Source organism: Microcoleus sp. Pol1C5, assembly GCF_036701115.1.
Classification (GTDB): domain Bacteria; phylum Cyanobacteriota; class Cyanobacteriia; order Cyanobacteriales; family Microcoleaceae; genus Microcoleus.
Genome location: NZ_JAUBQE010000038.1, coordinates 1 through 57,671 on the forward strand (window position 1 = coordinate 1; position 57,671 = coordinate 57,671).

At 45.4% G+C, this 57,671-nt stretch carries 42 protein-coding genes and 1 pseudogene (1 of these 43 running past the window's edge); 19 read left to right on the forward strand and 24 right to left on the reverse strand.

The genetic code is table 11. The features are described from left to right. Nucleotides 1-97: 97 nt before the first annotated feature. From QUA23_RS20300 to QUA23_RS20315, 4 genes are all read left to right on the forward strand, one after another. Nucleotides 98-340, forward strand: a complete 243-nt coding sequence (locus tag QUA23_RS20300; RefSeq protein WP_333077799.1) for a DUF433 domain-containing protein — start codon at nucleotides 98-100, stop codon at nucleotides 338-340. A 396-nt stretch (nucleotides 341-736) separates the two neighbouring features. Then, nucleotides 737-1,456 carry a hypothetical protein gene (locus QUA23_RS20305; protein ID WP_333077800.1) on the forward strand — a complete coding sequence of 240 codons (720 nt, stop codon included), beginning with the start codon at nucleotides 737-739 and terminating at the stop codon, nucleotides 1,454-1,456. 71 nt (nucleotides 1,457-1,527) lie between these two features. Continuing rightward, nucleotides 1,528-2,643 carry a pentapeptide repeat-containing protein gene (locus QUA23_RS20310; protein WP_333077802.1) on the forward strand — a complete coding sequence of 372 codons (1,116 nt, stop codon included), beginning with the start codon at nucleotides 1,528-1,530 and terminating at the stop codon, nucleotides 2,641-2,643. Between the two features lie 299 nt (nucleotides 2,644-2,942). Further along, the gene (locus QUA23_RS20315; RefSeq protein ID WP_333077803.1) at nucleotides 2,943-3,665 is read left to right on the forward strand and encodes a hypothetical protein; all 723 of its coding nucleotides are present in this window, start codon (nucleotides 2,943-2,945) and stop codon (nucleotides 3,663-3,665) included. Between the two features lie 60 nt (nucleotides 3,666-3,725). Here QUA23_RS20315 and QUA23_RS20320 read toward each other — a convergent pair whose 3' ends face one another. From QUA23_RS20320 to QUA23_RS20355, 8 genes and pseudogenes are all read right to left on the reverse strand, one after another. Further along, on the reverse strand, nucleotides 3,726-4,304 hold the full coding sequence (locus QUA23_RS20320; protein ID WP_333077805.1) for a Uma2 family endonuclease: 579 nt from the start codon (nucleotides 4,302-4,304) through the stop codon (nucleotides 3,726-3,728). A gap of 206 nt (nucleotides 4,305-4,510) precedes the next feature. Beyond that, nucleotides 4,511-4,702, reverse strand: a pseudogene (locus QUA23_RS20325) (photosystem II q(b) protein); the annotation flags it as partial. A gap of 24 nt (nucleotides 4,703-4,726) precedes the next feature. Then, nucleotides 4,727-5,503 (reverse strand): DUF6816 family protein, encoded by a 777-nt coding sequence (locus QUA23_RS20330; RefSeq protein ID WP_333077806.1) that lies wholly within the window; start codon nucleotides 5,501-5,503, stop codon nucleotides 4,727-4,729. A gap of 244 nt (nucleotides 5,504-5,747) precedes the next feature. Then, on the reverse strand, nucleotides 5,748-6,155 hold the full coding sequence (locus tag QUA23_RS20335; RefSeq protein WP_333077807.1) for a ChuX/HutX family heme-like substrate-binding protein: 408 nt from the start codon (nucleotides 6,153-6,155) through the stop codon (nucleotides 5,748-5,750). 173 nt (nucleotides 6,156-6,328) lie between these two features. Further along, entirely contained in the window at nucleotides 6,329-7,282 is a 954-nt protein-coding gene (locus QUA23_RS20340) for a PhoH family protein (RefSeq protein ID WP_333039441.1), read from the reverse strand. Between the two features lie 374 nt (nucleotides 7,283-7,656). Beyond that, nucleotides 7,657-8,160 carry a KH domain-containing protein gene (locus QUA23_RS20345; RefSeq protein WP_333077808.1) on the reverse strand — a complete coding sequence of 168 codons (504 nt, stop codon included), beginning with the start codon at nucleotides 8,158-8,160 and terminating at the stop codon, nucleotides 7,657-7,659. Beyond that, on the reverse strand, nucleotides 8,132-8,416 hold the full coding sequence (gene rpsP, locus QUA23_RS20350) for a 30S ribosomal protein S16 (protein WP_172186097.1): 285 nt from the start codon (nucleotides 8,414-8,416) through the stop codon (nucleotides 8,132-8,134). Before rpsP ends, QUA23_RS20345 begins: the two co-directional genes overlap by 29 nt. An 81-nt stretch (nucleotides 8,417-8,497) precedes the next feature. After that, nucleotides 8,498-9,832 carry a D-alanyl-D-alanine carboxypeptidase gene (locus QUA23_RS20355; RefSeq protein WP_333077811.1) on the reverse strand — a complete coding sequence of 445 codons (1,335 nt, stop codon included), beginning with the start codon at nucleotides 9,830-9,832 and terminating at the stop codon, nucleotides 8,498-8,500. Nucleotides 9,833-10,046: 214 nt separating this feature from the next. Here QUA23_RS20355 and plsX point away from each other — a divergent pair, with 214 nt between their 5' ends. The 6 genes from plsX to QUA23_RS20385 all read left to right on the forward strand — a co-directional run bounded on the left by plsX (nucleotide 10,047) and on the right by QUA23_RS20385 (nucleotide 16,553). After that, nucleotides 10,047-11,096, forward strand: coding sequence for a phosphate acyltransferase PlsX (plsX, locus tag QUA23_RS20360; protein ID WP_333064876.1), 1,050 nt, complete (start codon nucleotides 10,047-10,049; stop codon nucleotides 11,094-11,096). Between the two features lie 164 nt (nucleotides 11,097-11,260). Beyond that, nucleotides 11,261-12,262, forward strand: coding sequence for a beta-ketoacyl-ACP synthase III (locus QUA23_RS20365; protein ID WP_333077812.1), 1,002 nt, complete (start codon nucleotides 11,261-11,263; stop codon nucleotides 12,260-12,262). A 417-nt stretch (nucleotides 12,263-12,679) separates the two neighbouring features. Continuing rightward, a complete protein-coding gene (gene fabD / locus QUA23_RS20370; RefSeq protein WP_333077813.1) occupies nucleotides 12,680-13,561 on the forward strand; it encodes an ACP S-malonyltransferase in 882 nt (293 codons plus the stop codon). 243 nt (nucleotides 13,562-13,804) lie between these two features. After that, a complete protein-coding gene (locus tag QUA23_RS20375) occupies nucleotides 13,805-14,518 on the forward strand; it encodes a PspA/IM30 family protein (RefSeq protein ID WP_333077814.1) in 714 nt (237 codons plus the stop codon). A gap of 9 nt (nucleotides 14,519-14,527) precedes the next feature. After that, on the forward strand, nucleotides 14,528-15,475 hold the full coding sequence (locus QUA23_RS20380) for a phosphate ABC transporter substrate-binding protein (RefSeq protein ID WP_333077815.1): 948 nt from the start codon (nucleotides 14,528-14,530) through the stop codon (nucleotides 15,473-15,475). A 796-nt stretch (nucleotides 15,476-16,271) separates the two neighbouring features. Continuing rightward, nucleotides 16,272-16,553 (forward strand): hypothetical protein, encoded by a 282-nt coding sequence (locus tag QUA23_RS20385; protein ID WP_333077817.1) that lies wholly within the window; start codon nucleotides 16,272-16,274, stop codon nucleotides 16,551-16,553. 588 nt (nucleotides 16,554-17,141) lie between these two features. On the opposite strand, the gene QUA23_RS20390 is transcribed toward QUA23_RS20385, so the two are convergent. From QUA23_RS20390 to infC, 3 genes are all read right to left on the reverse strand, one after another. After that, nucleotides 17,142-17,618, reverse strand: a complete 477-nt coding sequence (locus tag QUA23_RS20390) for a cyclic nucleotide-binding domain-containing protein (protein WP_333077819.1) — start codon at nucleotides 17,616-17,618, stop codon at nucleotides 17,142-17,144. 158 nt (nucleotides 17,619-17,776) lie between these two features. Beyond that, nucleotides 17,777-20,821, reverse strand: a complete 3,045-nt coding sequence (locus QUA23_RS20395; protein ID WP_333077820.1) for a HEAT repeat domain-containing protein — start codon at nucleotides 20,819-20,821, stop codon at nucleotides 17,777-17,779. A gap of 107 nt (nucleotides 20,822-20,928) precedes the next feature. Beyond that, nucleotides 20,929-21,465, reverse strand: a complete 537-nt coding sequence (gene infC, locus QUA23_RS20400; protein ID WP_006635262.1) for a translation initiation factor IF-3 — start codon at nucleotides 21,463-21,465, stop codon at nucleotides 20,929-20,931. Between the two features lie 417 nt (nucleotides 21,466-21,882). Between infC and QUA23_RS20405 the strand changes: the two genes are divergently transcribed. From QUA23_RS20405 to QUA23_RS20425, 5 genes are all read left to right on the forward strand, one after another. Next, nucleotides 21,883-22,905 carry an alpha/beta fold hydrolase gene (locus QUA23_RS20405; protein ID WP_333077822.1) on the forward strand — a complete coding sequence of 341 codons (1,023 nt, stop codon included), beginning with the start codon at nucleotides 21,883-21,885 and terminating at the stop codon, nucleotides 22,903-22,905. A 478-nt stretch (nucleotides 22,906-23,383) separates the two neighbouring features. Next, nucleotides 23,384-23,749 (forward strand): hypothetical protein, encoded by a 366-nt coding sequence (locus tag QUA23_RS20410; RefSeq protein ID WP_333042790.1) that lies wholly within the window; start codon nucleotides 23,384-23,386, stop codon nucleotides 23,747-23,749. A gap of 595 nt (nucleotides 23,750-24,344) precedes the next feature. Next, entirely contained in the window at nucleotides 24,345-26,138 is a 1,794-nt protein-coding gene (locus QUA23_RS20415; RefSeq protein ID WP_333077823.1) for an N-acetylmuramoyl-L-alanine amidase, read from the forward strand. Between the two features lie 151 nt (nucleotides 26,139-26,289). After that, on the forward strand, nucleotides 26,290-27,129 hold the full coding sequence (gene murI, locus QUA23_RS20420; RefSeq protein WP_333077824.1) for a glutamate racemase: 840 nt from the start codon (nucleotides 26,290-26,292) through the stop codon (nucleotides 27,127-27,129). 180 nt (nucleotides 27,130-27,309) lie between these two features. Next, complete coding sequence (locus QUA23_RS20425) at nucleotides 27,310-27,864, forward strand: NYN domain-containing protein (RefSeq protein WP_242722119.1); 555 nt, start codon at nucleotides 27,310-27,312, stop codon at nucleotides 27,862-27,864. A gap of 572 nt (nucleotides 27,865-28,436) precedes the next feature. On the opposite strand, the gene QUA23_RS20430 is transcribed toward QUA23_RS20425, so the two are convergent. From QUA23_RS20430 to QUA23_RS20440, 3 genes are all read right to left on the reverse strand, one after another. Beyond that, nucleotides 28,437-30,152: an NAD(P)/FAD-dependent oxidoreductase gene (locus tag QUA23_RS20430; RefSeq protein WP_333077825.1), complete on the reverse strand. Its 1,716-nt coding sequence runs from the start codon at nucleotides 30,150-30,152 to the stop codon at nucleotides 28,437-28,439. A 105-nt stretch (nucleotides 30,153-30,257) separates the two neighbouring features. Beyond that, on the reverse strand, nucleotides 30,258-30,509 hold the full coding sequence (locus QUA23_RS20435; RefSeq protein ID WP_333077826.1) for a hypothetical protein: 252 nt from the start codon (nucleotides 30,507-30,509) through the stop codon (nucleotides 30,258-30,260). A gap of 82 nt (nucleotides 30,510-30,591) precedes the next feature. After that, complete coding sequence (locus QUA23_RS20440; RefSeq protein ID WP_333077827.1) at nucleotides 30,592-31,335, reverse strand: hypothetical protein; 744 nt, start codon at nucleotides 31,333-31,335, stop codon at nucleotides 30,592-30,594. Nucleotides 31,336-32,032: 697 nt separating this feature from the next. Between QUA23_RS20440 and QUA23_RS20445 the strand changes: the two genes are divergently transcribed. Continuing rightward, complete coding sequence (locus tag QUA23_RS20445) at nucleotides 32,033-37,945, forward strand: AAA family ATPase (RefSeq protein ID WP_333077829.1); 5,913 nt, start codon at nucleotides 32,033-32,035, stop codon at nucleotides 37,943-37,945. Between the two features lie 122 nt (nucleotides 37,946-38,067). On the opposite strand, the gene QUA23_RS20450 is transcribed toward QUA23_RS20445, so the two are convergent. From QUA23_RS20450 to QUA23_RS20460, 3 genes are all read right to left on the reverse strand, one after another. Continuing rightward, entirely contained in the window at nucleotides 38,068-39,273 is a 1,206-nt protein-coding gene (locus QUA23_RS20450) for a glycosyltransferase (RefSeq protein ID WP_333077830.1), read from the reverse strand. A 562-nt stretch (nucleotides 39,274-39,835) separates the two neighbouring features. Continuing rightward, nucleotides 39,836-41,467: a polysaccharide biosynthesis protein gene (locus tag QUA23_RS20455; protein WP_333077831.1), complete on the reverse strand. Its 1,632-nt coding sequence runs from the start codon at nucleotides 41,465-41,467 to the stop codon at nucleotides 39,836-39,838. 564 nt (nucleotides 41,468-42,031) lie between these two features. Next, nucleotides 42,032-43,315 (reverse strand): PilT/PilU family type 4a pilus ATPase, encoded by a 1,284-nt coding sequence (locus QUA23_RS20460; RefSeq protein WP_333077832.1) that lies wholly within the window; start codon nucleotides 43,313-43,315, stop codon nucleotides 42,032-42,034. Nucleotides 43,316-43,462: 147 nt separating this feature from the next. Between QUA23_RS20460 and QUA23_RS20465 the strand changes: the two genes are divergently transcribed. Next, a complete protein-coding gene (locus tag QUA23_RS20465) occupies nucleotides 43,463-44,632 on the forward strand; it encodes a DUF58 domain-containing protein (protein ID WP_333077834.1) in 1,170 nt (389 codons plus the stop codon). A 215-nt stretch (nucleotides 44,633-44,847) separates the two neighbouring features. On the opposite strand, the gene minE is transcribed toward QUA23_RS20465, so the two are convergent. The 3 genes from minE to minC form a co-directional block, all read right to left on the reverse strand. Beyond that, nucleotides 44,848-45,219, reverse strand: a complete 372-nt coding sequence (gene minE, locus QUA23_RS20470; RefSeq protein WP_333077837.1) for a cell division topological specificity factor MinE — start codon at nucleotides 45,217-45,219, stop codon at nucleotides 44,848-44,850. 220 nt (nucleotides 45,220-45,439) lie between these two features. Beyond that, on the reverse strand, nucleotides 45,440-46,246 hold the full coding sequence (gene minD / locus QUA23_RS20475) for a septum site-determining protein MinD (RefSeq protein ID WP_333041590.1): 807 nt from the start codon (nucleotides 46,244-46,246) through the stop codon (nucleotides 45,440-45,442). A 332-nt stretch (nucleotides 46,247-46,578) separates the two neighbouring features. Next, nucleotides 46,579-47,382, reverse strand: a complete 804-nt coding sequence (gene minC, locus QUA23_RS20480) for a septum site-determining protein MinC (protein ID WP_333077839.1) — start codon at nucleotides 47,380-47,382, stop codon at nucleotides 46,579-46,581. Between the two features lie 426 nt (nucleotides 47,383-47,808). Here minC and QUA23_RS20485 point away from each other — a divergent pair, with 426 nt between their 5' ends. Both QUA23_RS20485 and QUA23_RS20490 read left to right on the forward strand, forming a co-directional pair. Then, complete coding sequence (locus tag QUA23_RS20485) at nucleotides 47,809-48,738, forward strand: ADP-ribosylglycohydrolase family protein (protein ID WP_333077840.1); 930 nt, start codon at nucleotides 47,809-47,811, stop codon at nucleotides 48,736-48,738. Between the two features lie 250 nt (nucleotides 48,739-48,988). Beyond that, complete coding sequence (locus QUA23_RS20490) at nucleotides 48,989-50,719, forward strand: NAD(P)H-quinone oxidoreductase subunit 4 (protein ID WP_333077841.1); 1,731 nt, start codon at nucleotides 48,989-48,991, stop codon at nucleotides 50,717-50,719. Between the two features lie 67 nt (nucleotides 50,720-50,786). Here QUA23_RS20490 and QUA23_RS20495 read toward each other — a convergent pair whose 3' ends face one another. The 4 genes from QUA23_RS20495 to QUA23_RS20510 form a co-directional block, all read right to left on the reverse strand. Then, on the reverse strand, nucleotides 50,787-52,430 hold the full coding sequence (locus tag QUA23_RS20495; protein ID WP_333077842.1) for an NB-ARC domain-containing protein: 1,644 nt from the start codon (nucleotides 52,428-52,430) through the stop codon (nucleotides 50,787-50,789). A gap of 307 nt (nucleotides 52,431-52,737) precedes the next feature. Next, nucleotides 52,738-54,702, reverse strand: a complete 1,965-nt coding sequence (locus tag QUA23_RS20500) for an ABC transporter ATP-binding protein/permease (protein WP_333077843.1) — start codon at nucleotides 54,700-54,702, stop codon at nucleotides 52,738-52,740. Nucleotides 54,703-54,922: 220 nt separating this feature from the next. After that, entirely contained in the window at nucleotides 54,923-55,762 is an 840-nt protein-coding gene (locus tag QUA23_RS20505; protein WP_333077844.1) for a DUF1361 domain-containing protein, read from the reverse strand. A gap of 277 nt (nucleotides 55,763-56,039) precedes the next feature. Continuing rightward, nucleotides 56,040-57,671, reverse strand: the 3' end of a protein-coding gene (locus tag QUA23_RS20510) for a PAS domain S-box protein (protein WP_333077845.1). 2,634 nt of this gene lie beyond the right edge of the window; 1,632 of the gene's 4,266 nt are visible here — the last part of the coding sequence; its start codon lies off the right edge, out of view; the stop codon is at nucleotides 56,040-56,042.

A 57,671-nucleotide genomic window follows, 5' to 3' on the forward strand; every position in this document is an offset into this window, starting at 1 on the left:
ATCTAGGGAGTAGGGTTTCATTTTTCTCTTTCTTATCACCTCTACTATTGTACCTAATCGTTAAGCAAAGTGCTGTAACTTCTAGGAGGCGATAAGCATGACAAACATATCTAATAAAAAAACAGCTATCATCCGTACAGAAAGAGGATTGACGCTCGCAGGTACGCGCATCACTATCTACGACATCATGGACTATGTGACGGCTCAATATCCGCCTAAGTTTATCAGGGGATTGTTTGACCTTACAGAGGAACAAATTAATGCGGCTTTAGCTTATATTGAGGCAAATCGCGCTGATGTTGAAGCTGAGTATCAAATGGTTGTTAAGGAAGCTGAGTAACTGCGGTTGTATTATGAAGAAAAAAACCGCGATCTGATTGCTATAATTGCCGCCCAACCACCAAAACCAGGAACGAAAGCTGCATGGGAAAAGCTTCGAAATGCTAAGGCGAATTTTAAGTCTAAGCTATAGTTTTTCCTACTAAAGTATGATAGGATCAATGTATCATAAAATCATTAAATACTATGATCGCTAGCTATAGTGTTTTAAAAGTGATACCCATGTTAAAAAAAATTAAAAACCATTACTCTGGCAACTTTTCTGGTATTAGGAACAGCTAAACTGGGTTCTACTGCACCTCTCCCAAGTCCTAATAATCAAGGGGATTATATAGGAAAAACTTATCATACTTATTGGGAAGTAGTAGACTCAGACCCAAAGGGGTTAAATTGTCGCATGAATTCTTCTTTTGAAGAATTTATGCGTGTTGACAACCGCACTCCATTTGATGTTTTTAATTGGTCTGTAGTTGGTGTTTTAAAACAGGGACAGCGTTTTGAAAGCTTTCCTGGTAATGCTGGTGTTACTTTCCGTGATACCAGGGGTTTACCTTGGCTTTTTGTAGGAAAAACCTACACTGCTGGTGCGGCGCAAGGTTGTTTTATTCGCGCTAATAGTCAATTTGTCAAACCAATACAGATGTCATCGACTCGCGTACAACCCCAAGCGAGTCAACCGCTCACAAGTTCGACAGCACTACCGATGAAGCTTGGTTTTGACGAAGGATTTGGATCGATTGTAGTACCAGAAAGCGATACCAGAGCATCGGCCTATGGAGGACGCTTAAGGCGATATGATGTTCACATTGCTAAAATGTTTGAAGTCACTCACTTTATGTGTCAGGAGGGAACTTTAACACCCGGTATTACATGGAATTACGAGGCTGGAGGTGGCACGATTAATATGGGAAGTTTTGTAATAACCTGCCGACTTGCTAATCAAATAGCTAGTGCCTATGGTTTAGGTAAATCCGAACCTACGAATATTACTTTTTCGGCTGGTGAAATCGGTCGCCCTGATGTCAGAAGTTTCAACATTCCTATCCTAAATATTACAGGTGATAAAGTACCACGCTGGATAAGTTTTGTGCAGGGATTTCAGCCAGTGAGGAGGTAGGGCGAACGCAGAAAATAGGCTCTACTTTCACTTAGAGCAATGTACCTTAATAAAATAGTTGAGAGGAGTTTATGAATATAGATGAAAACGAACTGAAACAACTTTATGCAGAAGGCAGAAGAGATTTTCATGGTTGTGACTTAAGCGATGCTGATTTGACAGAAATCGATCTGAGCTTTGCTAATCTAAGTGGTGCAAATTTGAGCAATGCAAACTTAAACTATAGCAATCTAAGCTATACTAATTTAATCAGCGCTCAATTAAGAGGGGCATCTATTATAGAGGCTAATCTGAAATGGTCAGATATTATTTATGCAGACTTGAAAGATACAAATCTTGAAGGAGCAGACCTAGATTGGGCTAATCTTAGAGGCGCTAACCTTACCAATGCTTACCTAAAAAAAGTAAAAAATATCGAAAGGGCTGATATAACCGATGCTATAGGATTAGAAAAACCCGAACAAATCATTCGGAAAATAGAAGAAAAGAATATATATCAGCTAAATCTATTTTTTCCCGACGACAGAGTTATATCCGATTACAAAAAACAAAAAAATGAACCAAAGTATCAAGAGAGTTTTAATAAAAAACCTCCAGCAGCTTTATGGCCAAATATTTCAATACATACTAAAACACAGGGAATTCTGGCACAGATAGGACAAAAATTAGGCCATAAAGTATGGATTGCTGGAAACGATCACTCAAAGGAGTATATATTCGGAGAGCATAGATTGCGGGACAATACTTGCGAGGACTCTAGGCTCGGTAAGCTTAAGGAGTTAACAATGGAAGAATTCCCTGTTGGTGGATTAGACAAAAAGGTTGAAAAAATTAGTAAATTAATTGATGTAATATGGCTAGATACTCAGTTTAAAATAGTAGCATTATTTGAAATTGAATGCACTACTGCTATCCACTCTGGGCTATTGCGTATGGGTGATTTTGTGGCTAATGTCAAATTAAATCCCCTAACATTTATCGACCCCAATTTTCCCATTTATATCGTAATTCCTAAAAAACGAAAGATGCATTTACAAACCCAATTATCTCGACCCATATTTCAATATCTTGAATTGCACAAAAGTTGTAAAGGTATTTATATAGAAGATATAGAGAGAGGTTGGGAAACTATTATCAAGCAAGGAATAGACCCAAATATTATTGATAGTATAGCCTATAGATTTTAGTAAGTCCTGACTTAGTAGAGTGCATCACCTCCGATAATCTATTTGATAATAATCTCAATTGGACGCACCCACATCTAAGCCTTGTGATTAAAATATTTTTATTTATCGTTATCATTGATTAATTTTTTATCAAACTCAATATCACCATCTGCGGCTTAAGCGGAATTGGTAAAAGCAATCTCGCCCTCAAACTCATCGAACTAACTCAAAGCGAATTTGATTATATTATTTGGTTAAGTCTCGCTGATAAACCCACACTTTCAACCGTCCAAACCGAACTCAAGCAATTTTTTGGGCGATTGCCACAACCCCCATTACCCACAGTCATCGATTATTTTCGATCTTCTCGCTGTTTAGTAATCCTTGATGACGTACAAAATATTTTTAAAAGCAGTCAATTAGCCGGTCAATATTTAGCCGGCTATGAAGATTATGGCAAATTTTTCAAACAAATTGCCACATCCTCTCATCAAAGTTGTTTAATCCTCCTCAGTTGGGAAAAACCCAGAGAAATTACTGCTTTAGAAGCAGTAAACCTCTCGACGCAAACCTTAAACCTCAAAGGGTTAGGAGAACAAGCTGCCGAAATTCTTAGAGAAAAAGAATTAGGAGATGAGGAAAAATGGTCAGACTTGATCAACCTTTATCAAGGACATCCTTCCTGGCTAAATATCATCGCTGCTACAAGTTTGGAATTATTTAACGGTAGCGTTTCCCTATTTTTAGCAGATGGAACAGCAGATTTATTTTTAGGTGAGTTAGAACCCCTTTTAGAATCTCATCTAGAGCGTTTATCAGACTCAGAAAAAAAGGCGTTATACTGGTTAGCCAGTCAAAATGAAGCTGTAGATATTTCTCGACAACCTGCGGATACTGAATTATCCCAATCAGAATTTTGGCAAGCCATACAATCCTTAGCCCGACGCGGCTTAGTGGAAAAAGTGTTAGTAGGAGCGCGATCGATGTTTTTTCTCAATCCCGTATTCAAAGCATACATTCAGTGCAAGTTAAATATTATATAAGCTATGGGTAATTTCACCCGAGCGCAACGCAATTAAACCAAAGAATTACTCTTTTCTATTCTACATCGATCGCATAAAAGCATTCACCGCATCATATTGGTCGGCCATCCGCGAATAAAACTCGATCGATCGCAAATCCAACTCCGGCAACAGTTCACTCTTACTCACCAACTCATATCCCGTTGGACGCAAGCAATAAACCGAAATTACCCCATCCTCCCAAAACCAAACCTCCTGCACTCCCACCCGACGATAGATTTCCAGCGTATCAATTCCACCACTCGTCACTGTTATTTCGATCGCCAAATCTGGAACTGACTTGCGCGTACCCAAACAATAAGACTCATCTGGTTCCTTCCGTGCACCCAAATCCTTCATCCCGATGGTTGTACTACCACGCGCATAAAAACGAATGTCTTTCGTCCGCATATACATTTCTAAAAGCTGATCTAAAGTGTTTCTAGATTCTTCATGTTCCTCAGAAAAAGGAGCCATAATTTCTAAACACCCATCCAAATAAGTTAAACGCGCCCCAGTGTCCACCAAATCTGCATCCAACTTTTCCAGAGTCTCCCATGTCACGTTTGACAGGAAAGCCACACCTGTACCCAATCCTGCTTTAGAAATTGCGACAACCATTTGACTTACTTTTTACAATCGCTTTTCCATAATATACGACTTCCAAAACTTGGAGTCTATCCTAATATTCTATTCTTTAGTCTGCGGAGGCGGACTTCGTTTGTGTAGACGCGGTTTCAACCGCCGAGTCATCGCAAAATTATTTTTTCCCAAACAAAAAGCGCCCCTATTTCTAGGAGCGCTTTTTGATTATTTCAAGTTAAAAATTAACCATTGATAGAAGGAGCAACCATTGCTACTGGGGTGGTTTCACCAGCCGCCAAATCAAGCGGGAAGTTGTGAGCATTGCGCTCGTGCATCACTTCCATACCCCAGTTAGCGCGGTTAATCACATCCGCCCAAGTATTGATGACACGACCTTGAGAGTCGATAATCGATTGGTTGAAGTTGAAGTTGCTAGGGCGATCGAGATGACAGCTTAATTATGCCCGCACCAACTCCAACCGATATCGATACAGAGCCACAGGATGCCCCCCAGCAGCAAAATAATCCGGGTCTTGTGGCGACAAATAAATCGCTGTCATCTGATCGGCTTCTATTCTTTTACTCGCAGAATCGCCATTTTCTCCGCCTCCAACAACTCGATAAGCCGTTGTTGTCTCCACCTCGTTTAAATAAATATCAGACTCTCCCCGAAAAATCTGCTGAGAAATCTCTGTAGACACAAACTCGCGAGGATTCGGTGTTTCAGTGCCGCGACTGGTAACAATCGAAACGAGTTGGCGTTCCCCTTTCAACACAGTAATTTGGCGGTTGGGATTGGTCGGATCGACTTTCACCGAAACTACGCCTCGATCGCCTAAATAAGCCTTGGCAATATTCAAACCGTTAAAAGTGCGATCGGCTACAATCTTTTGAGCCTTTTTAAAGGTATAGTTAGAAATTAACCCAATATTTTTTTCAGATTGAAATCGCACTTTAAATAATACCGGATGCTGCAAATACTGGCGGTTACTTTCAAACCCTGGCGTGACAATATTTGCCGCTAAAGGAGCGGCTAAATCTACCAAAGTGCTAGCAACATTCCAATTCCCCTCCATCCAGTCGGGATATACCAAATCTCCCTTAGCTACAGCGATAGGAGGCTTGCTTTCCCAATTGGGAAAACTTGATATGCGATCGCCCAAAACCCCCGCCCTAGCCCCGCCACCCCACAGCAGTACCGCCAAAACCAGACAAAAACCCCAAATTACCTTCATACCCAATTACATTCAAACAACTCACCTTAGATTTCTCTTTCTCTTTTCTCTGCGAGTTCTGCGCCCTCTGCGGTTCATTAATTCAAAAATTAGACAACAAATCCGTTAAACATCATATTTTATACCATTTTCATAAACAGGCATCTTGCCTGTTTATGAAAATAAATATTCTGCTTGTGGCGAGTAGGGGTTGGGCATCATGCCCGCCCCCAATATGCAATTCAAAGGTGGAAAAGCCTATTTTTTAAAGCGCCTCAACAGGTGCGGGTTCCCAAACTTCCCCGTATTTTTCCTTCAATGCGTGCCAATTTTCCACTTGTCCTGGTTCGTATTCCCCCGGCTTTCCCCACTGCAAAAACGCACTCAAAGCAGCCTCATTTTGTTCGTCCAGAAAACGGATTGCATAAGTAGTGAAATTGCCTCTTTTCGCCTCGCCTGTTTCAAATTTCACCTGTTTTATTTTGTCCATATTTAGGTGAAACTCAAATATTTCGGCATGCAGATTGGCATACTTTCCCTTCGGCAACTCCGCATAAAACAGCTTGTGAATTGAACCGCGCACTTCCAGCACCGCCGCGCTGCTAGTCACGATTAAACGCAGCGTTCCCAATTGTTCGCAAGCTTCCAAGAATTCTTTCAGAGTCGCAGTCATATCAATTTTGGATTGTGGATTGTGGATTAAATCGATCAGAAGAAAATGGTAGTTTGGAATTAGGAAAAGGAATTAGAGAAAAAAGGATAATTCTTCCTTCTCCCTTCTCTCGTAGATAACTAAAGGTTTCCTTCTCTCGTAGATAACTAAAGCCTTCCTTATTCCTTATTCCTTCATGTTTCGTGCAGTTCGTAAGCAGCGACAATCCGCTGCACTAGAGGATGTCGCACCACATCCGCCTGAGAGAATTCGCAGAAAGCAATCCCCTCAACGTTGCGTAGAATGTTTTGGGCGACTGACAATCCCGACTGTTGGTTTGGCGGCAAATCTGTTTGAGTGATATCGCCCGTTACTACCATTCTCGATCGAAAGCCCAGACGAGTCAACACCATTTTCATCTGAGCCGGCGTCGTATTTTGAGCTTCGTCCAAAATTACGAAAGCATTGCTGAGAGTGCGCCCCCGCATATAAGCTAAAGGAGCTACTTCGATCAAGCCTCTTTCCATTAAATCGGCCATTTTTTCAGGGTCGATCATTTCTTGCAGGGCGTCGTAAAGCGGGCGCAAATATGGATCGACTTTTTGCTGCAAATCTCCCGGCAAAAACCCTAATTTTTCGCCAGCTTCCACGGCTGGCCTGGTTAAAATCAGCCGTTCGTACTGCTTGCTTAACAGCGCTTGCACGGCGAAAATAGCTGCTAGAAATGTTTTGCCAGTACCAGCGGGGCCAATGCAAAATGTCAGGTCGTGCGTGCGTACTGCTTGGACGTATTGCCGCTGCTTGAAGGTTTTGGCTCTAATTTCTTCGCCGCGGCGGGTTCTGGCGAGAACGTCTCGCTGCAAGTCTTGTAAATCGCCTTGGCGGTTGGTATCCAAAGCTTGGCGCGCCGTCTGGATTTCAACTCCGGTAATATTTTTGCCTGATTTCCAATAGTCGGAGAGCGATCGCACTAATTTATGACACAATTCTACTTGACTTTTTGTGCCGGAAATCAGCAGTTCTTGCCCTCGCATTACCAGGGTAGCACCGGTTTGCTTAGAGATCATTTTCAGGTTTTCTTCTTGATTACCCGCCAGCGACATTGCGCTTTGAATGCTCGGTAACTCTATTGTTAGTTTTTCATTCATGCCAACATAAGCTCCTCCAAATAAGCAATTAAAAGTTAACAACTAAACGTTAAACCACTCCCTATTTGCGAACAAAAAAACGCCCGTTACTAGGTTTTACCTAGTATCTAAGGCGTCATTTAGATTTAGCTCCCAAATGAGTTTGGTGCTTGAAGCACAAATCAAATCTCCCTTCTATTAAGTCAGGCAATTTTAGATTTTAGATTGGAAATTTTAGATTTTAGATTAACCTGATGCCGCTGACATTTGAAATTTAAAATTTTACATTTGTTTCCGATCGCAAAATCGGCAATTTCAAACCAAACGGGGCTTGTAATACAAAGTCTACAACAGGCAATCTAAAATCTAAAATTCTTTCTGGGCTATGCAGTTAGTTAATAACCGGGAGTATTTCTGCTCGTTCTAAACGTAGGTGTGTTAGTACGGCGAGGTTGTTCTCTCGGAGTTCTGCTAGCTAAGGGACTCGGCGACGGAGGAGGCGTCCGGGGTCGGAAGTCGCCTCGCGGCTCCCGCGAGCCACGATCCGGGCGGTCGCGATCCGGGCGGTCGCGATCCGGGCGATCGCGCTCGCCCCTGGGCGGGCCCGATCCGCGATCGCCCGCTTCACCATCGTATATATCTAAGTAGAGGGACTGACCCGCCGTCTGCGCCACCGCTTCGAGCGTAGTTCTAATTGCCTGAATATTGCGTCCGCCCCTACCGTAAACCCGGCCTTTGTCGGGATCTTCAAAAGCAAGCCTAACCCAGACCCGCGATTGGCGCGGGTGCAGTTCGCAATCAACCCGCAAAGAGCCTGGGGTCTCTAAAAAAGGCCCAATTAAAAACTTAACCAGTCCAGCATAGTTGGGACTAGCTGACTGCTGTTGTGCTGGATTCAACGTTGGCTCCGGCTCCGACTTGTTCAAATACATGGGCTTTTCTCAGGATGTCACGCACGGTGTCAGTTGGCTGAGCGCCTTCTTGCAGGCGCTTGACAATCGCTGGAACATCCAGCCTGGTTTCATTATTTCTGGGGTTGTAATAGCCGAGCTCTTCTAAGGGACGGCCGTCGCGGCGAGTAGAACTGTTCATCGCTACAATCCGGTAGCTTGTCTCGCGTTTTTTCCCGTATCTCTTCAATCGCAGTTTGATCATCTTCTTGCACAATAGTCTTGTTCCAATTCTAAGCTATTTTGTCAATGCTCCTTCCCCGAACCCCAACTCAACCCGTATTTCTTAACCTCCGACCAAAATATCGCTACGATTTGCTGCCCCCAAGGCAGGTCTGGCGCCGTCAATGTGCGGTGTAATTGCTAGTGGCAAAATCGATGCTGTTCCCCATTGCTGCACCAATTTTTGCAAAAATATATCTTGCTGCGCCCTCAAAGCGTCCCAATCAGTACCGCGATTAATAATTGCAAACCAAACTAAACCCCGATCGCGCGTGGGTATGGCTCCAGCCAAAGCAATCACCGTGTCCAAAGTACCAGTTTTCACCACAGCCGATCGCGGAATGTGTCGGTTTTCCAAAGTTCCTCGATCGCGCCCGGACACCGGAAACAAATCAGCAATCGTCAGCCCTGTAGTCTGAAGGTTGCGGGCGATCGCCTGCATCATCCCACAAGCCGCCCTCGGAGACATCTGATTTTCCACTCCCAATCCCGAACCGTTAACTAATTGAAGTTCCTCCTCCGGCACCCCCGCAGCCCAAGTCGCTTGCTGCTGCACTATTTTTGCCCCGCCCAAATTGTCGGCCAGCATCTGAGCCATTTCATTATCGCTGTGGACGTTCATCTGCTTGAGAATTTCGGCTAAAGGGAGCGATCGGCGCTTCAGCAGCAAACGCCCCGAAGTCACAAATTTCTCAGCAATGACGCTGCCGGCCACCGTTACTTCCGGCTTTCTAGTTCCTGGAGCCATCTTAGAATACATTGCCACCACGTCCGCAGGCCAATTGCTACCCTCAAGAGCTTGCCGCAGTATCTCCCCCGCCACCAAAGGATCGGACTGGTAATTCATGCGGAAATTGCCTGTCACCACCAAATTCCCCGCCACACGATTGATACCCATTTGATTGAGAGCATTGCCAACGGCGATCGCCTCCTCCCACACAAACAGCGGATCGCCCCCGCCGCTGACCACCAAATCTCCCTGCAACACCCCATTCCTAATCGGCCCGGTTCCCCGGAACCGCGTTTCAAACTGATAATCCGGGCCCCAAGTCTCCAGGGACGCCAGAGAAGTAGCAATCTTAGTCAGCGAAGCCCCAGGCATCAGCGTCTTGCCCTGCTGACTTACCAGCGGCACCATTCCCGCTTGCACCCAAATTCCCTGATTCCCATCAATCAGGTTCTTGTCTTTCAAATCTTTTAAATATTCCCGCACCGTCGCTTCTGCTGGCAAGTCTGGATTTGCCGCATCTATTCCCCCAAAAGCCAAATCTTCGGCCACCACTAACCCGGGTATCCCTCCCCGCCAAGCCAGCACTGACGCAGCATTAGGCCCGACACTGCGTACCCCAGCCATGTCGAGCCACAGAGACACGATCCCTGAGCTAAATAAATCGAGCATCTTTTACTCCTAAAGTCATGTAAACTATTGCATTGATTTTTTCAATTTGCAGTCAAAAATAGTAAAGTAGTGACAAAACAAGTTCTATCAGAGTAGTCGGAAATGAGAATTGTCCGATCGCCGTTGCGAGCGGAGGTTAGTTCTTTATTCAGACTTCTGGATTCACGCTCCTGACTTCCTGGTAGAATTTTTAGTGTTTCTCAAACATTGGTCAATGGGATCGACACGCGCAAGAATTGCAATAGACGCTATGGGCGGGGATCATGCCCCCGCCGAAGTTGTAGCTGGAGCGCTTAAGGCACAAGAAGAATTAGGCGTAGAGATTTTGCTCGTGGGCGACCCGCAGCAAATAGAAGACTCGCTCCGGCAACAAGACGCGATCGGCCGCGTCTCTACGGGTCAGCTAGAAATCGTTCCTTCAGAAGGAGCGGTGGAAATGCACGAAGAACCTTTGAGTGCCCTCAAACGCAAGCCCAACGCTTCGATTAACGTAGCGATGAACTTGGTAAAGCAGCAGCAAGCTGATGCTGTGGTGTCCGCCGGTCACTCCGGCGCGGCAATGGCTGCTGCCCTGCTCAGGTTGGGCCGGCTCCCCGGAATCGATCGCCCTGCGATCGGTGCGGTTTTACCGACAATGGTACCGGGCAGCTCTGTACTTATTCTCGATGTCGGCGCTAATGTGGACTGCCGCCCCAAATTTTTGGAGCAGTTCGCTCTTATGGGAACTATTTACAGCCAGTGCGTGCTGGGCGTCGCCGAACCTAAAATCGGCCTGCTCAACATTGGCGAAGAACCTTCTAAAGGCAACGACGCGGCAGTGCGGACTCACCAGTTATTGGTGGACAATCCGAACATTCCTTTTGTGGGCAATGCCGAAGGCCGCGACGTGCTGTCGGGGAAATTCGACGTGATTGTCTGCGACGGATTTGTCGGCAACGTGTTGTTGAAGTTTGCCGAAGCGGTGGGCGAAGTCGTCGTGCAAGTGCTGAAGGAAGAATTAGTCAAAGGACTCCAACATCAAATTAACGATCCTCTGCTGCAAAAAAGCTTGCAAGGATTTAAGCAGCGGGTAGACCACGTTGAACACGGCGGCGGTTTGCTATTGGGCGTTGCTGGAGTTTGCATTATCAGCCACGGTTCGTCTCAAGCTGGCTCTATTTTTAATGCCATTCGTTTGGCGAAGGAGGCTATTGACAACCAAGTGCTGGAGCGAATTCGATCCTCCAATCATCAAAGCGCTATGGAACAAGAAGCTGTGAATTAGAGGCAGTAAGTAGGAATTAAAAATTAAAAATGTAAAATTAAAAAAGTCAGCTTAAACCCACTGTTTTGCTTAAAATAAAGTAATTTCAGCAGTTTAAAAAATAATTTTAATTGGTAGTTTTTAATTTTTAATTTCTCGATCGAACAGCGAGTAAATGGAGAGGAATGTTGCAGCAATCAGGGTTCGGCATTGCCGTCACAGGTAGCGGTTCTTGTACACCGCAGGTTTCGCTGGATAATAACGGTTTGAGTCAGATAGTAGAAACTTCTGACGAGTGGATTGGGGCGCGGACGGGCATTCGTTCCCGCAGACTGGCGGACGATCGCACTTCTTTGTGCGATTTAGCTTCGGAGGCATCGCTTCAGGCGATCGCCATGGCAGAAATTTCGCCGACAGATATCGATTTAATTATTTTGGCGACTTCCAGTCCTGACGATTTGTTTGGCACTGCCAGTAAAATTCAATATCAGTTGGGCGCGACAAAAGCTGTGGCTTTTGATTTGACAGCAGCTTGTTCGGGCTTTGTTTTTGGTTTAGTTACAGCCTCGCAGTTCATTCGGACAGGGGTTTATCAAAATGTTTTGCTGATCGGAGCAGATATTTTGTCTCGCTGGGTGAATTGGTCGGATCGGGGTACTTGCATTCTCTTTGGAGACGGTGCAGGTGCGGTGGTATTACAAGCTTCAGAAGTCGATCGCTTTTTGGGATTTGAAATTCGCAGCGACGGCACGCAAAATTCCTCTCTCAATTTGGCTTACAAAGCCGAGTCAAAAGGATTAATTGAGGGCGTGAATATCGCCCAAGGTGGATTTCATCCCATCACCATGAACGGTCAAGAAATCTATCGTTTTGCCGTAAAAAAAGTGCCGGAAGTCATAGAAAAAGCTATGTTTCGGTCAAATATCAGCGTTGCTGAAATTGACTGGCTGCTGTTGCACCAAGCCAATCAGCGGATTCTGGATGCAGTTGCCCAAAGGCTAAAGATTCCCCCCGAAAAAGTAATTAGCAATTTGGCGAATTACGGCAATACCTCAGCGGCTTCAATTCCTCTTGCCTTAGACGAAGCCGTGCGTATGGGTAAAGTTAAAGCGGGCGATACTATTGCTGCTGCTGGTTTCGGTGCAGGTTTGACTTGGGGGGCGGCAATTTTTAAATGGGGAAGATAATATTTGGCGGCCGTTTGTAAACTTGCTCCGGTTATTGTCGGGAGTTCGATCGAGTAAAATACAAATCCTTTAACACGCCATATGTAAGGCAAGGTTCGCAGCGGTGCACCACCTCGACATCAGTTATTGACAAGCGCGTGCTGAAATGGAAAATCCTCTATTCTTCGATCGACTTTCCCCGGCTTGAAGCTTGAAAATTGTGCTACGGCTATTAATCAGATGCCAGTAGCAAAAAAAAATAAACCTGGCAAAAATAAACCTGGTAAAAATCACAGTTAGATGTTATAATTGTGAGTCGCGAGTAGATAGTTCGTTAACCGAAAGATAGCGGATACCAGCGAGCGAACTTAGAAGCGGAAAAGAAAGAATTTTTGCAATCACCAATTAGCAACCACCAATTAGCAGATTACCGGAAAAATGACTAAAACAGCATGGGTATTTCCCGGACAAGGTTCCCAGGCGATCGGGATGGGTGCAGACTTATTAAACTTGCCAACAGCCAAAGCCAAATTTGAGCTCGCTAAAGAAATTTTAGGCTGGTCTGTCCCGGAAGTTTGCCAAAAAGAAGAAGCAAAACTATCTCGGACTCTCTACACTCAGCCTTGCTTGTTCGTAGTAGAAAGTATTTTGGCCGACTTAGTACGAGAAAAAAGCGATCGGCCAGCAGTCGTGGCCGGTCACAGTTTAGGAGAATATGTTGCCCTCTACGCAGCAGGCGTCTTTGACTTTGAAACCGGATTGCGCTTAGTCAAACGCCGCGCCGAACTCATGGACACTGCCTCCGGCGGTCAAATGGTGGCTTTGATCGGGTTCGACAGGCAGGAACTAGAATTGCAAATTCAATACAGCCGAGACGTAGTGCTGGCAAACGACAACAGCGAAGCACAAGTCGTGATTTCTGGAACGCCCGCAGCAGTAGAAGATTTGCTTGCCAAAATCAAAGTCAAACGCGCGGTTAAATTGAATGTTTCCGGTGCGTTTCACTCTCCCCTGATGGCATCAGTGGCGGCAGAGTTTCAACTAGCCTTAAAGTCTGCAAGATTTTCCGATGCTAAAATGCTGGTGCTCTCGAACGCAGAACCGTCAGCCACTACCAGCGCAGCCACTTTAAAGCAGCGGTTGGCTCAGCAGATGACTAAAGGCGTGCGGTGGCGAGAAATTTCCCTGCAATTGCCACAACAAGGAATCGATCGCGTAGTGGAAATTGGCCCGGGCAAAGTTCTCACAGGTTTGATCAAACGGACTTGTCCCGATTTAGCGCTGGTAAATGTTAGCAGTTTTGCAGATTTGCCCGCTTAATCTATTTTTAACCTGTTATTAAACGGCAGGTTATAAACTTTAGAGTTAATTAGCCCGAAGATTGCCCAAAAACGAATCGCACAACAGGCAAATCCGAATATTGGCTGTTGTGCAAATTGGGGATAGACGCTCCAGACAGTTAGAAAATATTTATTAAAATTGTAGAGATAGATCGACCTGACGGGGCGATCGGCAAATCCTGATGTAGACTAGGCGTAAAAACCAAGCTTATCTGGTACTTATATGAAAAAAGTTCTTTACTGGTTGATGGGCGACAAGGCAGGCAGAACCATAGTAGGCGCGTGGAACTGGATGTGGGGACGGCCCGTAGAATCCGGTGGCCAGGTGTCGGTGGCGGTAGCCGAAGAGTCACTGCGATCGATGCAAGAATCAGTGCAAAAGCTAGCAGCAGCAGTCTCCACCCAAGTTGCAGCCTACCAGCGCGCCAAAACTAAATATGAAGATAAAGTTAGGGAAATGCAAACCGTAGAGCGCCAAGCCATCACAGCCCAGCGCAACGGCAACGAAGAAGCAGCCCGCTTGGCAATGTCGAAAGTAATTCAGACAGAACAAATTCTGCCGCAGTTAGAAGCTCAAGTAAAACAAGCCGAACAGTACGTCAACGCTTCCAAAGACAAGCTAAATCGAGAGCGGATGAAGCTGGAAGCCTACAAAACTGATATGCAAAATATGAAAGATATGGCCGAGATTAACGAAGCTCTCGGAGCCATATCCAAAGTCAACAACGACCTCAGTATCGATTCAGCTCGATCGCAGTTTGAGCAAGCCAAAAACGCCGTCCACGGCCGCAACCTCAAACAGCAAGCTTTAGCAGAACTATCTGAAAACCCCCAAGAAAGACTTCAAGCAGAATTAGAAAATATGACCTTAGACGATGAAGTTAATCGCAGGCTGCAAATATTAGACGGCTCCAACAACAAAGAACTTCCCAACTAAGGAGAATTTATGGCTAAGAGCGGGCCTCCCCCCATAGTTTTTATTCTGTTATTTCTGTTGCTCGCCGGTGGCGGTTGGTTCTTTTTTCTCAACAAACCAGCATCGCAAGATGTTAGTAACAATCCCCCCACTCCCATACCCGCCGGCGGTGGTGGGGCCAATCTGCCTCCCGTCGCGCCAGTAGTCGGCGGTTCTTCCCCTGTTGCAGCTACTTCCTTTGCGCTTCCAGCTTCCGTGCCTGCCGGTACGGCGGTGAGAATTGACGGTTCCACCAGCATGGTGACAATCAATCAGAACCTCAAGAACGGCTTTCAAGGGAGGTTTGCTGGCACTACAGTCGATGCCAAAGCAAATGGTTCTGCAAAGGGAATTCAGGATTTGGTGGCAGGAACAGCCGATATTGCAGCGGTATCGCGACCTTTGAATGCTCAAGAACAAGGTCAGGGTTTGGCAGCGGTGCCTGTTGCCCTAGATACCATCGCCCTTGTAGTCGGCATTAACAACTCGTTTAAAGGAGGTTTAACTTCCGCTCAAGTTCAAGATATCTTCAGGGGAAATGCTCAAGACTGGTCGAAAGTCGGTGGTCCAGCGGGCCCGATTAAAGTGATAAATCGACCTGAAGTTAGTGGCACTCACCAAACGTTTAAAGAACAAGTGCTCGGAGGTGGCGAGTTTGGCACGGCGTCAAATATTACCACGCTCGATCGAGATGCGACAACTCCCCTGCTGCAAGCTTTAGGCAACAACGGCATTGGCTATGCGACTTTCGCTCAAGTAGCCAATCAGAAAACGGTGCGCGTTGTTCCCGTCAACGGTGCGACGCCGGATGCTGCTAACTATCCTTACAAGCGACAGTTGTACTACGCTTACAAAAATCCTCCTAGCCAAGCAGTTAAGGATTTCTTGGGCTACGCAACTTCTTCGGAAGGACAAAAAGCGATGCTGGCTGGAAATTGAGGCTTTGCAAACGTCCGACATTCAGGACTTGGCCAGACTTCTGTCTGGACCTACACAAGTGATGTCCGCGCAGGCGGACGTTCTTATTGGGCTGGGTAAGGTGTACTCTTCAGGGGGTGACAAGCGCCCCTGAACCTACAGGCGTCTGTTTTCGCGCGATCGCAGATATCAAAAAAATTTCGGCTTATTGACAAAATAATCTCAAAAGTGAAAAAGTGCCAACTTGTGATAAAAAATAAGGGTCTCGCTAATACCAAAAGACCCAAATCAATAATTATGTTAGCCTCATTATATCACGACCTACTCAAAAAATACCTAAGCCCAACACAATTACTTACTATTGAGATGTTCGCGCGTGTTGTTACAGACTCAAGAATAAGTCAGAATAGAGCGATTAGCTGCCACCCTGCAATTGCCGCTCTTACAAAGTAGTCGCCGCCACATACAACGATTTTTACAGATTAAAGCACGAGCGCATACTGGTACTGTGGTTTCCAATTGTCTTGCGAGGTAATAGCCCGTCAGCTTAAAGCCGGGAGTCAATTAATCATTGCATTGGATAGAACCCGATGGAAAGAGTATAATGTCTTAATGGTAAGTGCGATAGTTCAAAAAAGAGCATTTCCCATTTTCTGGACGCTGTTAGATAAACAAGGGGCTTCTAAGAAGGTCGAACAGCAACAAGTGTTACGTCCCGTTATTCGCTTGTTAAAAAGATATAAATTAGTAATTGTTGGCGAGCGTGAATTTCACAGCATAGAGCTGGCACAATAGTTAAACCGTCAGCGTTTGAGTTTTGTCATCCGTCAAAAATACAGTACGACTTTCCCTTGAAAAAAGACAACCTTTTCGCTCTCTGGATAGCATTCCAGTTCAACCAGGAATTCATCTCTTCTATCCGAAAATTAGTTTCACTCAAAAGAAAGGTTTTTCTCGCTTTAACTTAGCAGCATACGGTCAACGCAAATATCGAGGCAAACAAGAAGACGAACCTTGGTATCTTTTAACTAATCTGCCGGATAAGAACAAGCGCGATCGGGGTTTACAGGCAACGTTACGCCATCGAAGCAATGTTTAAAGACTGTAAAACCGGAGGATATAACCTATAGGGTTGTCAAGAATCACCTGACCAATTAATTTCCTTGATGATTTTAATAGCTTTGGCGATGACGGATGCCGGGCTACGAGAAAAAAAAACTCAGTTTCAAGGACCGGAAAAATATGTGTATCGTCCTCAATAGAAAGGTAGAAATAGGAGAAGACATAGCAAGTTTTGGATGGGTTTATAGGCGTGAAAATGGGTTAATTGCCCATGACTGCAGTCGTGAGTGGGTAGCATCTATGATGAATTTAGTTCGCATTCGCAATTAGCAGTCATTTTACCAGAGGGGGCACAGAGCTATAAAGCTGATGAAGCAACAACTTTAGCCTCGTTGTCGCCCCCGGAAGCGGGTCGGTTTAAGCACTGTCGTTATGGTCAGTCGGCACAGAGAATCATGGAAGGAAACCACCACGGAAATTCAATTCTATCTGAGCAGTTTAGAAGCTCAGGCTAAACGACACAACCAAGAGATTCGTTCTCATTGGACGGTGGAAAATAGTTTACAGAATATAAATTGTGCAGAATTACCGATCGATTAAAAAGACAATTCCCTATTCCCAAATTTCATCGCATTTCATGCACTCTCACAGTCTCTGTAGGAGGCATAATTGCCTCTTTAGCATTCAACTTTTGATTCAACTCCCGAATCCGGCGCGACAGCAAGCGAATAATATTCACCGCAATTCCCGGCGTTTCATCAATCGCATCGTATAGCTGCATTTGAGTCAGCATCAAACAGTCGGATTGTTCGAGAGTAGAAATAGAAGCCGATCGAGGTTCTGCATCAAACAGCGACATTTCCCCGAAACAAGCCCCCGCTTTCAACTGTGCCAAATCCCGATCGCCTATATGCACCCGCACCGTTCCTGATACCAAAATATATAGCGATCGACCTTCTTGTCCTTCCGTAAAAATCCTGTGCTTGGAAGGAAACGAAAGTTCATCCATTACCGATGCTAGACGCACGAGAAAATCATCCCGCAGTTCCTTAAAAATCGGAACCTCCCTCACAAACAATAGGCGTTCGACGCTGGTTAACATAATGAGATGCAATGATTAATTTAAACTTAAAAAAGGCAATGGGAATTGAGAATTGGGCATTGGGCATTGGGGATTGGGCATTGGGAATTGCGGATAGTTTATGTTTGTTCCTTTTTCCTTTTCCCTTATTCCTAATGACTGATGACTGATGACTAACTTTACCTTTTTCCCCCAGCACCCAACTCTGCCATCATCTCTTCAACTTGAGCGGATACCAAATTATCGGGGTCATTTTGCAGCCTGGGCAACAATTCGACCAAAGCCCGCGGCGAGGCTATTTTCAAATAGGCTAACACTGCTTCGCGGACAAAGCCAGTCGGGTGCTGCAGACAGACGAGAGTTTGTTGAGCTGTAAGACTCCAGCGCGCTTCTCTCGCCAAGTGAAAGCAGCAGGCCAAGGCCCAATCCGAAAGGAAATGGCGCAATTCTAGCAAGCGGCGCAAACGATCGCTAGGGGCTAGAGCTTTGTAAACCATCAATTCCGAGAGGTTGCTCAATTTTTCTCTTTCCGAGTGTTGATCTAACAAATTGATGAGCGATCGCTTCCTAGCTATATCCACAGTATTATCGAGAATTTCCAATCCCCTAGCAACCAAAGAAGGTTGACCAGAAGCGATGTTGAAAGCAGCCGCTTGTACCGTTTCCAGCGGATAAAGAAACTTCATCAGCAAAAAACAGCGCTCTTTAGCATCAGCTTCCAACCCCGCCAGAGCACGCTGCAACAATTGAGCCGTATCGTTCCCAGGTTCACGGGCGCTGTTGCCCTCTCGCTCTGAGAAATTGCCGTAGCTGGTTACCCCAGACAAATCTACCAGAGCTGCATAAATTTGACCGATAAACATTAACTCCTGTTCGATAAGAGTTTCCAAGCCGCTGCGGCCGATGCGGTCTAGAACCCCTTCTATCCCCTCTTCCGAAGGCATTTTTAACAGGATGCGGAGGATATTGCGCCTTGTCGTTCCCCAAGCCGTCATCAAATTGCTCACCAAAATGTCGAGCGCCTCCGGAGTTCCAATTTGACCGAGAGCCGTCCAAGCTTGCAACCTGACCAAATCCGACTTGTGGATATCCTCAGCCAAATAGACGAGCAAAGGAATGGCGTCGTTGTGAAGTTTGACTATAGCCTGCAAAGCCGCTTCCCTAGTCGATTTGTAACCAAGTCCGCGCAGCAGTGAAGGATAATATTCTTCCGAATGAGTAGACGAAATCACGTCTAACAGAGCGCAGCGCACTCGCAGAGATTCATCTTGCAACAGATTAGGGATATGCAGCCGCAGTCCTTGCAAATAATCAGCTTCTCCCAGAGCCCGCGTCCCCATAACACGTTCGCGCTCTTGCTTGTGTGTCAGCATTTGCCGCAGCGTATTAGTAGCCTCTGCCTTTTGCTGGCGATCGCCCCTTCTCATAATTAAAGCAGCCGCCGTACCCCGCACTACCGGATCGACCGTCGGCTGCAAGTAAGGCCGCAAGCTCTCAATATTCGGTTCAGCTTCCGTTAGCCAGATGTAGCGCAAAGCCAAGGCTAGAACCTCCGGTGGCAAGGATTGCTGCGAAAGTGCGCGGACAGATTCTAAATATGCGGGGTTCGGGTGTTGCAGCATCGTTTCCAAGCTCTGGCGCTGCAAACCAGCGGACAGCGAATCGAGGAGGGGAGCGAGGACTTCTCCGACATTTTTGGGGTCAATTTGCGTCAGGAGTTCTATGCAAGAGCGCTTTTCATCTTCGCCCCCCGGCTTTTGTAGAGTTTCCACCACTGCGCGCTTGAGAGCTTTGAGGTCAACGTCTGTGACGCCCAAGCGTCCCCGCTCCGCACTTTTGACCAACAAGCCCACGTATTGGGAGCGGATCAGCCATACGACAAACACCCACAACAGTGCCAATATTACGATCGCACCAATAAATATCAAGCTTTGCTGGTCGTGAAATACACTTTCGTCTTGCTGGGGGAGTATTTTGCCTGTCACCCACAGCATAATCAAGATGCCTACTCCTGTAGCTCCGCAGGACAATGGTTCGCCCACACCGTTGACCAAAGTTTGAATTCCCGATCGAATATTGTCGGGAATCGGTTGAAATAAAACCGGGCTAACGGTTTCCAAAAGCGTGTAGTGAAGCAGTTCGTCTAAAAATCTCAGCAATATTAGCCCGATAAACACAGATACTAGCTGGCCCAGAGATGCTCCTATGGTCAGCACCCCGAGTATAGCGATGCCCGCCGGCAAAATCATCGCCGTCACGAACACACCGATTCTTTCCACCAATCGGCTCGAAGCGAACCACTGAGTCGCCACTTGAAACAGGCCTTGTATGCCTTCGTAAATGCCCAGGAAGCTAGCTATCCAGCTAGCTCCGTCCCCTGGGTTTTGGTATTCTAGCTGGCTGTAGAATTGGAAATCTACCAGCACGTAGACGACTTCTGCGAGGATGAAGAAACTGACTAGAGGTACGGCGTATTTTTGGAGCGGGCCTGTAACTTTGCGGGCGGTAAACTCTTCTTGATCGTCGTCTTCGTCGTCATCCGTCCAGTGGGCCGTTTCCGGGAATGCTTGGCTATATTTTTCCGTGAGGTAGTAGAGCAACACCGAGCCTGTCGCCACCATCAACCCCGATATGAGGGTAACGTTTTTGAGTCCGACTACGTACAGCAAAACAGGCAGAGAAAATCCACTGACTACTCCAGCTACTAAATAGCCGCTACTAACTAGCGGATAGGTGCGCTTGATTTCTCTAATATTAAACAGTTGGTTGGAGGTGATAGAAGTATTAAGATCGTTGAGGACATAGCAAGCTTCTACCCACAGCCACATCAAAAAAATAGTAATAAAAGCGATGCTGACGCCAGCTATCTTAATATTTTCGTAGCCGATGCCGAATCGAAACAAAAATAGCGGTATCGACATCATTGCCAGAACAACCACTACGGTGCGCCTTAGCGGGAGGATTTTTTGCAGCCACGAGTAGACAAATCCCAAGCCAGAACCGATAAAGGCGCTGGCTATGTAGATAAAAGGCATTTTGTCTGCACCAAATTCATCTAGAAAAAGACCTACTGTGCTGAGTTCCAGCCAGATCAGCCCGACGGAGGTTAGAGTGTATACTACGAACATCAGTATGGTTCGCTCTACTTCTTCCGATCGCAGGTTGAGCGATCGCAGCACTCCTTGTCTTACTCCCGCCGAACCGCTGATTTGAAAATTTTCCATGCAGCGTTGATTTCCCTGTGTGGTAGCTTATTCCTGACTAAATTCGGAAGTCATCAGCTATCAGTCACCAGTTTATGACTGATGACTGCTTACTAATGACTATCTATTTATACTTTCTTCGGCGACAGCAGCATCATCATACTGCGCCCTTCTTTTTTGGGGGCTTGCTGCACTTCTGCGATTTCCTGCAAATCTGTGGCCATGCGCTTAAGCAAGTCCTCTGCTAGGTTGCTGTGTTGGATTTCCCGACCTCTGAACATGATCGTGGCTTTTACTTTGTCCCCAGATTTGATAAAGCGGTCTGCTAGTTTGAGGCGCACTTGGTAGTCGTGTTCTTCAATTTTGTAGCGCATCTTCACTTCTTTAACATCGGCAGTATGCTGCTTCCGCTTTGCTTCTCGCGCTTTCTTTTCCTGCTCGAATTTGTACTTCCCATAGTCCATTACCCGGCATACGGGCGGGTCAGCTTTGTCGCTGACAAGTACGAGATCGAGTTCTTTTTCTTCTGCCAGGCGCAGCGCTTCTGCAGGCGTCAATATCCCTAGTTGCGCGCCGTCGGTATCGATTACCCGGATTTTGGGGTATCGAATATTTTCGTTGATCTGGGGTAGGTTGCGATTTTGTCTTCTTTCAATCACAGGCATGAATGGTTGTACAAGCAGTAGTTTAATAGCGAAGCTTCTTGATAGTTACAGGTTTGATCGGTCAATTTTTCACGATTGACGATCGAACTGTTTTATAAGGTGTTACCCTTACCGGACGTACTACCGCGCCCTGTCTCCCCTCCGCTAAAGCCTTGGGGAATATTTGGACGATCGTAAATGAATTCTTACAATACTTGCTATTCTACTCAGTCTGGCTGAGTTTCTGCCTAGTTTTATTTTAACTTCACACACGATCGCCCGCCCCCTTGCCCGATTGATGACAAAACCGTCAAAAATTCAGGGTAAAAGCTTAAGGATGAGGTAAAGTCGCTTTTCCTAGCCCATCTCGCCGGGTCGGACAAGTCCCCCAACTCGCCTGATTTGCCTTGTAGAATAGGTATAAGCAAGTGTAAATTTATGTTGCGAGCTGAGGCAAAATTGACAAATTCTCTGCTGTGGCACCAACGGGTGGGAACTCAACGAGACTGGATGTGGCGGGGTTGGCAAACTCGCTACACTTATTTGCGGCCGGATGGGGTACGAAATCAAGGCGCGCTGGAATTTCAAGATTCTGCGGCCGAACCAATGCCCCCGCGCGCATCGAGAACGCCGATTATTTTACTGCACGGGTTTGGAGCTTCGATCGGGCACTGGCGACAAAATCTCGCCCAACTCGCCCAAAACCAAACCGTTTACGCCTTGGATTTGTTAGGGTTTGGCGCTTCCCAAAAAGCTCCGATCGACTACTCTGTGTCTTTGTGGGTCGATCAAGTTTATGATTTTTGGCTAACTTTTATCAGAGAGCCAGTAATATTGGCAGGAAACTCGATCGGCTCGCTAATTTGTCTGGCCGTAGCCGCAGCTCACCCGGACATGGTAGCCGGCATCGTGATGATTAGCCTCCCAGACCCCTCTGTGCGAGCCGAAGCGGTGCCCGGATGGCTGCTTCCGGCGATCGAAGCTGTGGAAAGTTTGTTTGTTTCTCCGATCGTACTCAGGCCTTTGTTTTATTTTGCCCGCAAGCCTTCCTTTGTCCGTCGCTGGGTTGGCTTTGCCTACTCCAACCCCGAAGCTGTTACCGACGAATTAGTGGAAATTCTCACAGGGCCTGCGGGCGATCGGGGAGCAGCCCGCGCCTTCTGCGCCTTATTTAAAGCTGTAGGCAGTTCAAAATTTTGCCCCAGTGTCAAGATTGTGATGCGAAATTTAACAATCCCCATGCTGTTAATTTGGGGCAAACAAGACCGGATGATTCCCCCTCGGTTCGCCCGACCCCACCAATTTGTCGAATGCAATCCCAATTATGTAGAGCTAGTGGAATTAGATAATGCGGGGCACTGTCCCCAGGATGAATGCCCGGAACAAGTAAATCAAGCAATTTTGAACTGGATGAGCCGGAATTTTGCACCTATGGGCGAGAGCCAATTGCAGCACTGTTGATTAGACATGAGGCCGTGGATTACTAAGGTAAAAAAATAACTTTTAGGTATCGATCCTGCTCAAAAATAAATTTGCTAGAACTCGATCCCCCTGGTGGTATGGTATAGCAGATGTTGAAGGCGATCGCGACGAGCGGAGCGGGTAAAAAGAAGTCCTGCAAGAAGGCGCAATCAACCGCTTAGGTTTCAAAAATTAAGAACGTCCTCACCGTCAGGGCGGTTGCTATATTACAAAACTTCCCTATCTTGATAGTCAGTCGATTTGAGGTTCAAGATTGACTCCCCAGCCGCTATCTAGAGGCTTGAACTAACCTAAACCACTTGTTTGCTGTGGGCGACTCCCGCTGGAAAGTAAGTCTCCGTCTTTCTGTGATGTCATGTATCTACTGTTATTGATGGCGCCTTTTTTTAGAACCTCAGACATTGACACAATCACCAAGATAGTGTATCTTCTCTAACTGGTAGTACACATCCAAGTTATGCAGTTAGTCGAAAGGCAACTCATTAAACCAAATCACAGGTTTTACCCAGAAGCCGATCGATTGTCCTGGCTGTCCAACAAACTTTACAACTGCGATAACTATTATATCTACGGTCAAAACTTTTTCTCAGGTCAACCAACCAATGCTCTGGCTGTCGATCGTTCACTCAAAAAGAGTCTAAAGGACAAAGCATTGCCCGCCCAAGTAACACACAAAACTCTCCCGTTACTGCTGAAAATATGGACTAGCTATCATACTGTAAAATTGGCTGGCGCGATCGCGATCGTCCCACGAAATTTCAAGCAGCACCGAAAATCCCTGATTAAAAAATTCAGAAAAAAAGAGAGCAGGGGCGATATGTAGTTGTATTTAACTGTCAATCTGTTAGTAAAAAAGTAGCAAAAAAGCTTTAGCAAAAGAATATGTCAGTTTGTGTGGGGCTAACATTTGACGGCATTGAAAAGTTACCTAAATGTTGAAAATCCGGATTGTTACCGAGCTAAGTTGTTAAGTTATTGAGGTAGTTTAGGAAAAGTTAGAACAAAACGCAAGTGTAAAGCGGATTATAACCCTTGCCGTAACGAGCTTCGCCAACATTAAAGAGCTATGAAACCACTCCCTGGAAGAACGGTAAAATTATACCTTCTAACTTGTACCTTCTAACTTGTACCTTATAACTTCAAGAAACACCTTGTTTCTTGCTCCTAAAAATAAATACCTTCCCTTGTGCCAACAATCTTTCAGTCTGCTTATAACCGATCGCCCCCAAGTATACGGGAAAGTTCAAAAATGCCGGTATCTGGCATTTTGGAGCCTTTTAACGCATAAAAAAGTCAATTTAGCCAACAACTGACGGCCCCCGTGCCACCGGTCTGCTGGCGGCTAACTGCTGAAAGCCGATCGGGCAAGCAGCGCCCTTCCAGCTTTTGGCAGTAACGCAAACGAGGAAAAAACTGTCGTGAAATTCCACTGGCTACTACCGAGTTTCTTAAGTGTATTTTTGCTCGCCGGAGCCGCCGAAGCAGCTAGACTGCAATCTTGGCGGTTTGATGCTTCAGAGAACCGGCTTTACATTACAACAGACGGGGGAGTACAACCCAAGGCTCAACTGATTTTCAACCCGATGCGGTTGGTAATCGACTTACCGGGGACGAGTCTGGGTCGTCCCTCGGTCAGCAAACCGCTCTCTGGGGCGATCGAATCGGTGCGGGTAGGGCAGTTTGACAACGATACGACCAGAATTGTGGTCGAGATCAGAGACGGGTTTACTATAGACCCTCAGCAAGTAAAATTCCGGGGGATTTCTCCGAGCGAGTGGACAGTGGATTTGCCAACGCCGGTGCGGGGAGAAACTCAAAATCCGATTTCAGAGCCGGGGGGAGAAAGGTTATCGGTTGAATCTTCAGCACCCCAAGCCCAGTCGGCAGAGGCGACTGTAGTTCAGAACGTTCAGCCGACGGCGGACGGTTTTTTAGTCCGCACAGTGGGCGGTCGCCCCCAAATTAATTTTCAACAAAGTCGGGCTGGGGACATCGCCACCCTCGATATTGAAGGAGCTAGTGTAGCTCCGGGCCTAAGCAGCCAACAGCCTCAAACGAACGGTCAGCACGGGGTTGACAAGATAGAAGTCCGGCAACTGCCAACAGACCCGCCCGTTACCCGCGTGACTTTGCGGATGAAGAATTCTAATACTCAGTGGCGGGCATCTGTGAGCAATTTGGGCGGGGTTGTGCTATTGCCGGGAGGTGTAGTACGACAGCCCTCGGTTTCCCGCAGCCTGACTGTAGATCCTCCGGCTAGACAAGCTCAAGGAAATTTAGCGAGAGTTCAGTCAATTGATTTAGCCAGTAACGGCACGCAACTGGTGGTGAGAACTGACCGCCAAGTCTCCTATACCAGCGGCTGGGACCAGGGGTCGAGAGCTTACTGGATCAGGATCGCCTCTGGTGTCCTAACGGGGGAAATTCCTCAGCTCGATGCCAACAGTCCTGTATCGTTTACAGCCAGCCAAGAAGACTCGGAGACTGTGGTGATTTGGGTGCAGCCGCGATCGGGGGTAGAGGTAGGCAGGGTGACGAGGCCGAGTCCGCAGTTGCTGTCTTTGCAGTTGCGATCGAATGCTAGCGCGCAGCAGCCTTTGACTCGCACTCCCAATGTGTCGCCTTTGCCGAGAAGGACTTTGGGAAGCGACGATTTGCCCCAAGCTTCTAACCGCCGCGCCGTAGTAGCGATCGATCCTGGTCACGGCGGCCGCGATCCGGGGGCAGTCGGGATTCAGGGCATTCAGGAGAAAGAGATTGTTTTGGATATCTCGTTTCAGGTGGCGAGGCTGCTGGAACAGCAGGGCGTGCAGGTGGTGATGACTCGGACTGACGACAGCGAAATCGACCTGGAACCGAGAGTTTCTTTGGCGGAACGGGTGAATGCTAGTTTGTTTGTCAGCATTCACGCTAATGCGATTAATATGAGTCGGCCGGATATTAGCGGGATTGAGACTTATTATTTCAATAACGGCCAAGATTTGGCGAGGGTGATTCACGCCAGTATTTTGGAGGGAACGGGGGCGACTGACCGCCGGGTGCGGCAGGCGAGATTTTATGTTTTGAGAAAGACTTCTATGCCTTCTGTTTTGCTGGAGGTGGGTTTTGTCACGGGTGCTGAAGATGCTGCTAGGCTTTCTGACCCAGCTTACCGCAGTCAAATGGCGGCTTCGATCGCTCGCGGCATTTTGCTTTATCTTCAACAAAGATAATATATTGCCGGAGGGATTGGTAATTGGTAATTGGTAATTCGGCATTGGTAATTGGTAATTGGTAATTTTTCCTGATGACTGATGAGTGATGGCTGATGGCTGATGGCTGGTGCCTGCTGACTATTGACAACCGACTATTGACAATTAACAAATGACAACAGACTCTGGACAACAAAGAATCGGTATTTTTGACAGCGGCGTGGGCGGTTTGACTGTGTTGACCCAGTTGTACCGACAATTGCCCAACGAATCGATACTTTATTTTGGAGATACGGCGAGGCTGCCTTACGGCACTCGCACGCCGTCAGAAATTGTGGAGTTTGTCCGCGAAATTATGGCTTGGTTGGTGGAACAGGATGTGAAAATGGTCATTATGGCCTGCAACACCAGTTCTGCTTTGGCGATGGAGATGGTGCAGGCTGAGTTTGATATTCCGGTGCTGGGAGTAATTCTGCCGGGGGCGCAGGCTGCGGTGCAGCAAGGCAAGCGGATCGGGGTCATCGCAACTCCTGCTACGGCTGCTAGCAATGCTTATCGAAATGCGATTTTGGAGATGGACGATTCTTGCCTGGTGTGGCAGGTTAGCTGTCCGGCTTTTGTGCCGCTGGTGGAGCAAAACCGGATTCACGACCCTTATACTTGTGAGGTGGCTCGCGAATATTTGGCTCCTTTGATTCAGCAGCGCATCGATACGTTGATTTACGGCTGCACTCATTATCCGCTGTTGGCTCCTGTGCTTCGCTCGCTTTTGCCTGCTGGGGTGACATTGATCGATCCTGCGGTACGGGTGGTGGCTGCTGCTGCCAGAGAATTAGAGCTTTTAGGGCTGCGGAATCCTGGTACTGCGCTACCGACTCGTTTTTGCGTGAGCGGTCCTCCGCAGCAGTTTGCCGAGGTGTCAGTACAGTGGCTCGGTTGTACTCCTGCTGTTGAGAAAATATCCCTGCCGACAGTTGTACGATCGCCCGTATCGCTCGAATCTGGCGAATAAGCTGGAAAATTTATAGGTTAATCTAACCCCCCAAAACTCAGGTAAAGCTGGCTCTGGGGGGTTTAATTATTGCGATGTAACCTAGCAATTACACATCAATAGGTAATATTATTGAACAAAAGCTTTGATGAACAATGCAAATAATGTCCTATACGTGCTGGATCTCTTCAGCCTTGAACCATGTCACCCTATGTATCACAAGCAGTTTTACTTGTAGACGGCTATAACATAATTGGACTTTGGCCTCGACTCCGAGAGAAGCGCGATCGCGACGAACTCGAAACAGCTCGCCGCGAGTTAATAGAGGTTTTAGTTAACTACAGCGCTGTTCAAGATTTTGAGGCTCGACTGGTGTTTGACGCGCACTATCGAGATACTCCCGGCGTTAAAGAAATTATTACTAAAAATTTATCGGTGCACTACACTGACTTCGGTCAGACAGCAGATACTTATATTGAAAAATCTTGTGCTAGTTTGCGCTACGAGTTGCGATCGGTCAAAGGTAAAGGCCGCATGATTGTCGCCACCTCAGACCGAGCGCAGCAATTGACCGTAGTCGGCTATGGTGCCGAATGGATGTCCGCAGAACAACTAGCGGCTGACGTAGAATCCACTGCCCGCCGCAGCGAGCGCCAGCACAAATCCCGCAAACACAACTCCAGTCGCTTTCTCGCCAATTCCCTCGATCCAGAATCACAGCAGCGCCTCGCCAAGTTGAGAATGGGGCTGCATTAGCTGCTGAAACCCTCTTGCTGTATGACAAAAAAAAAGTTTGTCAAAGGCCTTGCCAAATCGAGTAAGTTCAGCTATTGTTAGTAATTGTGGGTAACAAAAACCCCAATCCTCGGTAGCTCAGTGGCAGAGCGGTCGGCTGTAATGAATGCAAGCCTTTGGTATCAACCAAAAGCCCTAATGACATAGCAGCTCTATCCGGTAACGGGTACTGAAAAATTGGGTGAATTCAAGGAAACCGCAGCACTTCGGGTGGCGGCAATCTTGAGCCAAGTCTGGCGAAAGGCAGCGGTTACGATCGCAAGTAGCCGGAAAGGTGCAGAGACTAGAGATGAGGAGCCTAACCAATAAATCTCACAGCGCCCGACATCCGACGACAGATCAAAAACATGATTTGTAGGGATGATGAAATAGTCCGCCCCCTTCGGAAACGTTGGGATAAGTGTAACCGATTGGTCGTAGGTTCAAATCCTACCCGGGGAGTTAGTAAAAGTCTGAAGTTGGAATTTTCCACCTTCAGACTTTTTGTTTTTTAAGATTTGAGATGGTTTGGTGTCAAGCTTTATGGTAGCGCCTTAATTCACATCGCTGTGAGTGTGAATTAACTCACCTTCCATAGGTATGGAAATATTCAACTTAGACAACTCCGGGTTTAATATCGCCTTGACAATACCAGAACTCACCATCACCTCCAAACAACCAAGGGCTTGATGAAGAGCTACTCGAGCGTGTTGCACAGAAAAACGCTCTCCAAACACCAGTACCAACTGCCGATAAATTTGTTCAATGTACTGAGTGTGGCTCAAAATGTCAATCAGCAAACCATAAAAACCTGTAATAGGCAAGCGCTGACCGTTCTTAACATAACACTTGATCCTGTTAATTTCACCCGCATTATAAACAGCTACAAATTCAACATCAGCCTCCACTAGGTCTAACTGAAACACATTGTACGCCGAAAGCAGCCAAGGAACCTCCTCCTTTGAAAAGCGCTGCATCACCTGTTTCATACAACCCAAATCAAATCCAGCAATCACCGCTTGACCCAAAATATCATTCGTAAATCCACCTTGAGCTAACCACCGAAAAGCTTTTTCCGGGCTTAAATTCAAACCAGCATCCCGCGCAATTTCCCTTGAATGTTCTTGTAAATCAGTGAATTGACCGTTAGCAGCGTACCAATAATCAGCGAAGCGAATATGCTGTTCAACTCGGCTCCGTTGATTGTGGTCGTATTGAGATTTAAGCCAGTTGCCGTCGTATTTCTGGTGCTCTTGCTCTAATTCCAAAATCGTGTAAGCCAATTCACGGGCACCGGTATGAGCTAAAGTCATGCCCGCCGATAAAATCGGGTCAGCAAAACCAGCAGTTTCGCCTACCAAAAACCAGTTTTCTCCTACTGTTTTATCAGCCAAAAATGACCAATCTTTTGTAGTTTCAATCTTTCCGGTACTGGTAGCATTAGCGATTAACTTGTTGATGCGAGGTTCGCTATTGAGGGCTTCGGTATAGATATCCTCTGGTCGCTTTTTCAGTGACTTATAATGTTCCGCAGGGCAAACGAAGCCGATACTGGTGCGAGTTGGGCCCAAGGGAATGAACCAAAGCCACCCGTGACTCAAACTCATTACCTGTATCCGGGTGCCGCCAACGCCAATTTTATCTGACCATTCAGCGTTTGTCCAATAGTCCCAGATAGCTATATTTTGCAGCCGCGTCGGGCTGTGTGTCTTGACGCCCAAAGCTCGCCGCAGCACGCCAATGTGACCGGATGCGTCGATGTAGTAGCGGGCGGTTATTTGTTCTTGCGATGATCGCACCTGCAAAGCCGTAATCCGATCGCCCACTACATCTACCTTAACAACCGCAGTTTCTTCTCTGACTAAGCATCCCATTTCTGCCGCGTGGCGCAGCAAAATTTCGTCATATTTTGCTCGATCGACCTGAAAAGCAGTTTGCCGTCTCTGTCCCTCAAATTTAGCAGGGCGCTGTTCATCTTTAAACAACTCCGGCTGAATGAAATTAAAATCCCAAGGCTGTGGATCTGTTCCCCAGCGATAGATTCCACCAATCTTAATCGGGAAGTCGGCTGCTTCTACTTTGTCCCAGCATCCCATTTCCTGAAGCACATCACTAATTTGAGGCAATTGACTTTCCCCAACGTGATCGCGAGGGAATTTTTCTTTCTCTACGATTAGCACGCTCAGATTGGGATTGTATTTCTTGATCAGAGTACCAGCAGTGCTCCCCGCGGGACCGCCGCCGACAATAACAACGTCGTAATGGCTCATATCAAATAGAGATAGTAGATACTACTTTTGGGCATTGAAGAGACAAATGTATACCTGGTCAGCCTCGTCGGAATCAGCGAGGCTGAAATTTGTTTGCAACAGGTTTTATCCGACTGCGAGTTTTTCGTCTTCCGGTATGTGAGAAGTGTGGGAAATATCTAAATTCTCAGTCCAAGTATGAGCAATATCTAAATTCTCAGTCCAAGTATGAGCAATATCCAAATTCTCCGTCCAAGTATGAGCAATATCCAAATTCTCCGTCCAAGTATGAGCAATATCCAAATTCTCCGTCCAAGTATGAATAAGAGTCGGTTCTAGCTCATTGATTGGAGTTGAATTGCTGTTCACTTCTGACATAATGCCTCTCCTTCTAAGTAATGAAGTTATCTAATCCTAAAACGTTCGAGTTCTAAAAGTGGAAAAGTTTACATTTCGCAATCTACGCAGCGTTTAAAGGTTGCCAAATATCCCGGGGTTGAGCAAAAGGTTGCTCAAAGCTATGGGTTTTTGCATAAACCAGAAGCTCATCCGTCAGTTCTGTAAAAACTTCAAACAAGTTATCAACTATCTTAACAGCCTCTTGACGGGTTTCCTCTGACAGTTGTATGTTTTTAATCAATTGATCCACTTCCGGCGTTCCTGTAGTATGACCTGTTTCCACTGCTAGATGAAAACAGCCAAAATAAAGAAACTCCTTTTGGGTAATTGTTCGTAATTCTTGAGCAATAGGTGCCGCGGTTGAGAAGAACACATTACCCGTTGCTTCTATCACTTCCAGAATAGCTAACTTAGTAGTAGGACTAGCCCCAAAAGCAGAGCGAAAAATTTGATGTGATACCCAACGCGAAGCTTTTGTTTCTTCATTCCACAGAAAATTCAAAGCATCGCTGAACTTCACAGATCTGTTAATACCCAGTGTTTCCAAATCTTGCAAAAACCACAACCAGTGATGATCGTCTTCATAAGTGTGATTGTTGACTATTACCTGAAGTGGATCGTTGGTTGGTTCTTCTCGGAAGACATACTTGTTAAATTCACCAAAACTCATCACGAAAGGAGAAACACAGGGAGCGAAAGCTAGGCGCTGTCTTGGGTCTATACTTGTGTCTCGCATAAACTCAAATAGCCCAGATTTAGCAAATTCCTGCTTCTTCTTTTCAATCAATGCTAGGACTTCTTCCATGGCGATGCACCTGATGACGAAAACATGGTAGCAAGTTGATCATCCTAAATCTATGATCTGAATCATGCTTGTTTAGGATGCACGTTATATTAGATTGTACTCTCGATCGGCTAAACCAGCGTTTTCCACCCCTGGGCGTCCCATTTTTTCTGGGTGACAAGGCTCAAAGATTTAGCTAAACCTTTAATTTATAAGGATTTGCCTGTCCTGTGTGCGATCGGCATCATAGAATTTTGTTACAATATTGTAATCAACTGGGTGAGGTGTCAGACCGTACAGGATTAAGTCTAAGTTCAAACCAGATGTTCTGCCGTCCGCTCCTCCATGCCATTTCAAAAAAGTTTAGGCATCTCCCTATTTAAAAAATCCATGAGTAATTACTGGTGTTTTAACATTATTTAAGTATTGTAATATACCAATACTCCGGACAGTTTTGGGAACGAGACTACAAGCTTACGCGGGGCAAGGATCATAAATAAAGTCGAATTAAATGTAAGTCAGGGGTGGAGCTGACATTAATTTAATTATCCACAGTGGCTCAAAGTCAAGCGAGAATAAGCCATTGGGCCATATAAAAACTGTCTGGACTATTGATATACCCCCCTCTCTAAAAATACTTAAGTACCCTAAACTCGACAGTCGATCGATATCAAGCAAAATGTTTACCCAAAATTTAGTCATAGATAGAATAAAACCCATGAAAGGAATTCCTGGTTACAGAATTACAGAAGTTGTTCAACTTGGTGTGAACTCGATCATTTATCGCGGAGTCCGGGAATGCGATCGAGCGCCAGTCATTATTAAAACACTCAATACGGAGTATCCCACAATAGAAGAAATTACTCGTTTGAGACATGAATATAAAATTAGCTCGAATCTCCGACTCGAAGGGATTGTCCAACCCCATAGCTTAGAAAAATATAATAACAGTTTCGCTCTGATCTTAGAAGATTGTGGCGGTCAATCTCTCAAGCATCATCAAGCGGGTAAAAGCATTAAACTTCTGAAGTTTTTGCCACTGGCTATTCAACTAGCTCATACTCTAGGAGAAGTGCATCAAAACCAGATTATTCATAAAGATATAAAACCCTCAAATATTATCATCACACCAGATTTTAAACAAGTAAAAATCACTGACTTTAGCATGGCAACGCGCCTATCTAGAGAAATTCACCAAAATAGCAATACCACAGCGCTAGAAGGCACTCTAGCCTATATATCCCCAGAGCAAACTGGTCGAATGAACCGCGACCTGGACTACCGAACTGACTTTTACTCTCTAGGCGTCACGTTTTATGAAATGCTTACAGGAGAGTTACCCTTTAATTCAACCGACCCCTTAGAATTAATTCACAGCCACATTGCGGTGACACCTGTTCCTCCCCATCAGCTAACCAGTGAAGTCTCCGCGATGGTTTCATCTATTGTCATGAAACTATTAGCTAAAAATGCCGAAGACCGATATCAAAGTGCCTTGGGAGTAAAAGCAGACCTGGAAAATTGTCTAACCCAGCTACAAACTACGGGCAAAATAGAAAATTTCATTCCGGGCCAACTTGACAAATCCGGTCAATTTTTGATTTCCCAAAAACTTTACGGCCGCACACAAGAAGTAGCTAATTTGATGGCATCTTTCGAGCGAGTCAGTTGGGGAAAAACTGAGATGGTATTGGTAAGCGGTTACTCAGGCATTGGTAAAACCTCAGTTGTCAGTGAAATCAAAAAACCAATTGTACGGCAGCGGGGTTATTTTATTGCTGGTAAATTTGACCAGTTTAAGCGGGATATTCCTTATGCTGCAATAACTCAAGCGTTTGAGTCATTGATGCAGCAGTTATTCACAAAAAGCTCAGAAGACTTGGTAATTTGGAAAGAAAAGCTTTTGTCAAAGCTTGGTAATAACGGTGCAATTATTATTGATGTTGTCCCTTCTGTCGAACTAATCATTGGTTCGCAGCCTGCTGTTCCACAATTGGAAGCGACAGAATCTCAAAATCGCTTTAATCGATTGTTGAAAGAATTCATGAATGTGTTTGCCCAAGCAGAACACCCATTAGTTTTATTTTTGGATGATTTACAGTGGGCTGACTTAGCTTCTTTAAAATTGATTCAGGAATTAGTGGGTTATCAAGATAGCCGATATTTTTTACTAATAGGAGCCTATCGAGATAACGAAGTAAATTCGACTCATCCTTTAGTTAAAACTGTCGAAAAAATTCAAGAGACTGGTGTTGCTGTGCATCAGATTATCCTCCCATGTTTGGATTTGAACAGCGTCAGTGAGCTAGTAGGGGATACTTTGGGTAATCAGACCGAAAATTTAAAGTGTTTGACAGAGTTAATTTTTAATAAAACTGGCGGAAATCCCTTTTTTATAACTCAACTGCTCTCAACTATTCACTCAGAACAACTGTTAGTTTTTGATTTCACTGTTGGTGCATGGCAGTGGGACATCACGGAAATTGAAGCCGCTGGCATTGCAGATTACAGTGTCGTTGAATTAGTTGCTAGGAATCTGCAACAACTCCCGGAGGAGACGCAGCAAGTATTAAAATTAGCTGCTTGTATAGGCAACCATTTTAATTTAGAAAATTTGGCAATTGTTAGAGGCAAATCAGGTTCCGAAACTGCGGCGGATTTATGGGATGCGCTGCAAGCTGGTTTAATTCTTCCCATCAGCGATGCTTATAAAATTCCGATGCTTGATGAGGAAATTGTAAAAACACACCGCAAAGGCGGGACTCCCATCCCACAAAACAATCAAAATCATCCGGCAATTATGCACCGCTCAATTGATTATAAGTTTTTGCACGATCACGTACAACAAGCCGCCTATTCTCTAATCCCTGACTGCGATAAAAAACAAACCCACTTAAAAGTCGGCACCTTGCTACTAAATTCAACTCCTGCATCGGAGATAGCAGAAAATATCTTTGATATTGTCAACCAACTGAATATCGGGGTGGAATTCATCACAAATCAAGAAAAACGAGATGAACTAGCTAACTTTAATCTTATAGCTGGCAAAAAAGCTAAGAGTTCTGCCGCCTATGAAGCAGCGTTCAAATATTTTAATGTGGGTCGAGAACTTCTACCCGATCGAGCTTGGCAGAGTCACTATGACTTAATCATGGAACTTCATGCCGAAGCGCTGGAATCCTCCTATATAAATACCGAGTTTGAGGGTGCATTTCAGCTCTCAGAGGTTATTATAGCACGCGCCCAAAATTTGCTCGATAAAATTAAAGTTTACGAGCTAAAGGTTTTTTTCTACTTCAATCAAAATCAATCCCAAACTTCGATAGATGTAGCTATCGAAGCTTTAAAAATGCTGGGAGTCTATATCCCGAAAAAACCAACTAAGTTAAATATTTTCCTAGAGTTGATACGGACAAAACTAGCTTTAAGAAATCATCAGATTGAGGATTTATTGGAGCTGCCACCAATGACTGACCCTAATAAAATTGTGGCTCTACGGATTTTAACTAATATGAGTCCGGCCGCTTTTGTAGCAGCACCCGAAATATTCCCGCTGATCATATTTAAAATGGTTACTCTTTCTCTTAAATACGGGAATGCGCCACTGTCTAGTTTTGGGTATGCAAACTATGGTGTGATCCACTGTGGACTATTAGGTGATATGGATTCTGGATACCGATACGGTCAAATGGCTCAGGCACTTTTAGAACGATTGCACACCAACTTGCGCCACTCTCAAATTTCACTACCTTTTAATGCTATGATCCGTCACTGGTCTGAGGGTGGCAGAGCAAGTTTTACAGGTTTAATTGAGGGTATTGAGAGCGGACTAGAAACCGGAGATATCAACAATGCTTGTTACTGTGCGAGTTTTTACAGCAATTATATATTTTTGAGTGGCGAGCCTTTGGACTCTGTGGAGACTAAGCAGAGTCAATATATTCAAATGTTGGTGAATTATCAGAATGAATTTATGATGAACCATAGCAGAGTAGGGGCGCAAGTTGTCTTGAATTTGCAAGGTAAAACAGCTAATCCTTGCCTGTTAGTTGGCGAAATATTTAATGAAGATATGATTCTGCCAACCTTAAGAGAGACTAAAAATAATCTAGTAATATTTGTAGTATATCTATCTAAATCATGGCTAAGTTATCTCTTTAAAAATTATGTAGAAGCCGTAGAAAATGCCAGAACAGCATCAATTTACTGTGAGGCTGTAATGAGCATGATGTATATTCCAATCCACAATTTTTACTATTCCCTAGCGCTGTTAGCGTTGTATCCCACCCTTGCCAAAAATGAACAGAAAAAACATTTAAAACAAGTGACTTCGCTTCAAAAAAAAATGAAGCATTGGGCTGTGAACTCTCCGGGAAATTATCAGCATAAATATGATTTAGTAGAAGCAGAAAAAGCGCGAGTATTGGGACAATATGAAAAAGCTGCTCTGTATTACGATCGAGCAGTGAAAGGAGCATCGAAAAATGAATACATCCACGAAGAAGCTCTAGCCAATGAACTAGCGGCAGAATTTTATCTAGCTAACGGTCGAAATAAAGTGGCTCAGACTTATCTGATAGATGCTTACTACGGCTATATTCACTGGGGAGCAACCGCCAAGGTAAAACATTTGGAGTCACAGTATCCGCTCTCTTTACCGCCTGCATCGGTGGGAAAAGCCAGCGCAGAGCGAACTATTACTAGCACTAATTATAGCACGAATAGCAGTCACAGCAGTTTATTGGATTGGACAACTGTTGTTAAAGCATCTCAAGCGCTAGCTAGCGAAATTGTATTGGACAAGTTGTTAGAAAAGTTAATGAAAATGGCGATCGAGAATGCTGGAGCCCAAAAAGGTTTTCTCCTGATGCCCGAGGAAGGGAAATTGCGGATTAAAGCAGCGGCATCGGTGGAGTATTCGGATATTGCAATTGAACAATGCCCTAGAGTATCTCCTGCAGAGGTTTTGCCAATAATGGTGATTAATTATGTGGAAAAAACGCACTTAGATGTAGTTTTAAGCCAGGCTGCTAGAGAAGGTCTATTTACAGATGACCCCTATATTAAAAGGCTGCAAGTGAAGTCTGCGCTTTGTACTCCTATTCTGAATCAAAGCAAACTCGTAGGTGTCTTTTATCTGGAAAATAATTTAGCTACTGAAGCGTTTTCTCCAACTAGGTTGGAGGTTTTGAAAATTCTTTCTTCCCAAGCAGCTATCTCTTTAGAAAATGCGGTACTTGTTGCTAATTTGTCGGAGGCTAAGGAACAGTTGGAGGATTATTCGCGGACGCTGGAGGTGAGAGTAGAAGAGCGCACGCAGGAATTAAAGACTAAGGAAGCTAAGCTGCAAGAAGCTCAAAAACTGGCGCACCTCGGCAACTGGGAATTTGATTTGGAGGGGGATAAATTAACTTGGTCTGAGGAAGTATTCCGAATTTTTGCTCTTGACCCTAAACTACCAGAACCCACGATTTTAGAACACAAGAAGCAAATTCATCCAGATGACCTACAGTTGTGGTTAGAGGCAGTAGAGCAGATTAGTCGGTTAGGAAATCCTTGCGAGTATGAGATGAAAATTTTGCGCCCTGATGGAGCTGTCAGATATATTTATGTTAAGGCGCAAGCTATTTTTGATGGCGGTAAGGTGATTAAGTTATTTGGAACTATACAGGACATTACGGATCGCAAGTCAGCGGAGGATGCTTTGCGACTGTCTGAGGGACAATTGAGAGAAAAAGCGACACAATTAGAAGTTACTTTGTCCGAATTACGCTCGACGCAGACTCAACTAATTCAAACAGAAAAAATGTCTTCTTTGGGGCAGTTGGTAGCGGGGATTGCTCACGAAATCAATAATCCGATTAATTTCATTTATGGCAATGTTCTCCATGCTAACGATTATAGCTCGGATTTGCTGGGATTGATTAAGCTTTACCAGGAGTCTTACCCGAATGCTAATCCTGAGATTGTTGCTAAAACAGAAGATATTGACCTCACTTTTATTCAAGAAGATTTGCCCAAAATTCTAAAATCAATGCAGGTTGGGGTCGATCGCGTTCGCAATATTGTGCTGTCGCTGCGGAATTTCTCACGCCTGGATGAAGCCGAGATGAAACCAGTGGATATTCACTCCGGGATTGATTCGACTCTGCTAATTTTGCAGCACAGGTTGAAAAAGGATGCACTCGGACATGGCGTTGAGATAGTTAAAGAGTACGGTCAACTGCCGAAGGTAAATTGTTATGCTTCTGGGTTAAATCAGGTGTTTATGAATATTTTGAGCAATGCAATTGATGCAGTGGAGTTAGCAGTTGGGCGACCGGAGACAACGGCTCAACTAGAAAATCCTTTATCTCCAATCTTTGAGCGAAAGATTAAGATTCGGACTGAGGTATTCGACAAAAACTTGGTGAGAATTTATATTGCTGATAATGGTCGGGGGATGACGGAGGAAACACGATCGCGAATATTTGACCCTTTCTTTACTACAAAATGTGTGGGCCAAGGTACCGGTTTAGGGTTGAGTATCAGTTATCAGATTGTAGTAGAGAAACACGGCGGCAAGTTAATGTGCTTTTCCGCGCCCGGTGAGGGGGCTGAGTTTGTGATTGAAATTCCCGTGAAGCAGTGAAGTTTTTTTTTATAAGATTTTTTTAACCCCAGATGAATGCCGATGAACGGAGATAGAATTGTATCTGCGTTAATCTGTGTTTCTCGGCTGATATCTGCGGTTAAAACTTCTCAATCTAAATATTAAACATCGCGTTCTGTTCGTACCCATTTGGTTTGCCGTTTCAGGAGAAAACCTAGATACAAAGGGATTTTCCAAAGGATGTAAAAAGGTACAGATAAAAGAGTTGAGCCAGAAATGTCGGCACGCCCGAATTTTGCCCAAGCGCCGACAATTGAAACTAAAATGAGCAATCCTTGTACTGCTAACAAGACGGCGGGAAGTGAGGATGTTCCCAAAATTGCTGCTAGTAAGGAGGCGGCAAAAGCAGCTAGCCAGATAGCGACTAACAGCGACAGGGGAGGGACGGATAAGTCTAGCGCGATTGCCAATAAGTCAAAACGTTTTTGCTCGACTGAAGCGGCTGTCAGGCGGGGAGTTTGAGTTAACAATGTCTGTATGTGACCGTGTTCCCATCTGGTTCTTTGACTTGTGGCTGCTTGCTGCTGCTGTGGCAAACACCCGGTGACGTTTGCTTCGGGGCAGAATACTGTTGGATGTCCGGCGATCGCCAAATCCAAACTCATCTGCATATCTTCAACAATATTGCTGCTAGCTAGGGAAACCGATCGAATTATCGACCAGGGAAAAGCCATGCCAGTACCTGTTAGTAATGATGGGAATCCTAACTTTTTTAATCCACTGGGACGGACTAAGTTTTTCACAAGAAAGGCTAAAGCAGAAATGGAATCTTTCGGAGTAGGATTGGGCGGCTGTTCCATGAGATAAGTTGCTTGCACCGGTCTTTGTTCAGCAACTGCAACCCTGGCTAATTTTTCTATAGAGTCGGGCTGACAGATGCAGTCTGCGTCAACCATGATGACTACTTCCGGGGGGTCGGATTCGATCGACTCCAAGCCGAAATCCAGTGCGTATCCTTTACCCTTGCGTTGTGTGTCTTGTCGCTCGATCGCACTTGCACCGGAGTTACGGGCGATTTCTGCCGTGGCGTCCGTGCAGTTGTCAGCAATCACTAACAGGCGGTCTTGAGGTGTTAGCTGCGGCAATATGGTGGAGATGGTGGTGGCAATTCCTGCTGCTTCGTTGTAAGCGGGAATTAAAACTGCTACTTTGGGGCGGGGCGCTTTAGTTTCCGCTGTCTCGCCCTGGCCGGACAAGAAAGCTGCACTGCATTCTAGAAATAGAACTGCAACAGGAATTAGAAGGATCAGGGCGATCGCCAATAGCACAGCATCAATCAATAGGAACAGTAGCTGATTAATTTCCACAATTCTAGTACCTTAATTTAATTTAATTTGTTGCGTTCACTGAGTTTATTTAATGTTATTGTACCTTTGTTAACTCACGAAGCCACGCTCTCTAAAGTATCATTATATCATGCACGCACAAAATCATCATTTTCACATTTGTTGTGACGACTTAAGTCCTACTAAAATTACTAGGACTAGCTTCATTACTACCAATTAATTTTATTACGGTTCTGCGAGCGTAACTAATATCATATTATGTCTATTATGACAATGTTAAGTCACTCAATTTAATTAAAACTCAAATAATGCCAGACTGGAGAAACCAGGTTTCTAAAAGAAACCTGGTTTCTGGGTGTTATATTTTTAATCAAGTAAACACTTAGTCGATGTTTAACATCCAATCCGGTTGCATCGGAATAATAAAATCGAGTCAACAGTTAAAACTCAACCATTCAGTTTTTCGGCACGGAGTCAACAGTCAACAATCATTTCGCTCTTGCAACCGGAATTGATATAACTCATTCATCCCCTGTGGGTGGGTTCTCAGGAAGCAATCTCCCAACTCAAAACTAGGTTTAAGCTACGCTGCATCGGGGATAGCAACAGGTTCAGATTTTTTGGTGGTGAAATGTGCGGGGGGTGCAAATTCTCTGAGATATCTCGACACCGATCGCAAATATCCCACTTCTGCTTGAATAGAATCCAGCGTAGAAAGACTCTCAACTAAGTCATCAAACTCATCTGCCCTAACTCCAGCACTGTGCAAGACTTCTTGGTTGAGCCGCCCGCAGATTCCTTGCAGGAGGAGTTCGATAATCTCGCTATAGTCAGCAATTTCGGTTCCGTAACCTTGCAATTTCTTCGGATTGATTCCCCACTGCAAAATCTTCAACAAGTCTTCAGGGGCACTCCACGCAAAAGAGGAAGCAATCACTTCTTTTTCCGCTGCGACAAGAGCGTGCTTGATTTGCACTTCGGGGAAAGCAGGATCGATGATTAAGCTTTCCAGTTTTGACACTTGTTTATCTAACACGCGCAAAGAAAAAGGAGCTAATTCTACAGTCACCATGTCGCCAGCATCGTTAACACTTCTAAAAGGATCTTCCAAAACATTAATTAGGAGGTGAATGTCTGTAGGCTTTTTCCAGTCAAATTGTCCAAGGAAAAAAGGTTCTTCGTATCCCGGCAAAAGTCCTTGAAAATAAATCGGCAGATTTTTTCCTGATTCAAGAATTTTATAAAGAGCTACTTCCAAGGTTTCTGTCGGCCAACCGAGATTACTCACGGCGACAAATTTCAGTTTTCCTGGAACGGACACAACCAGAGAATTCAGCAATAAATGTACGGCTTCAAAAAGATTTTGAGCAGTTACGTACCGGTGGGGAGCGTGAACGTTGACAGTTTTACCTTGCTCTACTTTTTTGGACATTTGCTCGCAGAACAAGCTATTTTCCAACATATGAGTAAAGCGAACCATCCCGTAAGTGACATTTCCTTCTTGAGCTGCTTTGGCAAATTGCCATTCGGCAAACTTCTTCGAGGCGGCGTAAACTTCGGTTGTAAAATATCGAGATGTTTTGCCTGTAGAAGAGAATACGCAGTGTTCTACGCCGTATTCTTCGCAGAGTTGGATGACGTGTTTACATCCTAACAGGCTGGTTGTAACTGTTTCTCGGATTTTGATTTCAGCTAGTCCGGGTTGGCGTTGGGCCGCTAGGTGAAAAACAATTGCTGGTTTTTCTACCTCAAATATGTGTTTGAGCGCGTCGAGGTTGCGAATGTCAACGGCATAGAAAGTTACAGCACCTTCTTGGGTAAAAAGCGGCAGATTTTCTTCGGGGTTTTGACATCGGGCGTTGTCTGCGGAAATGATGTTAGTTGCGCCTAGTTCGAGGAGTTTTTCAATTAAGAAACGACCGACACATCCTTCTCCGCCGGTGATGAGGAGGCTTTTTCCTTTGATTTTGCGACTGACTGCGGATGCGTAGAGGTGAATAGTGCGATCGCGCACGTCGCTAAAAGGTTCGCTTTCTAATTGTCCGTCGGCTTGATAGGCTGCGATTAGCTGTGCGGTGAGAGTTTGTAAAGACGCGAGGATTTCAGGATCTTGGGGCTCCGGCGAACCGGGCGGAACTAGCTGCTGGATGCGCTCAATTATTTCCGCTTTGCTGGCACCTTCAAAAACTTCTCTTTGGTTAAATGCACTCTTCACTTTTTTTGCTCCTTTAAATTCTAGAAATACCGTTACTGATAAGCGACTTGTTAAACAAATTTTCGAGGGACAGAATCTTTAAAAGTCTGCTTGGTTTTAGGATTTTTTAGACTGAAAGCTACTTAATCGGAAAGACACGCGATCTGCTATGCTTGTAGTTTTATTAAGCGCTTTTTTAACCTGCTTACTTCTGCCATCGGCAAATATCGGCAAAGTCGGAATGTGCTCTCTCCAAAATTTGTCAATACCACTATATACTTAAATTGCTGAGTGTTGGCAATACTCCGAACATATCTTTACTGTTTCTTTGCAATAACCTACGAGTTTTCACGCAATTTTAAAGTTTATGTAAAGTAGGGTCTAGGTTTAAAAAACTTAACAATACACTCGACCTTGATTATAGCATTTTACTTTTTAAGTAAAATGTATTTGTGGTTACTAAATATAGTTTAATTTTAAGTAAAAATACGCACAAAAGCCCTCATCAAATATTTGCGTCTGCTGAAAAGATTGCTACTTGATGGGTGGGGTAGTGCTGTGGCTACCCCTGTATGTGTGCTGCTATTAGGCGCGAACGATGCGTTCTTTTTTGCTGCCTTCAAAGCCACGAGCATCCCCAACATCGTAGCCTCCTGTCCGCAAGCGGCGGTCTAAATCGCTAGCTTCGGGAGAAGTTTTTGCTGCTTCTTCGATCGTCACTCTGCCTTCAAGCACCAGTTTGTAAAGACCCTGGTTGATAATCTGCATTCCTTCGTAAGTATCATGTTCCATTAATCGGAAAGCTTCATCATCAGCACCTTTCATCAAGTAATCGTGCATGGCAGGTGTATTCACCAAAATATCGTGAACTGCTACCCGACGGTTGTCAACAGTTGGCAGCAAAAGTTGAGCAATTACCGCTACTAAAGAATCGCAAATTTGAATCCGCATCGCCTGTTGTTCTTCGGGTGGGTAGAGGTTCAACAATCGGTTAATAGCGTTAATGGCGCTGCGAGTGTGGAGAGTTCCCAATACTAAGTGACCAGTTTGAGCTGCTTGCAACGCTGTATTGATGGTAACGCGATCGCGCATTTCCCCGATCAGAATCACATCGGGGTCTTCCCGCAAAACAGCCCGCAAAGCCTGTTGAAACTCGTGGGTATGCAAGCCGACTTCCCGCTGGCTAACCAAGCATTTTTTAGAAGGGTGAATGAATTCGATCGGGTCTTCAATGGTAACTACGTGCTTTTGCTCCATCTGATTGAGATGGTCGATCATCGCAGCTACGGTTGTCGATTTCCCCGAACCGGTAGGCCCCGTAACTAATATTAATCCCTGCGATCGCAAAATGATACTTTTGAAAACTTCTGGCAACCTCAAGGAATCGATAGTAGGTATCTCCAAACTGATCAACCGCAATACTAGCGCACCGCCGCTGAGGGAATCAAAACAGTTTAGCCGACACCGCACGAAGCCAGGGTAAAAAATTGCTGAATCTAATTCCTTGGTAGTTGCAAACTGTTTTCGCTGTTCGGGGGTGAGAATTTCGGCTAGGTACTGTTCAAAAATTTCTGGCGTTACTTTGGGGTGGGTGGTTGCTACTTGCATCACGCCACGAATCCGAAATCGAGGTACTTGGCCTACTCGAATGTGAATGTCAGAAGCCGAGGCACTATGGGCATCTCGGACCATTTGTTCGATCGTACTGATGGGTGTCTCAACAGAAGACCGCTGCTGGGCCGGAGGGGGCGCACTCGGCGCGGGTGCAGGAGGCGGCGCGGGAGTTGCAGCCAAAGGCGGGGGCGGGGGCGGTGTTCGGCGGGCTTGAGCCTCTGGTCGAAGGGGTGTAGGATTGTTTAATGGGTTCATTTTTTTGTCTCCAGTCAATGTAGATTTATTGCGAAAAAATGCCCGATTTCTAATCTTATCGCTCGCAGCTAATTCGGTGTTAAATGCTGAGAATATTTTACAATTAGGCTTGATGGGGCGATCGAGTAATTAACAATTTAAACTCCTATGAACATCGGTCACAAAATCGCCGACTGGCTCGAGAATCGCGCTGTTACCCCTGCCTACGCGGGTTGGCTGCTGTTGGGGATGACAGTTTTCTTTTTTGGGTCGGCGACTAATACAATGTCTGGGTGGCTGTACGTGCTCAGCGGTGGGGGTTTGGCGCTGTTGGGAGTAGCGGCGGTTTTGCCTGGAAAATCGCTTCGTTCCTTGGAAGTGCGTCGCCGCCCGATCGAACCGGTGAGTGCGGGCGATCGAATCACCGTCGAACTAGAAATCGAAAATAGCGCCCGCCAACCTAAGACTCTGTTGCAAGTGGTAGACATCTTGCCGTTTGTATTGGGAGAACCCGTCACCCGCCCGATCGAAGTCATAGAGCCTAACAGTATATACAGAGATACATACTATTTAGAAGTCCGGCGGCGCGGGGTCTATCGGTGGCAAGAAGTAAACTTGAGAACGGCGGCACCTTTAGGGTTGTTTTGGTGCCGGCGCAGCCGCCCAGTCAAAGCGGTTGCGGTTGTGTATCCACAAGTTTTGCCGTTGAGCACTTGTCCTTTGATCGATCGCATCGGTCAAGAAGACAGCCCGCAATTTTACAATCGCAGTCGATCGCAAACTGCTACCGAAGGCCTCACCCGCAACCTCAGACCTTACCGCCACGGAGACCCCACCCGCCTGATTCACTGGCGCACCAGCGCCCGCTACGGAGAACTACGGGTAAGAGAGTTAGAAGTTGCAGCCGGCGGTCAAGAAATTATTATTGCTCTCGACAGCGCTGCGGTGTGGCAGCCAGAAGAATTTGAACGAGCCGTGACAGTAGCTGCGTCTCTTTACTTCTATGCTAGCAAGCGCCTGTTAAACGTCAAACTTTGGACTGCCGGGACTGGACTCGTATCGGGGAACCGGGTAGTTTTGGAAACTTTAGCGGCGGTTAATGCTGGAGAAGATGCGGTTGAGAATCGGCCGAAACTGCCGATAATTTGGCTGACTCAAAACTCTGCAACTTTAAGCACTCTTTCCCTAGGCAGCCGCTGGGTACTCTGGCCGTTAGCAACTGCTGAAACCGGCGAAAAAATGTTAGTCAAACATGAGTTACCTGGTTTAGAAATTCGCTCCGGCAGACCCTTAGAACTTCAGTTACAAGATCCTCTGGAAAGAGCGATTAGTTATTAAAACAGTCCCCGCAAGCTTTTCTGGAAAGAGCGATTAGTTATAAAAATTAACTTCATGAGTTTTTAGGTATCAGAAACTTTTTCTCTTTTAGATCGCATATTTTGGGCGGCTTAAGAGTGCCCACCACAATATTTTAATTCTAGAGAGATAGTTTAATTTAAATGGCGATCGGCTAGAATAAAACTCTTTGCCTGACAATAAAATCTCAATCCCTATCACTCTATAGTGTCGGGGAGAATTTCGACTACATACTCCGGTACATATTCGGGTCGATTTTCGGATCGATTCGGGGGCACATTCTGGGGAACCTTCTCCGGTGGATGTTCGTGCCTGACTCGCCGGATCGGGAGATTTGCAATTAGTGCTGTGGCCCGCTGGTCGCTCTCCAGCGAGAACTCAGACCCGGTGGTATCGATTTCCACGTAGCGAGATACCACCTCTAGAATTTCTCGGCGCATCGACTCAACCATTTCTGGGCTGAGTTCTGAGCGGTCGTGGGCTAGAACCAGTTTGAGGCGCCGTTTTACCTCGTCGCGGCTGTTGTCAGGGGTGCGCGGGAAAAGTCGTTCGAGCAGTGTGTGTATCATGGGTCAGGCTGGTTTGTCAAGGGTTAGGCATAGAAAAGGTCATACCATTTTCGATTTTCGATTTTCGATTTTCGATTGGGGAATTACTGATTCCCGTCTTGTTAGGAGCTGGTTTACAGTTTCATTCTTTTTGGGAACTGGTGTCACTGGGGGAAAATTTGGGCTAGTTTTTGTGATGCGGTCGCTGCTGTTAAAGATCGATCGCCAATATTGCAGCACATCACATAATTTTAGTATTTAAGAACTTGCGGAGGCGAGTAAAGAAGTTTTCCCGACGGGGATTGAGATCTAGAAAATCAACTTTTTCGCCTTCTAAGCGGCGGGCAATATTGTCGAAGGCAGTTCCAGCTAAAGAGGCCGTTTCCGACAATACTAATGGTTCGCCTCGGTTGGTGGAAACGATGACGCGCTCGTCGTCGGGAACGACGCCTAACAGCGAAATGGCGAGGATTTCCCGTACGTCTTGCACCGACATCATATCATTTGCCAGCACCATTGCGGGTCTGATCCGGTTGACGATCAGGTTGATTTTCTTGACATTGTTGGCTTCCAGCAGACCGATGACTCGATCGGCATCGCGGACAGCAGCGATTTCGGGAGTTGTGACAATTATCCCTTCTTGAGCCGGCGCGATCGCATTTTGAAAACCTTGTTCAATTCCAGCAGGAGAGTCGATCAAAATATAGTCATATTTTGGTCCCAACATCCCCACAAGCTGCTTCATTTGCTCGGCGCTGATGGCATCTTTCATCCGAGTTTGGGCAGCCGGCAACAGCACCAAGCGCGGCTGGCGCTTATCTTTCACCAAAGCTTGCTCTAACCGGCACTCTCCTGCGAGAACTTCTAATGCCGTGTAAACAATCCGATTTTCTAAGCCCAGCAGCAAGTCTAAATTTCTGAGACCGAAATCGGCATCAATTACGGCAACGTTGCGCCCCCGCTTAGCTAAAGCCATGCCGAGATTGGCTGTGGAGGTGGTTTTTCCTACCCCGCCTTTCCCTGATGTAACAACAATAATGCGAGCCATAAGCGATTTTAGATTTATTGGGAATTGGTGATTGGGAATTAGTAATTAGTAATGGGTAATTGGTAATTAGTAATTGGTAATTGGTTTTCTTGTTGATTGATAATTAGCAATTATTCTTGGGTAATTGGGCAGCAATCTGTTATTCAGTGAATTAACTCAAAACTCTCCTTGTAATACTAATCCTCTATTAATTTGCACTTAAATTTTAAATCCTCCCTTAGTGACTGATTTAGCCAAGGCAAAAATTATTCAGTGCCGATTTAAAGATAAATTGTATTACCAATTACTCATTACTCATTCATAATTACCAATTACCAATTACCAATTATCGATTACTCATTACCCCCGACTAACTGCGATTTGTCAAAATCAGAGGCTCTACCGATCCGAATTCCTTGAGGCGTCACATAGGCGACTTCCGGGAAAAACTGAGCGGGTGAGGTTTCTGGGCCTCTGGCAACATACTTAGCAATCCTAATCACCATCGGTTCCATCTGCAAGGTCATAATCACGCTTTTGGTATTGCCACCGGCACCGGCGTGCACGACTCCCCGCAAACGGCCCCAAACTAGGATATCGCCTCCAGCGATAACTGATCCGCCGGGATTTACGTCTCCCAAAAGTACGACGGTGCCCGGATGGCGAATTTCTACGCCCGATCGCACTGTCATCTGCAAATATAAAGGTTCCGCCAGCGATTGCGGTTTTTCAGAGGTGGCTTTATTCAGGGAAGAAACCGGAGGCTGCTGTTCTACACAATAGCCTGCCGTAGCAGCAGCAACGGCGGTTTGGCGGCGACTGGTGTGGACTCGTTTGAGTTGCAGTTCTACTTCGGAGAGGGCATCGGCGATTTCTTGCAGTTGGCGGATATCTAAAAGTCGATCGCTCCCCATCAATTGTACTTCTGCGTTTGGCTGCCAAAAGCGTTCTCCTGCATTCAGCCTGACTTTTAGCTGCTGCCAAAGTTCAGTCCAAGTCGAGGCGGAGGCTGTTGCGGGTTCGTTATTGGTTTCGGGGGGGAGTAGCAACAGTAGCTGTCCATCTTCGGTTTTGAGTCGGACTTGCAGATCCAAGCTGACTTCGGGTGTTGATTGAGGGGCGGCAGCAGCGGCTGCGGCGGAGGCATCGGGTGTCATGGGACAGTGTGATATCGGGTAGGGACAGGTTAACATCAATATTAGCCTGACTCGTCTTTTGCCTTAGCATTTGGGAGGAAAAGTCTTGTTTTTTTATTTTTAACGACAGCTAGGGCAATTCTATTGTGTTTGTGAACGAGATTTTGTTTTAATGAACCGCAGAGAGCGCAGAGGGGACAGAGAAAGAGAATTAAGAGTTCAGAAGAGAGAATGAGAGAAGTTCACAAATTTGGTATCGATTGTGAACTAGATTTTGTTTTAATGAACCGCCGAAGGCGCTGTTGACACAGAAAAAGAAAATTAAGAGAAGAGATAAAGATAGAACTTGACAAGTTGGGCATCGATTTTTATACACGCAGATAAGATGCAGATAGAAATAATTTTGAAGTCTCTAGCGCTTACTAATTATTAATTTTCAATTACGTTATGCAGCAAATAGAACATTATCGCGGCAGTCTTCTCGGCTTAGCAGTTGGCGATGCTCTCGGAACAACTTTAGAGTTTTGTCGCCCTGGAACGTTTGCGCCTATTAACGATATGGTTGGCGGCGGCTCGTTTCGATTGCAACCGGGCGAGTGGACGGATGATACTTCGATGGCACTTTGTTTGGCTGAAAGTTTTATTGAGAAACAAGGTTTCGATCCAGTCCATCAGTTAGAAACTTATTTGCGGTGGTGGCGAGACGGACATTTGAGCAGCACAGGTGAATGTTTTGATATTGGCAATACGGTGCAACAAGCACTGTGGAAGTTTGAAGATACACGAAAACCTTACTGCGGTTCTACCGATGCTGGGACTGCTGGAAATGGTTCGATTATGCGCTTGGCTCCCGTACCTTTGTTTTATGCTACAAATCCTGTGGAAGTCATAGAAAAATCTGGACAAAGTTCGAGAACTACTCACGCTGCTGCTACTTGTGTGGATGCTTGCCGTTATTTTGGTGCTTTAATTGCGGGGGCTGTGAATGGAGTTGCTAAAGATGTGTTGCTTTCGGAAAGATATTGTCCGATTTCGGGATATTGGGCAGCCAATCCCCTGGTGGCAGAGATTGATGAGATTGCGGCGGGTTCTTTTAAACTGCGACAACCTCCTGAAATTAAAGGTACGGGTTATGTTGTCAAGTCTTTGGAGGCGGCACTTTGGGCGTTTTACAACAGTTCTTCTTTTGCGGAAGGCTGTTTGTTGGCTGTGAATTTGGGGGACGATGCGGATACTACTGGTGCGGTTTACGGACAGTTGGCGGGGGCTTTTTACGGGGAGGGGGGAATACCGGAAAAATGGCGATCGCAATTGGCGTATCTCCCTTTAATTGAAGCTTTTGCCGAACAACTCTGGACTTTATCTCGATCGATCTGAATATTTACCACAGTTTTCCACTGCATGGCAACAGAGTAATCGGTCATCGGTAATTGTCAACCGCTAAACTGCGACTAATGACTCCTGACTAAATAATTGCAAAACTTCTTGACTTTTGCAGCAAGTTGTGTTTATCGGATTTACTCCGCATATCTCTAAAAAAAAAAGATTTATTTACAAATCTTAATTTTTGATTAAATTTAGTATTATAATCTTGGTAACTTCCAACTAAGTATTTATTCTCACTATCATGATAGCGGATCAATTTCCTTGGCTGACCGCAATTGTCATCCTACCCCTCCTCGCTTCCCTCGCCATTCCTTTTCTGCCCGATACAGACGGCAAAACAGTACGCTGGTATGCGCTAGGCGTAGGTATTGCAGATTTTGTGTTAATGTGCTGGGTGTTTTGGACTCATTACGATCCGAGTATCTCTAGTTTCCAAATCGTAGAACAATATTCCTGGATACCTTCTTTAGGCCTCAACTGGTCTGTTTCCGTTGACGGACTTTCAGTTCCGCTGGTACTGTTGGCGGGATTGGTGACGACGCTATCTATTTTTGCTGCATGGGAAGTCGATCGCAAGCCACGACTCTTCTACTTCCTGATGCTGGTGATGTACTCGGCACAAATAGGAGTTTTCGTCGCCCAAGACATCATGCTGCTGTTCATTGTCTGGGAATTAGAACTAATTCCGGTGTACCTCCTGATCTCGATTTGGGGCGGACAAAACCGCCGCTACGCAGCTACCAAATTCTTGATTTATACCGCAGGCGCTTCCATCTTTATTTTGATAGCTGCCTTAGCAATGGCATTCTACGGCGGAGGCACCCCCACCTTCGACATGGTAGAACTTGGCTTGAAGGACTACCCACTAGGTTTAGAATTACTGCTTTATGCGGGATTGTTAATTGCCTTCGGTGTGAAACTGGCGATTTTCCCCTTCCACACTTGGCTACCTGATGCCCACGGTGAAGCATCTTCTCCCGTGTCGATGATTCTGGCCGGCGTATTGCTGAAAATGGGCGGATACGGACTGATTCGGCTGAATTTGGAACTTCTTCCCCAAGCACACGTTTACTTTGCACCGATTATGGCGGTGCTCGGCGTGGTCAACATTATCTACGGCGCGCTGAATTCCTTCGGTCAATCGAACATGAAGCGCCGCCTAGCGAATTCGTCGATTTCTCACATGGGATTCGTGTTGTTGGGTATTGCTTCCTTCACGGATTTGGGAATCAACGGGGCGCTGTTGCAAATGATTTCCCACGGTTTAATCGCCTCAGTATTGTTCTTCCTGGCTGGCGTTACTTACGATCGCACCCATACAATGATCATGGACGAGATGGGCGAGATTGGAAAAGTCATGCCGAAAGTGTTTGCTTTGTTTACTGTAGGCGCGATGGCATCCTTGGCACTCCCCGGAATGAGCGGTTTTGCTAGCGAATTGTCCGTGTTTGTGGGCGTCGCAACTAGCGATATGTACAGCGGTTCTTTCCGCGCGGTGACAGTGTTCCTGGCGGCAGTAGGACTGATTTTGACGCCGATTTATTTGCTCTCGATGCTGCGACAGTTATTTTACAACTGTGGGACACTAGCAGCTTGCGACCTTGAGGATCTAAATTTGCAGAATCAGAGAAACAATCTGGATGAAGCGGTTTGTTTCGGTAATAGTTGTGTTTTGCCGGGTGATGCACCGTTTATTGATGCTAAACCTCGGGAAGTGGCGATCGCATTTTGCTTTTTGATACCGATTGTCGGCATTGGTTTTTATCCCAACATGGCGATGCAAGTCTACGATGCCAAGACTGTCGCAGTCAACGCAGAAGTCCGCCAATCTTACATCCAAATCGCTCAACAAAATCCTCGGATTTATGCGAATCAACTTTTGGTTCCCAAGATTGCCCAAGCTCAAAAATCGCCTGCTTTGGACAAAATTACACGGTCTGAATCTGCATCGGTTTTTGGCATTGTCAAATAATTTTATCGAATTCTGTTTTTGTTGAAAACTGGGCGATCGCTTTTGTCAAAGGGCGATCGCTTTTTTCTTATCGCTGAATTTCTGAAATAATCTGTGCCAGATTCTGCCTAGCATATCCCACCTCAAGAATCGATTCATCCTCCAGATCCGAGACAACTTTATTCAAGATATTTAGCGGTTCTTCAGAGCCTGTCGTCTTCACGAACAAAACTTGCAACCGATTTTTTACTAATGCTAAAATAGAGCTACTTGGTTCGCTTTTATCGCCTTTCCGTTTAGCAATTTTGATGCTCAAGTTGTGAGTTTTCAACAGCCGCATTCTTTCTCTTCCTTGCGTCTTAACTGTCTCCAAAACCTCTACTCGAATCTGGTCCACTAATCTGTCGGTCACATATTGCACGATCAAAGGCTGAAGCATAAAAAAAGTTTCCCCGCCCTCACTGATTTTGTCAATCAGCGAGCGACGACCCAGAGAATCGAGATTTTTTAGCAAATCTGAAAACGATGAATAGACGAACATCTGCTCTCGTAAAGTTGGCAGGGAAATCGGGGTTTGAGCAATAGCAATCCAGTAGGCAATATCTTGTTCTGAACTCGATATTCGATCGAACTGCTGCGCCAGCAAATTGCTGATATGTTCTTCAATAAATAAAGCCGTTGCTTCCAAAAGCTTTAAAACATTCCCCTCAAAAAATTCGTTAATTGTTGTCGCTACAATCTTTAATGCTAATAGATTGCCTCCGTACCGAGATAACAAGATTTCCAACTCTCGATCTTGAGGCAACAAACCTTTTTCTTGGAAAATTTCCCGGGCTATTTCCTCGGAAATAGCAGGTTTTAAAGACCGCACTTTTTCTCCCGCCAGCAAAGCCAGTTCCGTAGGTTCTTCCGAACTAACTAGCAGTAAACAGCTATTGTGATTGACCTCACACAGCCGCACGATTAAATCTCGATATCCTTCGTAGCCTTCCCGGTAGTGTCCCGCTAATTCTTCGGGTCTGAGAACCGCTTCAAAATCGTCTAAAATTACCAGACAGCGGTGTTTCCGCAGATACTCGACCAATCGCGAAATTTTGCTGTTGAGGTCGATCCTCTTCGAGGGATCGGCTAACGGCACATCGGGTTTTTGTTGATTAGAAAAAAGTTGAATTAAGCTTCCTAGGAAGTCGGATGGTGCTGGTGTCGATCGCAGCGATCGCCAAATCACAAAATCAAACTCATTCTGTACCTGTTTTGCCAACTGCACTGACAGAGTTGTTTTGCCGCTACCACCCAAACCCAGCAGCGCTACCAGGCGACAATTATCTGATACAATCCAGTGCTTTAAAGTAGTTAATTCTTCAGTCCGTCCGTAAAAAACCGAAACATCCGGTGCTTGGCCCCAATCTTCCTGTCGGTGTCCAATCGCCATCTTCAATAGAGAGCCTTTTCCTCGACTAAAATCGCTCGTTCCCTGATCGGTGTGGTATGAAAACAGCAACTGATGCCTCAATTCCGAAAGCTTTCCAGGGCCGTTCCCCCCGATATGAAACTTTTTGTAAACTTCGCCGAGTCTTTTGCGAACCGCGATGTCGCTAATGCCAAGCTTGGTTGCAATTGTCGCCGTAGATTGACCGTCGAGAGCCATAAAGACTGTTTCTAACTCGGCATCTGTGACGCCGCGCTCCTTAGCGATCGTTTGCACAAAGCTTTGAGGAATCGGAGTAGTCAAGGTAAGAATCTCGCCTATACTAAAAATCTATCTTCCATTATATTCTGTGAGTTCTCGCGGGCGAGCAATTAAATCGAATCCGCCAAAGTTCAGCTTGCTTTTTGTTTGGGCAGTTTTAGATATTTATACCAATTATCGATCGTGATACCACTTCAAAAAAAGAATACAACTTTAGTAAAACCTATTATAGGGTTGGTGGAGCCGCGGCGATTCCTCTGTAGAACCCAAGTATAAATCTTCAACCCCGCCTCCACCCACCGCGCACCCACAACCGGGTAAATGTACAATCCCTGAAAGCAGTGCTGTATCAGCTAAAAACCTTCGTACTAGCGTGGTATTCTTCCGTCGAAACCAGTCGCCAATCCCCATCGCCCAAAAGTTCCAAAACCTGCTGGTGATATTGCAACAAACTCATTCTGTGACCGACACTCACAAAAGTAGTTTTAGTGGCTTGCAACTGCTCGTATAAATGTTGCTCGTTCTTCAAATCCAAAGCACTTGTCGCCTCATCCAAAATAGCATATCGCGGTTCCGTCAATAACAATCTAGCAAAAGCTAAACGCTGCTGTTCTCCCAGCGACAAAATCTCACCCCAATCTAAATCCGCATCAAAGCCGCCCAATCTTTCCGGCAAATCTGCTAAGTTTACTGATGTCAAAACGCGACGCAATTTTTCCTCATCAACCTCGCTGCTGGTGTTGGGATACAGAAGTTGCGATCGCAAACTACCCAAAATCATATAAGGACGCTGCGGCAAAAACAGCATTTCCCCCAATTCCGGCCGCGCCAAACGGCCAGTTCCCGATTCCCACAAACCCGCAATTGCCCGCAGCAAAGAACTCTTCCCAGCACCGCTTTGGCCGACAATTAACAGTCCTTCACCGGGCTGCACTGCTACCGACAAATCGCTAATCAAAGTCTTTTGATGCTTGGGAGTATCTAAAGTAACGTGTTCCAGCGTCAATTGCGAACTTATAACTGTATCGATTGTTCTGGAGTCTAGTTGTACACCAGTTTTTTTATCTTTTATTGAGTCATTAAACGTGGCTAAACGATTAATTCCCGCTGCAAACAAACTCAAGCTTTCAATCCTATATACAACCAAAGAAAAGGCATCGGAAACCTGACGAAAAGCAAATTCAGCTTGAGTAATATCACCGTATCGGATCTCACCTGAAAAGTAGATAGAAGCCAGGAATAAAGAAGGGATAATATAAGTTGCATATCTATAGCCAACTCTAAAATATCCCAGATTTCGCTGCCAACCAATTAGCAAATTAAAGTTCCGAACAGCTTGTAAAAAGCGGTCTTTTACCTGAAGAGATTCTTGTGCTTCTCCCCGGTAAAAAGCAATAGATTCTGCATTGTCCCGAATGTGAACCAATCCATAGCGAAAGTCAGCCTCTTTGGAGAGCTGATTGAAGTACAAAAATATCAACCTTTTGCCAAAAATTACCATGACTGTCGTGCCAAAGACAGCATAAATAATTAGTCCGAGCGAAAGAGCTTTGGAAATAGACCAGAGAATGCCTGTAAAAGAAATAATATCGATAACTGCTCCCAAGATAAGCAGCAAAAACTCTAAACTTGTGCTAGTGAAAGATTTGATATCTTCCGCAATCCGCTGATCGGGATTGTCGATTTCCTTCTGAGAATTGATTTCGTAATAAGCGCGGTTTTGCAAATAACTACCTAGGAAACTATCAGTCATCCACTCTCGCCAGTACAATCCCAGTTTATCTTGGGTATACCCGTAAATAACAACTATCGGGGTACCGATAATAAAAACTCCAGCATAAACCCACATAAACCGCCAAAAAGTAATTTGATCTTTTTCAGCCAGCGCTGTAGTGAAAAAATTACTAATATAGCTAATGACTACGTTAATTCCGCTAACAGACAGCGACAAAAATAGCAGCAGAGCTAACATTATCCACTGCTTCCAGCGCGGTATCAACTTGCTTCTAAAAAAGACAAAAGCAGCCAGCGGGAGGATTAGCATTAAACCAACGATCGCAATTGTCGGTGAGTAGATAATTTCTTTAATTAAAGTAGCTAAGCCAGCCGCAACCCCGTTAAAAGCCTCTGGAAAAAAGACTTGAGCAACCAAACTAATAACACTGACAGCCACAAACATCGCAGCGAACAGAAATATCAACAACAGCACTACTAATCCTAAAAAGATTCTGCCACCTCCCGGCTCTAAAGGATAAAAGTAAGGTTGAGCGATCGCAATAAATCTCTGCCACAACTGACGGTCAAATCGATTCATCTTTGCTGTTTACAAAACTACTTTGACTGTTCTAACATATCAAGCCTGGTGACAAAATGCAGCAGTAACTTATTTCGGAGTTTCGCGAAAATTTTGTCTCACCCACAGACGGAAACTTGTTTTCCGAGTTAACTGGTGGACAGAAAAAGCTTAGGAACTTACTTCAAGCTTTTAGATTCATCTGTTGAATCAATTATTTAATCTCAAATCTCAAATTGCTCTAGCTGGAAGAAGTTGCGCTATCACCGGCCAAGTCCGACTGCAATTTACTGCTGTAAAATCGTTGGCTAATTCCTAAAATTACTTGTTTCATTAGCCAATACAAAACAGCAATTACTACAAAAGTTACCGCCATGACTAAGACCGGACGCTTGCCTATCAAATCGTTCATTACTGTGTTAACTAGCGCATCGGGGTTAGTAAGAATGTCCCAAGTGTTGAAGCGGATAAATCGCCCTAAGTAAATGCCGATCGCCGAAAGTGCGTGTATAGTTATCTCCGTTGCCAGGATAAATTTACTCCAACCCTGTTGCTTTAAATAGTAACCCAAATTCATCACGGACAGCACGTAAGCTCCAAACCCGACCAGCATAAATGCCAGATACTGCGGGATCAAAGCTAGAGTCACAATCCACACCGAGTTCCCCTCTTTAATCTGACGGATCAGGTGAATGATATCAGTTAAAACGTAGGGCGCATTAGGCAAAAATGCGATAAACCAGAAAAAACCGCCCCACCAGCGGAGAGAGCGAACTCCGCGCTGCCGCAGTACCCAGATCTCTACAGCCATGAGTGCCAGTGTAATAACGATCGCGCCCAAAAGGTAAGTTTTTCCTACATCTTGCACAATGTGCTTCAGATAGTTAAAAACATGGCGCGTACTGGGCAAAAAAGTAGCGCCCAGGAGAATGCCCGTACCCCACAGCAGCCAGCGCGATCGAGGTTTGCGGAACAGCCAAAAACTCAGGCCCAGCGGTACTAAACTCAAAAACAAATTCCAAGACATCCAACGGACATTGTGTCCCATTGCTTGCAGCGCTTCCAGGATTAATCCCATCATGTCAATTTTTATACACTTAAAGGTTTGATGCAGCACCGCTTCCTTAGCAGCTTCAATCTATTTTAGTCGTTAACTTGTAGGGTCCGTCACCTTATGACCCCAAAGACCACGCCTGAAAATCAGGAACTGCTAATACTTGTAGGGTGCCTCAGCTTATGACTCGACGCCCGCGCCTGAAAATCTAAAATCGACTGACGCCCTGTACCACTGTGGATTGAATTCTAAAATCTAAAATCTAAAATCTAAAATCTACTAACGCACCCTACTATTCATGTACTTAGTCGAGGGGAATCTCAATCTTAAAAGTCGTTCCGCATCCTATAGATGAAATACAGTCAATCTTACCCTTGTGCTTTTCCACCACAATCGAGTGGGCGATAGACATTCCCAGCCCCGTACCTTTTCCCACAGCTTTCGTAGTAAAAAAGGGGTTAAAAATTCGATCGACTATCTCATCGCGAATGCCCATACCGTTGTCCGAAATTTCTACGATAAGAGTTTTCTGAGTGGTTACACCCGTGGAAATAGCAATCCGTCCACTCTTTGTCTCTGATTGTGGAACCGATAACTGGTGATATCGTTCTTCAATGGCATCAATTCCATTAGCAATAATATTCATAAACACCTGATTCAGTTGGCTCGCATAGCACTCCACCAGTGGCAGTTTTCCAAACTTCTTAATTACTTCAATTTCCGGGCGGCTGTCCCGACTCTTCAAGCGATGCTGCAAAATTAACAAAGTGCTTTCAATTCCCACGTGAATATCTACTGGCTTCATTGCGGATTCATCGAGCCGGGAGAAATTTCTGAGAGACAACACAATTTGCCGGATGCGCTCTGTTCCTACCTGCATTGAACCCACAAGTTTTATTAAATCCTCTGCCATGAATTCCAAATCAATCTCTTGAATGCGATCGACAATTTTTGAATTGGGTTCGGGATACTCCTGTTCGTAAAGAGTCACCAGATCCAGCAACTGTTTTGTATACTGGTTGAGATAATCAATGTTAGCGTGAATGAAGTTAATGGGATTATTAATTTCGTGAGCGATGCCTGCAACTAATTGCCCTAAAGAAGACATTTTTTCAGTTTGGATGAGCTGAGTTTGAGTAGAGCGTAATTCCCGCAGCGCTGACTCTAAATCTTGAGCTTTTTCTCTTTCTCGTCCCTCGCTTTGCTGTAGTGCTTCTTCTGCTCGCTTGCGAGTCGTAATATCCTGGCAAAATCCAATTATTACCTTAGCCTGACCGTCAGCATTCCTGCTAAAAACACTATCCCGACTTTGCAACCACAAAAATTCACCCTTTATTGCCCGCATCCGGTACTCAATTTCTCTAATTTCGCCATCTTCAACTCCTACAAAGCTCGCGTGATGTTTTATAATTTTCGGCAAATCTTCGGGGTGTATTAACTGAGGCATCAGTGACGAATCCATCGCTTTAATGTCGTCAGATGTATAGCCCAAAAGTACGAAAAGTGAAGTATTAGCGTAGATATTTCGCTGTTCTTCCAAGTCGTAGAGATACAAAATACCGGGAGTACCATCGGCTATTTTTTGAATGAACTGCTGGCTTTCTTGCAAAGCTAACTCAGCTTGTTTGCGATCTGTAACATCAACGGCGATGCCGTCCCAAAGAAAAGCGCCGTTTTCTTTAGCTTCAGGACGCGACATTATCTGCAACCAGCGAATCTGGCCTGAAGGTAGCACCATCCGTCCTTCCCACTGCCAAGGTTGCAAAGTCTGGGCAGAAATAGCAACAGATTCGTCATGATTTTGGAGGTCGTCGGGATGAATTAAGTTTCTTACCAAAGCCGCATTTTGCAGAACATCTTCTGGTTCTAACTCCAAAAGTTCTCGGCAAGCAGGACTTATGTAAGGAAAACTAGAAGAGCCATCTGCACCCAACAA

What these genes read in the sequence shown, in the direction of transcription:
- QUA23_RS20505 (WP_333077844.1), bottom strand. Translation starts at nt 55,762, where the DNA reads ATGATGGGATTAATCCTGGAAGCGCTGCAAGCAATGGGACACAATGTC.
- QUA23_RS20460 (WP_333077832.1), bottom strand. Translation starts at nt 43,315, where the DNA reads ATGAACCCATTAAACAATCCTACACCCCTTCGACCAGAGGCTCAAGCC.
- QUA23_RS20435 (WP_333077826.1), bottom strand. Translation starts at nt 30,509, where the DNA reads ATGTCAGAAGTGAACAGCAATTCAACTCCAATCAATGAGCTAGAACCG.
- QUA23_RS20300 (WP_333077799.1), top strand. Translation starts at nt 98, where the DNA reads ATGACAAACATATCTAATAAAAAAACAGCTATCATCCGTACAGAAAGA.
- rpsP (WP_172186097.1), bottom strand. Translation starts at nt 8,416, where the DNA reads ATGATCAAACTGCGATTGAAGAGATACGGGAAAAAACGCGAGACAAGC.
- QUA23_RS20430 (WP_333077825.1), bottom strand. Translation starts at nt 30,152, where the DNA reads ATGAGCCATTACGACGTTGTTATTGTCGGCGGCGGTCCCGCGGGGAGC.
- QUA23_RS20410 (WP_333042790.1), top strand. Translation starts at nt 23,384, where the DNA reads ATGCAGTTAGTCGAAAGGCAACTCATTAAACCAAATCACAGGTTTTAC.
- QUA23_RS20390 (WP_333077819.1), bottom strand. Translation starts at nt 17,618, where the DNA reads ATGTTAACCAGCGTCGAACGCCTATTGTTTGTGAGGGAGGTTCCGATT.
- QUA23_RS20320 (WP_333077805.1), bottom strand. Translation starts at nt 4,304, where the DNA reads ATGGTTGTCGCAATTTCTAAAGCAGGATTGGGTACAGGTGTGGCTTTC.
- murI (WP_333077824.1), top strand. Translation starts at nt 26,290, where the DNA reads ATGACAACAGACTCTGGACAACAAAGAATCGGTATTTTTGACAGCGGC.
- QUA23_RS20310 (WP_333077802.1), top strand. Translation starts at nt 1,528, where the DNA reads ATGAATATAGATGAAAACGAACTGAAACAACTTTATGCAGAAGGCAGA.
- plsX (WP_333064876.1), top strand. Translation starts at nt 10,047, where the DNA reads ATGGGATCGACACGCGCAAGAATTGCAATAGACGCTATGGGCGGGGAT.
- QUA23_RS20405 (WP_333077822.1), top strand. Translation starts at nt 21,883, where the DNA reads ATGTTGCGAGCTGAGGCAAAATTGACAAATTCTCTGCTGTGGCACCAA.
- minD (WP_333041590.1), bottom strand. Translation starts at nt 46,246, where the DNA reads ATGGCTCGCATTATTGTTGTTACATCAGGGAAAGGCGGGGTAGGAAAA.
- QUA23_RS20500 (WP_333077843.1), bottom strand. Translation starts at nt 54,702, where the DNA reads ATGAATCGATTTGACCGTCAGTTGTGGCAGAGATTTATTGCGATCGCT.
- QUA23_RS20440 (WP_333077827.1), bottom strand. Translation starts at nt 31,335, where the DNA reads ATGGAAGAAGTCCTAGCATTGATTGAAAAGAAGAAGCAGGAATTTGCT.
- QUA23_RS20380 (WP_333077815.1), top strand. Translation starts at nt 14,528, where the DNA reads ATGGCTAAGAGCGGGCCTCCCCCCATAGTTTTTATTCTGTTATTTCTG.
- infC (WP_006635262.1), bottom strand. Translation starts at nt 21,465, where the DNA reads ATGCCTGTGATTGAAAGAAGACAAAATCGCAACCTACCCCAGATCAAC.
- QUA23_RS20340 (WP_333039441.1), bottom strand. Translation starts at nt 7,282, where the DNA reads ATGAATGAAAAACTAACAATAGAGTTACCGAGCATTCAAAGCGCAATG.
- QUA23_RS20485 (WP_333077840.1), top strand. Translation starts at nt 47,809, where the DNA reads ATGCAGCAAATAGAACATTATCGCGGCAGTCTTCTCGGCTTAGCAGTT.
- QUA23_RS20375 (WP_333077814.1), top strand. Translation starts at nt 13,805, where the DNA reads ATGAAAAAAGTTCTTTACTGGTTGATGGGCGACAAGGCAGGCAGAACC.
- QUA23_RS20490 (WP_333077841.1), top strand. Translation starts at nt 48,989, where the DNA reads ATGATAGCGGATCAATTTCCTTGGCTGACCGCAATTGTCATCCTACCC.
- QUA23_RS20425 (WP_242722119.1), top strand. Translation starts at nt 27,310, where the DNA reads ATGTCACCCTATGTATCACAAGCAGTTTTACTTGTAGACGGCTATAAC.
- QUA23_RS20465 (WP_333077834.1), top strand. Translation starts at nt 43,463, where the DNA reads ATGAACATCGGTCACAAAATCGCCGACTGGCTCGAGAATCGCGCTGTT.
- QUA23_RS20330 (WP_333077806.1), bottom strand. Translation starts at nt 5,503, where the DNA reads ATGAAGGTAATTTGGGGTTTTTGTCTGGTTTTGGCGGTACTGCTGTGG.
- minE (WP_333077837.1), bottom strand. Translation starts at nt 45,219, where the DNA reads ATGATACACACACTGCTCGAACGACTTTTCCCGCGCACCCCTGACAAC.
- QUA23_RS20365 (WP_333077812.1), top strand. Translation starts at nt 11,261, where the DNA reads ATGTTGCAGCAATCAGGGTTCGGCATTGCCGTCACAGGTAGCGGTTCT.
- QUA23_RS20445 (WP_333077829.1), top strand. Translation starts at nt 32,033, where the DNA reads ATGAAAGGAATTCCTGGTTACAGAATTACAGAAGTTGTTCAACTTGGT.
- QUA23_RS20335 (WP_333077807.1), bottom strand. Translation starts at nt 6,155, where the DNA reads ATGACTGCGACTCTGAAAGAATTCTTGGAAGCTTGCGAACAATTGGGA.
- QUA23_RS20395 (WP_333077820.1), bottom strand. Translation starts at nt 20,821, where the DNA reads ATGGAAAATTTTCAAATCAGCGGTTCGGCGGGAGTAAGACAAGGAGTG.
- minC (WP_333077839.1), bottom strand. Translation starts at nt 47,382, where the DNA reads ATGACACCCGATGCCTCCGCCGCAGCCGCTGCTGCCGCCCCTCAATCA.
- fabD (WP_333077813.1), top strand. Translation starts at nt 12,680, where the DNA reads ATGACTAAAACAGCATGGGTATTTCCCGGACAAGGTTCCCAGGCGATC.
- QUA23_RS20305 (WP_333077800.1), top strand. Translation starts at nt 737, where the DNA reads ATGAATTCTTCTTTTGAAGAATTTATGCGTGTTGACAACCGCACTCCA.
- QUA23_RS20355 (WP_333077811.1), bottom strand. Translation starts at nt 9,832, where the DNA reads ATGCTCGATTTATTTAGCTCAGGGATCGTGTCTCTGTGGCTCGACATG.